This window comes from Shimazuella alba, assembly GCF_009831235.1.
Taxonomy (GTDB): Bacteria; Bacillota; Bacilli; order Thermoactinomycetales; family Thermoactinomycetaceae; genus Shimazuella; species Shimazuella alba.
Map to the genome: position 1 here is coordinate 230,687 of NZ_WUUL01000005.1, position 48,808 is coordinate 279,494.

55 protein-coding genes and 3 pseudogenes (1 of these 58 only partly in view) are annotated in these 48,808 nt (G+C 39.0%); 16 read left to right on the forward strand and 42 right to left on the reverse strand.

The features are described from left to right. On the reverse strand, positions 1-963 hold the 5' portion of the coding sequence (tnpB, locus tag GSM42_RS09665; RefSeq protein ID WP_160801333.1) for an IS200/IS605 family element RNA-guided endonuclease TnpB. The gene continues 147 nt to the left of window position 1, outside the view; 963 of the gene's 1,110 nt are visible here — the first part of the coding sequence; it begins with the start codon at positions 961-963; the stop codon falls past the left edge of the window. Between the two features lie 182 nt (positions 964-1,145). On the opposite strand from tnpB, the gene GSM42_RS09670 reads away from it, so the two are divergent. Next, positions 1,146-1,523 carry a hypothetical protein gene (locus GSM42_RS09670; RefSeq protein WP_160801334.1) on the forward strand — a complete coding sequence of 126 codons (378 nt, stop codon included), beginning with the start codon at positions 1,146-1,148 and terminating at the stop codon, positions 1,521-1,523. Positions 1,524-1,659: 136 nt separating this feature from the next. After that, positions 1,660-2,040: a hypothetical protein gene (locus GSM42_RS09675; RefSeq protein ID WP_160801335.1), complete on the forward strand. Its 381-nt coding sequence runs from the start codon at positions 1,660-1,662 to the stop codon at positions 2,038-2,040. Positions 2,041-2,160: 120 nt separating this feature from the next. On the opposite strand, the gene GSM42_RS09680 is transcribed toward GSM42_RS09675, so the two are convergent. The 8 genes from GSM42_RS09680 to GSM42_RS09710 form a co-directional block, all read right to left on the reverse strand. Continuing rightward, the gene (locus tag GSM42_RS09680) at positions 2,161-2,511 is read right to left on the reverse strand and encodes a hypothetical protein (protein ID WP_160801336.1); all 351 of its coding nucleotides are present in this window, start codon (positions 2,509-2,511) and stop codon (positions 2,161-2,163) included. A gap of 386 nt (positions 2,512-2,897) precedes the next feature. Beyond that, on the reverse strand, positions 2,898-4,142 hold the full coding sequence (locus GSM42_RS09685) for a Glu/Leu/Phe/Val family dehydrogenase (protein ID WP_160801337.1): 1,245 nt from the start codon (positions 4,140-4,142) through the stop codon (positions 2,898-2,900). 68 nt (positions 4,143-4,210) lie between these two features. Continuing rightward, entirely contained in the window at positions 4,211-4,786 is a 576-nt protein-coding gene (locus GSM42_RS09690) for an NAD(P)H oxidoreductase (protein WP_160801338.1), read from the reverse strand. A gap of 144 nt (positions 4,787-4,930) precedes the next feature. After that, positions 4,931-5,938, reverse strand: coding sequence for a saccharopine dehydrogenase family protein (locus tag GSM42_RS09695; RefSeq protein WP_160801339.1), 1,008 nt, complete (start codon positions 5,936-5,938; stop codon positions 4,931-4,933). Between the two features lie 60 nt (positions 5,939-5,998). Then, the gene (locus GSM42_RS20995) at positions 5,999-6,127 is read right to left on the reverse strand and encodes a hypothetical protein (RefSeq protein WP_275402143.1); all 129 of its coding nucleotides are present in this window, start codon (positions 6,125-6,127) and stop codon (positions 5,999-6,001) included. A 197-nt stretch (positions 6,128-6,324) separates the two neighbouring features. Further along, the gene (locus GSM42_RS09700; RefSeq protein WP_160801393.1) at positions 6,325-6,780 is read right to left on the reverse strand and encodes a MarR family transcriptional regulator; all 456 of its coding nucleotides are present in this window, start codon (positions 6,778-6,780) and stop codon (positions 6,325-6,327) included. A 231-nt stretch (positions 6,781-7,011) separates the two neighbouring features. Next, complete coding sequence (locus GSM42_RS09705; RefSeq protein WP_160801340.1) at positions 7,012-11,337, reverse strand: AAA domain-containing protein; 4,326 nt, start codon at positions 11,335-11,337, stop codon at positions 7,012-7,014. Positions 11,338-11,513: 176 nt separating this feature from the next. Beyond that, the gene (locus tag GSM42_RS09710; protein ID WP_160801341.1) at positions 11,514-12,647 is read right to left on the reverse strand and encodes a transglutaminase-like domain-containing protein; all 1,134 of its coding nucleotides are present in this window, start codon (positions 12,645-12,647) and stop codon (positions 11,514-11,516) included. Between the two features lie 214 nt (positions 12,648-12,861). On the opposite strand from GSM42_RS09710, the gene GSM42_RS09715 reads away from it, so the two are divergent. Further along, entirely contained in the window at positions 12,862-13,263 is a 402-nt protein-coding gene (locus GSM42_RS09715; RefSeq protein WP_160801342.1) for a hypothetical protein, read from the forward strand. Positions 13,264-13,337: 74 nt separating this feature from the next. Here GSM42_RS09715 and GSM42_RS21165 read toward each other — a convergent pair whose 3' ends face one another. The 3 genes from GSM42_RS21165 to GSM42_RS21355 all read right to left on the reverse strand — a co-directional run bounded on the left by GSM42_RS21165 (position 13,338) and on the right by GSM42_RS21355 (position 14,226). Continuing rightward, complete coding sequence (locus GSM42_RS21165; RefSeq protein WP_202404869.1) at positions 13,338-13,484, reverse strand: SDR family oxidoreductase; 147 nt, start codon at positions 13,482-13,484, stop codon at positions 13,338-13,340. A gap of 178 nt (positions 13,485-13,662) precedes the next feature. Continuing rightward, on the reverse strand, positions 13,663-13,767 hold the full coding sequence (locus tag GSM42_RS09725; protein WP_420820983.1) for a zinc ribbon domain-containing protein: 105 nt from the start codon (positions 13,765-13,767) through the stop codon (positions 13,663-13,665). Between the two features lie 201 nt (positions 13,768-13,968). Next, on the reverse strand, positions 13,969-14,226 hold the full coding sequence (locus tag GSM42_RS21355) for an SDR family NAD(P)-dependent oxidoreductase (protein WP_160801394.1): 258 nt from the start codon (positions 14,224-14,226) through the stop codon (positions 13,969-13,971). A gap of 250 nt (positions 14,227-14,476) precedes the next feature. Here GSM42_RS21355 and GSM42_RS09735 point away from each other — a divergent pair, with 250 nt between their 5' ends. After that, positions 14,477-14,791: an ArsR/SmtB family transcription factor gene (locus tag GSM42_RS09735; RefSeq protein ID WP_160801343.1), complete on the forward strand. Its 315-nt coding sequence runs from the start codon at positions 14,477-14,479 to the stop codon at positions 14,789-14,791. A gap of 396 nt (positions 14,792-15,187) precedes the next feature. On the opposite strand, the gene GSM42_RS09740 is transcribed toward GSM42_RS09735, so the two are convergent. Beyond that, positions 15,188-15,670 (reverse strand): hypothetical protein, encoded by a 483-nt coding sequence (locus GSM42_RS09740; protein WP_160801344.1) that lies wholly within the window; start codon positions 15,668-15,670, stop codon positions 15,188-15,190. Between the two features lie 409 nt (positions 15,671-16,079). Between GSM42_RS09740 and GSM42_RS09745 the strand changes: the two genes are divergently transcribed. Further along, a complete protein-coding gene (locus tag GSM42_RS09745; protein ID WP_338055283.1) occupies positions 16,080-16,817 on the forward strand; it encodes a YheC/YheD family protein in 738 nt (245 codons plus the stop codon). A gap of 446 nt (positions 16,818-17,263) precedes the next feature. Here the strand turns inward: GSM42_RS09745 and GSM42_RS09750 are convergent, their stop codons facing one another. The 3 genes from GSM42_RS09750 to GSM42_RS09760 all read right to left on the reverse strand — a co-directional run bounded on the left by GSM42_RS09750 (position 17,264) and on the right by GSM42_RS09760 (position 19,100). Further along, a complete protein-coding gene (locus GSM42_RS09750; protein WP_160801346.1) occupies positions 17,264-18,262 on the reverse strand; it encodes an asparaginase in 999 nt (332 codons plus the stop codon). 205 nt (positions 18,263-18,467) lie between these two features. Then, positions 18,468-18,701, reverse strand: coding sequence for a hypothetical protein (locus GSM42_RS09755; RefSeq protein ID WP_160801347.1), 234 nt, complete (start codon positions 18,699-18,701; stop codon positions 18,468-18,470). 3 nt (positions 18,702-18,704) lie between these two features. Next, positions 18,705-19,100, reverse strand: a complete 396-nt coding sequence (locus GSM42_RS09760) for a RidA family protein (protein WP_160801348.1) — start codon at positions 19,098-19,100, stop codon at positions 18,705-18,707. Between the two features lie 123 nt (positions 19,101-19,223). On the opposite strand from GSM42_RS09760, the gene GSM42_RS09765 reads away from it, so the two are divergent. After that, positions 19,224-19,733, forward strand: a complete 510-nt coding sequence (locus tag GSM42_RS09765) for a CGNR zinc finger domain-containing protein (protein WP_160801349.1) — start codon at positions 19,224-19,226, stop codon at positions 19,731-19,733. Between the two features lie 65 nt (positions 19,734-19,798). Here the strand turns inward: GSM42_RS09765 and GSM42_RS09770 are convergent, their stop codons facing one another. From GSM42_RS09770 to GSM42_RS09800, 7 genes are all read right to left on the reverse strand, one after another. Next, on the reverse strand, positions 19,799-20,668 hold the full coding sequence (locus tag GSM42_RS09770) for a YitT family protein (RefSeq protein ID WP_160801395.1): 870 nt from the start codon (positions 20,666-20,668) through the stop codon (positions 19,799-19,801). A 159-nt stretch (positions 20,669-20,827) separates the two neighbouring features. Then, positions 20,828-21,772, reverse strand: coding sequence for a tyrosine-type recombinase/integrase (locus tag GSM42_RS09775; RefSeq protein WP_160801350.1), 945 nt, complete (start codon positions 21,770-21,772; stop codon positions 20,828-20,830). 574 nt (positions 21,773-22,346) lie between these two features. After that, positions 22,347-23,384 (reverse strand): P1 family peptidase, encoded by a 1,038-nt coding sequence (locus tag GSM42_RS09780; protein WP_160801351.1) that lies wholly within the window; start codon positions 23,382-23,384, stop codon positions 22,347-22,349. A 153-nt stretch (positions 23,385-23,537) separates the two neighbouring features. After that, positions 23,538-23,849, reverse strand: a complete 312-nt coding sequence (locus GSM42_RS09785) for a hypothetical protein (RefSeq protein WP_160801352.1) — start codon at positions 23,847-23,849, stop codon at positions 23,538-23,540. A 237-nt stretch (positions 23,850-24,086) separates the two neighbouring features. Then, complete coding sequence (locus GSM42_RS09790; RefSeq protein WP_160801353.1) at positions 24,087-25,805, reverse strand: acyl-CoA dehydrogenase family protein; 1,719 nt, start codon at positions 25,803-25,805, stop codon at positions 24,087-24,089. Positions 25,806-25,816: 11 nt separating this feature from the next. Beyond that, positions 25,817-26,995: an acetyl-CoA C-acyltransferase gene (locus GSM42_RS09795; protein WP_160801354.1), complete on the reverse strand. Its 1,179-nt coding sequence runs from the start codon at positions 26,993-26,995 to the stop codon at positions 25,817-25,819. 13 nt (positions 26,996-27,008) lie between these two features. Then, a complete protein-coding gene (locus tag GSM42_RS09800; RefSeq protein WP_160801355.1) occupies positions 27,009-29,339 on the reverse strand; it encodes a 3-hydroxyacyl-CoA dehydrogenase/enoyl-CoA hydratase family protein in 2,331 nt (776 codons plus the stop codon). A gap of 240 nt (positions 29,340-29,579) precedes the next feature. Here GSM42_RS09800 and GSM42_RS09805 point away from each other — a divergent pair, with 240 nt between their 5' ends. Then, complete coding sequence (locus GSM42_RS09805) at positions 29,580-30,440, forward strand: PIG-L family deacetylase (protein ID WP_160801356.1); 861 nt, start codon at positions 29,580-29,582, stop codon at positions 30,438-30,440. A gap of 19 nt (positions 30,441-30,459) precedes the next feature. On the opposite strand, the gene GSM42_RS09810 is transcribed toward GSM42_RS09805, so the two are convergent. The 3 genes from GSM42_RS09810 to GSM42_RS09820 all read right to left on the reverse strand — a co-directional run bounded on the left by GSM42_RS09810 (position 30,460) and on the right by GSM42_RS09820 (position 32,428). After that, complete coding sequence (locus GSM42_RS09810; RefSeq protein WP_160801357.1) at positions 30,460-30,732, reverse strand: hypothetical protein; 273 nt, start codon at positions 30,730-30,732, stop codon at positions 30,460-30,462. An 88-nt stretch (positions 30,733-30,820) separates the two neighbouring features. Beyond that, positions 30,821-31,594 carry a sporulation protein gene (locus GSM42_RS09815; RefSeq protein ID WP_160801358.1) on the reverse strand — a complete coding sequence of 258 codons (774 nt, stop codon included), beginning with the start codon at positions 31,592-31,594 and terminating at the stop codon, positions 30,821-30,823. Positions 31,595-31,621: 27 nt separating this feature from the next. After that, complete coding sequence (locus tag GSM42_RS09820) at positions 31,622-32,428, reverse strand: hypothetical protein (RefSeq protein WP_160801359.1); 807 nt, start codon at positions 32,426-32,428, stop codon at positions 31,622-31,624. A 378-nt stretch (positions 32,429-32,806) separates the two neighbouring features. On the opposite strand from GSM42_RS09820, the gene GSM42_RS09825 reads away from it, so the two are divergent. Beyond that, positions 32,807-33,382, forward strand: coding sequence for a hypothetical protein (locus GSM42_RS09825; RefSeq protein WP_160801360.1), 576 nt, complete (start codon positions 32,807-32,809; stop codon positions 33,380-33,382). Positions 33,383-33,520: 138 nt separating this feature from the next. On the opposite strand, the gene GSM42_RS09830 is transcribed toward GSM42_RS09825, so the two are convergent. From GSM42_RS09830 to GSM42_RS09840, 3 genes are all read right to left on the reverse strand, one after another. After that, positions 33,521-35,041, reverse strand: a complete 1,521-nt coding sequence (locus GSM42_RS09830) for a carboxypeptidase M32 (RefSeq protein ID WP_237446540.1) — start codon at positions 35,039-35,041, stop codon at positions 33,521-33,523. Between the two features lie 152 nt (positions 35,042-35,193). Beyond that, entirely contained in the window at positions 35,194-35,607 is a 414-nt protein-coding gene (speD, locus tag GSM42_RS09835) for an adenosylmethionine decarboxylase (protein ID WP_160801362.1), read from the reverse strand. 206 nt (positions 35,608-35,813) lie between these two features. Further along, complete coding sequence (locus tag GSM42_RS09840; protein WP_275402144.1) at positions 35,814-36,587, reverse strand: enoyl-ACP reductase FabI; 774 nt, start codon at positions 36,585-36,587, stop codon at positions 35,814-35,816. 131 nt (positions 36,588-36,718) lie between these two features. Between GSM42_RS09840 and GSM42_RS09845 the strand changes: the two genes are divergently transcribed. Next, positions 36,719-36,904, forward strand: coding sequence for a hypothetical protein (locus GSM42_RS09845; protein ID WP_160801364.1), 186 nt, complete (start codon positions 36,719-36,721; stop codon positions 36,902-36,904). A gap of 1 nt (position 36,905) precedes the next feature. Here the strand turns inward: GSM42_RS09845 and GSM42_RS09850 are convergent, their stop codons facing one another. Next, positions 36,906-37,292, reverse strand: a complete 387-nt coding sequence (locus GSM42_RS09850; protein ID WP_160801365.1) for a hypothetical protein — start codon at positions 37,290-37,292, stop codon at positions 36,906-36,908. Positions 37,293-37,351: 59 nt separating this feature from the next. On the opposite strand from GSM42_RS09850, the gene GSM42_RS09855 reads away from it, so the two are divergent. Together GSM42_RS09855 and GSM42_RS09860 are read left to right on the forward strand one after the other, a co-directional pair. Beyond that, positions 37,352-37,666: a DUF1811 family protein gene (locus tag GSM42_RS09855; protein WP_160801366.1), complete on the forward strand. Its 315-nt coding sequence runs from the start codon at positions 37,352-37,354 to the stop codon at positions 37,664-37,666. A 284-nt stretch (positions 37,667-37,950) separates the two neighbouring features. Next, a complete protein-coding gene (locus tag GSM42_RS09860) occupies positions 37,951-38,121 on the forward strand; it encodes a hypothetical protein (RefSeq protein ID WP_160801367.1) in 171 nt (56 codons plus the stop codon). A gap of 388 nt (positions 38,122-38,509) precedes the next feature. Here the strand turns inward: GSM42_RS09860 and GSM42_RS09865 are convergent. Both GSM42_RS09865 and GSM42_RS21000 read right to left on the reverse strand, forming a co-directional pair. Next, a pseudogene (locus GSM42_RS09865) lies at positions 38,510-38,671 on the reverse strand (zinc ribbon domain-containing protein); the annotation flags it as partial. 326 nt (positions 38,672-38,997) lie between these two features. Further along, positions 38,998-39,129: a hypothetical protein gene (locus GSM42_RS21000; RefSeq protein WP_275402145.1), complete on the reverse strand. Its 132-nt coding sequence runs from the start codon at positions 39,127-39,129 to the stop codon at positions 38,998-39,000. A 67-nt stretch (positions 39,130-39,196) separates the two neighbouring features. Here GSM42_RS21000 and GSM42_RS09870 point away from each other — a divergent pair, with 67 nt between their 5' ends. From GSM42_RS09870 to GSM42_RS09880, 3 genes and pseudogenes are all read left to right on the forward strand, one after another. Further along, positions 39,197-39,397, forward strand: a complete 201-nt coding sequence (locus tag GSM42_RS09870; RefSeq protein ID WP_160801368.1) for a hypothetical protein — start codon at positions 39,197-39,199, stop codon at positions 39,395-39,397. A gap of 209 nt (positions 39,398-39,606) precedes the next feature. After that, on the forward strand, positions 39,607-40,053 hold the full coding sequence (locus GSM42_RS09875) for a site-specific integrase (RefSeq protein WP_160801369.1): 447 nt from the start codon (positions 39,607-39,609) through the stop codon (positions 40,051-40,053). An 18-nt stretch (positions 40,054-40,071) separates the two neighbouring features. Continuing rightward, a pseudogene (locus GSM42_RS09880) lies at positions 40,072-40,263 on the forward strand (tyrosine-type recombinase/integrase); the annotation flags it as partial. A gap of 912 nt (positions 40,264-41,175) precedes the next feature. Here the strand turns inward: GSM42_RS09880 and GSM42_RS09885 are convergent. Further along, positions 41,176-41,727, reverse strand: a complete 552-nt coding sequence (locus GSM42_RS09885) for a hypothetical protein (RefSeq protein ID WP_160801371.1) — start codon at positions 41,725-41,727, stop codon at positions 41,176-41,178. Between the two features lie 381 nt (positions 41,728-42,108). Next, positions 42,109-43,039, reverse strand: a pseudogene (locus GSM42_RS21360) (IS3 family transposase); the annotation flags it as partial. On the opposite strand from GSM42_RS21360, the gene GSM42_RS09900 reads away from it, so the two are divergent. Next, a complete protein-coding gene (locus GSM42_RS09900) occupies positions 43,032-43,211 on the forward strand; it encodes a hypothetical protein (RefSeq protein ID WP_160801374.1) in 180 nt (59 codons plus the stop codon). The pseudogene GSM42_RS21360 and the gene GSM42_RS09900 sit on opposite strands and share 8 nt — an antisense overlap. Before the next feature lie 58 nt (positions 43,212-43,269). Here the strand turns inward: GSM42_RS09900 and GSM42_RS09905 are convergent, their stop codons facing one another. The 5 genes from GSM42_RS09905 to GSM42_RS09925 form a co-directional block, all read right to left on the reverse strand. Next, positions 43,270-43,881 (reverse strand): hypothetical protein, encoded by a 612-nt coding sequence (locus GSM42_RS09905; protein WP_160801375.1) that lies wholly within the window; start codon positions 43,879-43,881, stop codon positions 43,270-43,272. Between the two features lies 1 nt (position 43,882). Beyond that, on the reverse strand, positions 43,883-44,002 hold the full coding sequence (locus GSM42_RS21365) for a helix-turn-helix domain-containing protein (protein ID WP_160801376.1): 120 nt from the start codon (positions 44,000-44,002) through the stop codon (positions 43,883-43,885). Between the two features lie 214 nt (positions 44,003-44,216). After that, a complete protein-coding gene (locus GSM42_RS09915) occupies positions 44,217-44,375 on the reverse strand; it encodes a hypothetical protein (RefSeq protein ID WP_160801377.1) in 159 nt (52 codons plus the stop codon). Positions 44,376-44,383: 8 nt separating this feature from the next. After that, complete coding sequence (locus tag GSM42_RS09920) at positions 44,384-44,638, reverse strand: hypothetical protein (RefSeq protein WP_160801378.1); 255 nt, start codon at positions 44,636-44,638, stop codon at positions 44,384-44,386. Between the two features lie 150 nt (positions 44,639-44,788). Beyond that, positions 44,789-45,328 carry a helix-turn-helix domain-containing protein gene (locus GSM42_RS09925; protein ID WP_160801379.1) on the reverse strand — a complete coding sequence of 180 codons (540 nt, stop codon included), beginning with the start codon at positions 45,326-45,328 and terminating at the stop codon, positions 44,789-44,791. 79 nt (positions 45,329-45,407) lie between these two features. Here GSM42_RS09925 and GSM42_RS20600 point away from each other — a divergent pair, with 79 nt between their 5' ends. Then, entirely contained in the window at positions 45,408-45,674 is a 267-nt protein-coding gene (locus GSM42_RS20600; protein ID WP_237446542.1) for a helix-turn-helix transcriptional regulator, read from the forward strand. A 1,015-nt stretch (positions 45,675-46,689) separates the two neighbouring features. On the opposite strand, the gene GSM42_RS09935 is transcribed toward GSM42_RS20600, so the two are convergent. The 3 genes from GSM42_RS09935 to GSM42_RS09945 all read right to left on the reverse strand — a co-directional run bounded on the left by GSM42_RS09935 (position 46,690) and on the right by GSM42_RS09945 (position 48,554). Further along, the gene (locus GSM42_RS09935; RefSeq protein WP_160801380.1) at positions 46,690-46,884 is read right to left on the reverse strand and encodes a YwbE family protein; all 195 of its coding nucleotides are present in this window, start codon (positions 46,882-46,884) and stop codon (positions 46,690-46,692) included. Positions 46,885-47,341: 457 nt separating this feature from the next. Further along, positions 47,342-47,509 (reverse strand): hypothetical protein, encoded by a 168-nt coding sequence (locus GSM42_RS09940; RefSeq protein WP_160801381.1) that lies wholly within the window; start codon positions 47,507-47,509, stop codon positions 47,342-47,344. 199 nt (positions 47,510-47,708) lie between these two features. Further along, positions 47,709-48,554, reverse strand: a complete 846-nt coding sequence (locus GSM42_RS09945; RefSeq protein WP_160801382.1) for an Rpn family recombination-promoting nuclease/putative transposase — start codon at positions 48,552-48,554, stop codon at positions 47,709-47,711. Between the last annotated feature and the right edge of the window lie 254 nt (positions 48,555-48,808).

Genomic DNA, 48,808 nt, shown 5'->3' on the forward strand with positions numbered 1-48,808 from the left:
ACAACACGAACAAAGCTGGCTGGAGGGAAAGGATTTTCCTACTTTCACCAATTTTCTTCCATATTCCTTCGCTTTGTATTCCAACATCAAAACAAACTCCGACCACGAAGCATCGGTGATCGATTTCGCCAACTTATGATTTTTCACCATGTTTTTCACTTGTAAATGTTCGATACTGATGACTTGGTTTTCGTTCATCAGTTTCGTGGATAGTTTATGTAAAAAATCATGGCGGGCATGGGTGATTTTTTCATGGATGCGGGCGACTTTGATACGAGCTTTGTGCCAGTTGGAGCCATCTTTTTTTCTTCGTGACATTGTTCGTTGCAGTTTTGCTAGCTTTTGTTCATAGTGGCGAAAAAATCGATTTGGCTTCCTTTTCGTTCCATCATCGAAAATGGCAAAGTCTTTCAGTCCTAAATCGATGCCAATGGCTTCTTTTCTCGCGGGGACGGATCGCAAGTAACATCCCTCACAAAGGATGGATATGTTGTATTTTCCCGTCCTGGTACGACGGATCGTGACAGACAAAATACGGCCACTTATCTCTCTGGATGGGACAAACTTTACCCATCCTAATTTTGGCAATTTGATCTTGTTTCCATCTATTTCGATGGTCGGTCTGCTATTTTTGGGATAGTTACACTGACTTGTATACGCTTGCAATCGATTTTTTCTGCTTTTGAAACGGGGAGCATCGTTTTGTTTTCGAAAAAAGCGCTGAAATGCATCAGCAAGATGTTGGAGGGTGTTTTGTAGGGAGGTAGAATCCACTTCTTTCAACCACGTTAATTCCCGCTTTTTCTCGGTCAGGGCACGTAGCCCTTTCCCCGTTTCTTGATACATTTTGTTCCATTCACCAAGAAAATAGTTAAACACAAAACGGCTACAGCCGATGGATTTGCGGATCAGCATTGCTTGTGTTTTGGTTGGTCGAAGACGGTAGGAAAATGCTTTATGCATGAGATCACCTCCTAGTTGGAATTTTGCGAACATTATAGATCGTATGTTTGTTTTTTGTCAAGCATATTCAAAAATTATCCTCCCAGCTTGCTTTCATCCCACTACCCCTACCGTGGGTTTTCTCGCTCGCAATGATATAATAAAAGCTAGAAAAAGAAAATTTGAGCTTCTATAGGAGAATCATGAATTGGCTTATTCAGAAGACGGAAGAATTCTCAACTGAAAAAGGAAAGCTCTACGCATATATCGGTTTCCATGGATCGATGAAAATCACTCTGGAAGTATCCTCTCGTGATCAGGTGCATTGGACAGAGAATGTTGTTCATGCACGAGGAGCATTTGTATTCATCGATTATACTGCGCCAAATGCAGATAAAGAGCAGATGGTGCATTTTGAACTTGATGAAGATCAGGTATTCTCCATCCGAAGGGGACAGAACTTCTTCCAGATCGAGACCAAGGGACGAAAGAAAGCTTTCTGCTACCTTTCAAATGGGACTTTCATCCCGGATTCGAAACGACTGAGGAAGCAAGTAACCGTTCATGATCAACTGGATTAAGAGTTAGCTCAAAAGAGACCAGGTAGTCGCCTGGTCTCCTGCTTTTTTATACTTATAACTAGTGGATAGCAAAATAATGTTCAATCATTCTCTACTTCGGTATAATATAGTGGTCAACCACACGTAAGGAGAAAAAATGTCTTCTGTTTGGAAACTGGAGAAGCCCGTAAAGCGTGGTTATAAAGAGAAGAACCGAAGTGGCATCAGCTTTATTGGTTCCTATGGGCCTCTTCGCATTACCATAGAGCCTGTAACAAATCAGACTCCTGAGTGGACAGATAGAAAGATTACTTGTTCCCAGGCATATGTAGCAATTGATCATAGCGAAGAAGATTCATATGTCTCTTTTAACCTCCGCAACAATCAGACTTTCTTGGTTCAGAGGGGACAGAAATACTTCCAAATCATCACCGATGGTCGAACAGAGACCTTTTTCTTCTTTAAGGGAGAAAAGTTTCTTCCAGAGTTTGATCGACTGAAAACTTGTGTTCAGATCGATACACACCACTTCTCATAATCATGAAAATGACCGGACTCTTACAAAGAGAGTCCGGTCACCTATTTATCAAAAGTCAATGATTCCGAAATTGGAGCGGGGCAGTGCAATATGCACTACCCCTATCCCCTAAGGGAACACTTAGGAGCCGAGGACCTCATCCACCAAAGAGAGGTGGGGCTTCAGGTCCTTGTACGCGGAGTAGGCTGTCTTGACGTGTCCCTCCTGCGTGAAGTCATCATTGACGCCCCTCAACGCACTCTCCAGCCACTCGAGAGCACCAGCGATGTCATACGCCAGCATAGCAGCAGCATGGGCCTCTTCGAGCCGATCTGCTTCCGTCATAGCTCGAGATGCCTCCATCAGCTGACGGTAGCTGGATGTAGCATCCCGTACCGCCTTCTCACACTGCTGGAGCATGGTTTCGCGGATCTTCTTGATCTGCTCCCATGCGTCTTGGCACTTGGCTTCGTCATTCGTCCGCTCGTTCATGATGTCCTCCATCGGACCTTAGGTGATGTATTTTTATTGTATCAATTCCTTACTATTTTGAATACGATTGTTACTTTTGTCCTAGCGTATTTTATAGAATGTTCCAACTCCGCTGCTTCTTGGAAGATGTAAAACATCTCTTCTCATGCTTGTTTATCTAATGCAGATGGTACAAATCTCGCTTTTTAGAACCATTCTGTAAATGATTCTTCTTTTTATTAAATACTTATCGTACCATTGAGCTTTACCTTCTCCTTTATTCTTTCTAAAAAATTCACGTAAACTATCTTAAATACAATATTCTTAAAGTTTACATTATGTTTAAGTTTCGTTTTCCTTCGAAATGAAAGGGCTGAGCACTCTCCAAGTGCCCAGCCCCAATCTGTTTAAACCCAGCCTCTAGCAACCATCGCTTCTTCCACTCGCTTAATCGATTTGATATAAGCAGCGGTACGTAAATCCGTTTGATATTTCTTTGCGATTTCACTAACTTGATGATAAGCATCGACCATGATCGTTTCTAATTTGGATTTAACTTCTTCTTCGCTCCAGTAGTAATTCATGGCATTTTGTACACCTTCAAAATAAGAAACAGTAACTCCACCAGCATTTGCTAATATATCAGGTATCACCAATATACCTTTTTCAAATAAAACTTTATCCGCTTCAGGTAAGGTTGGACCATTTGCTGCTTCTGCTATGATCTTTGCTTGAATTCGATCAGCATTATCCAATGTAATCACATTTTCTAAGGCGGCTGGCACTAAAATATCAACATCCAGTTCGAGCAACTCATGAGAATCAATTTGATACTCTGACCCATAATCTAGAATGTTTCCTACATCTTTCAATTTCATGATCCGATCTACTTCTAGCCCATTTTGATCATAAACTGCTCCTTTCGAGTCACTTATAGCAACAACTTTGCTCCCTAACTCAGATAACAGTTTAGCCACATTACGTCCAGCATTACCAAATCCTTGAATGGCTATAGTTGCATTTTTTAATGGCTTACTGAGTTGTTTCATTGCCTCTATAACCGTAAATACAACGCCTTGTGCTGTAGCTTCACCCCGTCCTTTGGATCCACCAATGCTCAGAGGCTTTCCAGTAATAACACCTGGACTATAGGAGCCTTTTAATCTACTATAGGTATCCATCATCCAACCCATGATCTGTGGATTGGTATATACGTCTGGTGCAGGTATATCTTTATCTGGACCAATGATTTGAGCAATCGCTTCAAAAAATCTTCTACTCACTTGCTCTAATTCATTTTTGCTCAACGTTCGAGGGTCTACAATCACTCCTCCTTTCCCACCACCAAGAGGTAATCCGACAACTCCTGATTTAAACGTCATCCACATCGATAATGCTTTTACTTCATCTTCGTTCACATCAGGATGAAAACGAATTCCTCCTTTTGTCGGTCCCATTGCATCATTATGTTGAGAACGAAATCCATCAAAGACACGAATTGATCCGTCATCCATTTTCACAGGAAAGGTAACTTTTAATACTCGCATAGGACGCTTTAAAATCTCTATCACATGCTGCTCAAGGCCTAAAAACTGTGCTGCTGTTTCAATTTGTTGTTGTGCTGTTAGAAATGGGTTACTTTGCTGTGCCATTAAATATTCCTCTTTCTATTGAATTTTTCAGCAGTACTATTTATTTTTGTTCTATTTTTTATATTATATTAAAATTTAGCATAATTATATCCATATTGGTAAGCTTGATCTAGCAAACTTTGAATATGTTTTGGGTTCGGACTCAAAGTATCATATAAATATGCCACTTTTGAATTCATGATCCCAGCGTAATTAGCGAGTCCCACATTTTGATAATGTTCAATCATTTTATCGTAACTTCTTTTTTCTAAATCTTTGGCTGTGGCTCCTGCTAATGTTAGCCACAAAACACGCTCATGATGAAGTTTGCTCGTACCATATGCAAACCCATAGTTCCATACTTTTTCAATATATCCTCTTAACATAGCTGGCATACTATACCACCAAAGTGGAAAAATATAGGCAAGAGCATCATGTTTCTTCATCCTAGCGATTTCTCTTTCTACTTCAGGAGAATATTTTTGTTCGATCTTGGACCAATCAGGTTCATCAGCCTCTCGTAATACGGGATCAAATCCGATTCCATGAAGATCTACTATCTCTGACTCATGTCCTGCATCTTTTAAACCTTGTTCAAAACGCTCTGCAACTGCAAACGTTAAGGAATTTTTTCTTGGGTGAGAAACAACTGTCAACACTTTCATTCTTACTCCCTGCTTTCTGTTTATTTATTTGTCTCTCATAAGCCTTCTGAGCAAATTGTAAGTGAAAAAAAAAGTAGCCTATATATCCTTTTATGTTAGGTACTTTTTATATTTTCCACTTACTTTTTTAATCACAGAATTTTCTTACTTTATAGACTTAGTAGAAACCTTGACCCCAAACTGCTCCAAACGCGACATTAATGCTTCTGGCTTCACGAGTGTTTCTGGTAAATGTAATCCTCCACTGGCTGGTTCCTGCCCATCCAATCCAAAAATACGTTCTACTGCAGTCAATACACCCATTCCTACTAGATGACCTTGCCCTTTCGGATCAGATACAGCAACACGGTGCTTGGCTTTTTCACCAGATTGCAGTATTCCTTCTATGTCAATATAAGTATCATGGGAAGGCTTGTCCCCAGCTAAAGTCCCAATCGAGTCCGCTTGTACATAATCCCATCGGATACTAGTTGCTCCAGTAGTACCTGCGAGACTTGGTAGATCAAGCAACGATACTGGGTAACCATCCAGCACACGATCTCCTATCTGTACTTTCCTCACATGATTAGCAGGATCTATCCAAATCCATTTGTTATCCTGTAGTAGAAGTGCTCGTTCTGTCAATCCTGCACTGTTTTCAAAATCACTTTGATTCATTGGCCCTAGTTTATCAAGATCATCATAAACACCAGCAATCTCAATAGAGTAAACTTGACTAAACTTTTCTGCAGCTTTTTGAGCAAGTAGAGTTATTACACCAGCATCTTGATGTGCTAAGAAAGCAATCGGTCTTTTTGGTGATGTTTGAATTCCTTTAAATAAGAGTGGTACCACTTGATCTGCTACTTCTGAAAGTCCAATATGGGCAATGCCATGTTTGATGGCTGCATGACTAAGGATATCAGATGCGTCTCGCAAAGCTGCTATAATAAGGTCATACTGCCCAAAATCAAACATTTCTATCGATTTTGGATTCTTCATATCGAGATAGATAGTTTTTGCATTACCTAATTCTTGAGCTAAAGCTTTTCCATTTTCATGATTTCTACCTGCGAGCGTAATTTCAACGTTTTTATATGCTTTTCTAATATTACGAGCAATGTTTGTACCAATAACTCCATATCCACCTGCGATTAAAATGCGTGATTTCATTTTGAAATTCCTCCAAATATTTTTTATAAGTTAGAGATAATATCATAAAATGTCCTCTCCCTACTCAAGCTGTAGATCTATTTTCACTGCGGACAAAGCACCTTCTTTGGTTGAGTTACTTGTGTGCCAATAAGCTATGTAGTATAAGCTAGAAACTAAAGATGAAAATAAAAATACCTTTCCATCCATACTTCACCTCCTTGCAGCATAGAACAGACATCTTCCTATATTATTTGCAATTTGCAAATTTTAAACCAATTGAATAAACGATTTAAAATGAAAAGAATAAAATGCTATCAGAGGTTTGATTTGTCCATCGGAATGTTGTCCCCTATACACTGATGTCGCTTATTTGCAAATTGCAAATATCTGGTGTAAAAAAGGGATCACTCCCCTTTTAACGTTGGAGAATAGCATTTTTCCGTCTTAATCATCGCCGAATTTAGCAACTCAAGAGATCGAATTACTGTTTCTTTTTCAAACTCATTCATATGAGAAAATATTTCATTTAAATATTCACTGATCGTGCGATCAACTGTTGTAGTAACATACTTCCCCTCTACAGTCAGAGACAGAATCATTACTCGTTTGTCCTGAGGTAGTGGGGTTTTCTTAACAAGATTCATCTTTACTAAGGTCTGAACTTGTCTACTAAACGTCGTAATATCAATTCCTAATGCATCTGCAACTTGTTGCATAGATGGTTGGTGTTGACGATCAATCTCATATAAAATATGGCTTTGGGTAAGGGATAGATAAGAAACTCCAGTGCTGCAACTATTTTTATCTAAAAAATGAAACCGACGAATCGTCATCTGAAATAACTCACGAATATTATCGATGAGGCATTCACCTCTACTTTCAGCAACCTATTCAATCATTTGCAAAGTGCAACCTTTATAAACGCATCATACATAGCATTTTCCTCCTTGTCAAGTAATCAACAAATATTTTATTTTGAGATTGTGCGCACTCATAGTTATTACAATTTGGTAAATACACTGATGAACAAGGAGGCTTCTAGACAAAAAAGACTGAGCACACAGCCCAGTCCCTATCTTTTTCTATTCCCTTTAATAGATGACCGCTTCTTTCTGCATTTCTAAAGGATAAATATTCATCTCATCTAGCTTCTTCCACAAAGGCTCCATCGCTTCTTCTGGATCCCGGTAAAATACATTCCCTCGAATACGCCAAAACTTCCAACCTACTCGTTCTAAAATGCGTTGTCGTTCTTGATCAGCTTCCCATTGAACCAGTCCATGCCACTTGTCACCATCGCATTCCACCGCTAATCGATTGCGCGTCCCTTCGATAACAAGGTCAATCCGCTTGCCTATGCTTCCAACTTGAACTTGTGGGATCACGCGATATCCTCTTGCAACGATTAAGCGATAGACATCTTTTTCGAAAGCAGATTCAAATGGATGCTCTAACTCTTTGATTGCTGTATGAGTTCGCTTCGGGTATAAACAGTAATTGAGAAGATGATATCTCATACATTGTGGGTTTAAATCATCTAATAGAACCGTGTGAAACAAGATCATCTGATCTCTCGCTCGACTTGCAGCAACGTTAAAACGACGTCGGTCTGACTCTTTGTTCAATGTCCCTATCGACATATTTGGAGCTGCTACCATGGATAGAAAGATAATATCTCTCTCATCACCTTGAAATCGGTATGCATCTCCACAAATTATTTTGCGCTTTATCATTTCACTTTCGCCTAGTTTTTCTCTCAGCATATCCTCGATTAGTTGAGCTTGGTCATAGCCTTGAAGAGAAATGACTCCCATTGTTTTTCCATCATACTTCTTATCATTACAACAGTTCACGAGATATTGAACTAATTTTTCCGCTTCTGGTTCGTTTCGTGCTTTTGTCGATTCTTTTCGGTACCCTTCTTGGACATGCACGGTCAATACAGGAGGATTAAATATCTCCCCTGCTAAAGGTAAGCGTAAAGGGTCCATTTTTCCGCCATACATAAGATCATTGCTAAATTGAATGATTTCTGGGACACAACGAAAATGTTCTTTTAAAATAACTTTACTATTGGTAAAAATTCTACTTGCAGTATCATAAAGACTGGTGGATAACTCAAATTGATCCGCTTGTGGAACATCCCTCAAATAGCGTTTCATCAGTTCATGATTTTGTGATCGATCCAAACCAACCGTTTCTGGGCTTATTTGGTTATCATCCCCGACAATAACTGCTTTCTTCGCGCGTAACAATGCACTCAAAGAAAATAAATTGCTTTGACTGCTCTCGTCCACTATCACGACATCAAATAGTTCATCTGTCAATTCTATGTTTTCCACTACACGTTGAATAGGCATAATCCAAACAGGAATTGCATCCCTGCATTGTTTCATTTCCCTACTTGCACTTTTGCGATATTTTGAAGCAAATTTACCTGTTCCCTTTCCAAGCTTTTTCATCATTTGCATCCAAGTAGTGAGGCTTCTTTTTTGCTGATCAGTCGTGCGCTCTATTTGTGCTTTCCATGTTTGTTCTGCAACTAATTTCCCGATTAAATTGGCTTCTTTTCGCTTTTCTAGTTGCAATTGTTCTTCCAGTTCCTCAACCGATTTGCGTCCCTTCAACTCTTGCAGCCAGTAATTTAATTGGCTCCAAATCCATGCTTTGTCTAAGTCATCTGGTGGCAATAAATGAGGTTTGCCAATTTGTTGACCTGTAAATTGTTCGCACCACTTTGGACAGACTTCTCTCAATTTCCTGATTAATTTTTGGAGATACTCATAATCAGGTTGAATTTTTTCCAATCGGGATATTTCCCTGCATGTCTCTTCCCAAAGCTTCACATTTTTCTTTTCACTAGCTTTATACAGAGAGCTCCATAAGTGATGAGCATCTGTATCTTCTTTTCTTTGCTGTAAATAGGAAGAAAGTTTCATAAAAAACAAATCCAACTCTTTGAGTTGATAGAAAGCATCTAACATCAAAAGCCCATGATGAAAATGTTCGAACCATACAGGACTATTCCAATCTACTTCCAGAATCTCCAAAGTTTGAATAAATGGAACTAGTGGTGCAACTACATTTATATCCCATCGCATAATCACTTGTATTTGATCTAATGTATCAGATATATCTCTAGCCCATCTCCTATTATCTACTTTTATAGTAGGACCATTTATCGATTCCATTATACGATTCCACTTCAATATAAACTTATATCTTAGTTGATTACATGTGAGGTGCAATTTAATCAATTCAAAATGTTCCATTGTTTTAGCAGGAATTTGATCGATAAAACAACCTTTGAAGAGATAGGCATATTTTTTTCCTATTGTTGTTTGATACATCCAACCAGTACTTTTATTTTGCTGTATTCGTTTGATCACAACTTCTATATCATCCAGCATTTTCCGTTCTGGATGATCAGGGGTCTGAATGTCATATTCTAATAGCGGTTTTTCTAGATCATTCAACAGTTGCAGCTGCTCTTTGCATTCTTCGTGAAACCGGCTCCACTCATTACTATCGGTAACTTCATGTAAAAGAGTAGCTTTCCAAGGCTCCTTTGATATCTTCTGAAGCAAATTTACATATTTTTTCGTCTGCTGAATGGACGATTTTAATGGTAATTTGAATTGTTTCGGAATGTTCCATCCCTCTAAGTAGTGTTTGCCTGCATGTAGTTGTTGTTCTATTTCTATGTACTTGTTTACTTTATCCTTAAAAACATAATTCGTAGGTAATTTCTCGAGATTTGGTCTTTTTAAATGCAATATTTCATGATCTTCTTTTGAAATGCTAGTCAATAAACGATAGAACTCTTTTAGTTCCTCTTTTGTGAATGGAAATCTAGTTCCTGGTACAATGGAATCTGGAAGCCAAGAGTGGGTTTGATATTCTTTTACCCATTTCGCTGCGTCAACTGGCTTAAATAACACTCCAGCAATCCACTTCTCCTCATTATCCATTTTGGCAGCTCTATTTAACTCTGTTTGTATACGAGCTATTTGCCTACGAGTATGATCCATCTCTAGTTGGTATTGTTCAATATTACTTTTCAAAGTGGAGATATTTTTCCTCTCCAAGTTCTCTGCAATCGAGCGAATAGAGTTTTCCATCTCTTTTACCGATTTGCTATCTCCACCTAAGACACTTACACATAAATCTCTTACCTCTTCTGGAATTTTATCTTTTAAAACTTCCAATGCCCGTTCTTTCTCACTCGTCACCAATACTCTTTTTCCATTGGCTAATAAATGACAAATCAGGTTTGCAATCGTATGGCTTTTCCCTGTACCAGGTGGCCCCTGAACCACAACCCCAGAATTCTTAGCTAACTTCTGGACAATTTCTTTTTGTTCTTGATTAGCTGCTAATGGGAAAAGCAAATTTTCGTCTGTACCTTTCCATTCCGTGTGATACAAATCTTCTGATTCACTCATATAGCTGTCATCTAAAGTAACCAGTCTTTTTATCCCTTGAGGAATAGGATAGTTTTGTTCTATTTTACTCCCTATATTTTGAAACTCATCATCCCAAATCCTCCCGCCTGTTTTCCTTAAAAAGATTGCAGGACTAATCGTAATTTTAAGATCAGGAGTTATCTTTTTTGCAGGTGACCAATCTTCGATAAATTCTCCTTCTGAACTTAACATATTTGCTATCTGCTTTAGCAAAATCGTTACAGATCCGATATTTTTTGGGTCCAAGTTCGCTACATCTAATTCTTGTGCCTTTGTTATGTTTGGAATATCCAGATGAGACAGCATGTCTGTTTCAATGTGGGTCCCTTTACTTGTCGACTTTAGGCTAAACATACCTTTTTCTGCATGAAAATGAAGTTCTAAGGGAGTTACCAATAAATGCCTTTGGATATCAATGTCGTCTTTTTGCCACGTTAACAGACCTTGTCCCCATACAATCTCCCATGTATCTCCTTCATCTTGTAAACGGTTATACAACATAAACATTTCATCGTAAAATTTCTTTGCAGCCTGCTTTGCTTTTGCTTCTTCTGACCAAGGCTTCCACTCTTCTGATAACCACCGCCTAAATGCTTCGATTCTCTTTTTAACATTTGTAAATTGTTCATAAACAGATTCTTCGCTGTTCTTTTTTCTTAAAATCTGTGTGATTGGTTCTGGTTGAAGCTCTGGATTATCCCAACTCGAAACCCAATTATGCAAAACAATCGGTAAATCCGGGACTTTTGGAATACTAGGTCTGTTGACGATAACCCATTGATCTTCTTCAAGTCTTTCATCGTTGATCCATATGTCCTCCACACTCTCTAATTCATCTTGCCACCAGTTCTTTTCAAATTCGGAAACTTTCCGTTGAATACTGTAATTCATTTTTTTGAGTTCCCGTAAATATTTAAAAACTTGATTTACTTTTGTCTGAATCGAATTCATAAAAAAATCCTCCAAATAATTATGAGATGAATAAGGGAATTTGTGCTTGTTATAAATGAATATACATATAAATCTAATTATATAGAAATTTGAATGAAAAACTAAACTATATATCCATATATATTCCTATCTATATATAGAAAAATAAAAGACAGAAACCAAATACTGTTTCTGTCTTAAATCGCCTGTTTCTCTGGATGATGTGTCTCATAGAAATTACGGTTATCAAAATAATTCCCAGATTTCGCCCACGTAGGATCACAAGGGATAGTTTTGTTTTCATCCTTCAAATAAACAACATTCCACGCATGTGGACCTCCACTACCATCTGGAAGTACGGCTTCTCCTAGCTCTTGTTTTATCTCTAATCCCACTGCTTTTCCCATCGCCACCATCAACGCAGAGTAATCGGAGCAGATTCCTTTTTTCGTTTGAAAAGTTGGGATTGCGCCGTATGTGAGGGATCGGTAGTTTCCTGATTGAATCGCATAAGCTTTGTTATCGTCATAGGTGATATTTGCCCCAATCCATTTATATAAACGATATGCTTTTTCTCGATCATTCTTGGCTCCTTTTACGATAGACCGAGCCTTTGCATTAATCTGCTCATTGGAATCAAACCTCGTCTGCCATGTCCAAAAGCTTTTACTATCTTTCGGTCCATACTTTGCTGCTTCTTGGCTAATTTGATGAAACCAATTTCCTGTTTGTTGCCCTAATACCGGCAATTGTTTGCTCCAGTCACTCGCAAGGAGCGGTTTGATAACCTTCTTATCTGTCCACTGGTAAACAAAGCTGCTATCTGCCATCTTGGAGAAATCGGAGGAAGATAAAAATGGTAAACCAATATGGACTACTAATAGAAAAATCAACGTTTGCAAAACTGCTTTTGGAACTTTTAAAACTAATGTCAGTACTCTACTTAATCCTTTTGGGATACGCTCTGTCCATCTCCCTATATGATGAACACTACTGGTGAGTAAGTGAATCACAGGTCCTGCAAGTAGTCGTAAAAGCCAAGACAGGAGTAAGGCACAAATCGGAACTGCTACTGCCCAAGCAAAAATACTAGCTTTTAGGTGTTGTTGAAGCCAATATAATTGGGGGATTTCTAGGTTGCTATTCATAACTAAACTACGCAATACCCAAAAGGTAATCCCATAGGAAATAAGCCATAGAATAGAGGAGCAAATGGAGTAAATCGTATATCTTAAATGATCCAATTCATCGGGTAAACCTCTCCACAAACCTATAAGCAGAGGGCTGATAAGCAAAAACAATGCAATAATTGTTATCCAATTGATATCCAATTGGTTGTCCCTCCCTATCTGTTTCACTCTTTTCTAGTTTAATCAGGAAACAGAAAAAGATCTACAAAACTCTCTCCATCACGAAACAGCTAAATACTTCCATTTTGTATCACTTTAACACTACATGACATAGATGAACATGCATGAATATGTTGTGTCTTCTCTCTTTAGAGAGATATAATAAAAATGCCCTATTTCATGAACTGGAGGACAGATGTCTAACTGGAAGCTGGGAATTCCCGAAGTTGTCTGGCCCGAAAATGAGGCCCATGTGCATTATGCGGGTAACTATGGAGCTCTTCGCTCCCATGAGCAAGTGCGTATTGTCATTGAGCCCGAAGGTAATCCTTTCAAGTGGGAGAAGAGCATCATCCGCTGTACAGGGATGTATGTTTCTCTCAGTCACTACGTAAGTGATCGCGAAGAACAGTATGTCTCGTTCACGCTTCATGCTGGACAGACATTCTCTCTTAAGGAAGGGGACACCTTCTTCCAGATCATCACCAATGGCAAGGAAGATCAATTTGACTTCTTCTGTCGTCACAAGGTATTTGTTCCTGGGAGAGAGAAGCTGAAGAGTCTCGTCAAGCAAATCGAAAGCGAGCACATCTGCTGATAACCCAGTTGAAAAGACCGGACTCCTTGTAGAGTCCGGTCGCTGCATATATATTATATTCTAGCAAAATGAACTTATATCTTTTTCATACTCGAATACCCATTTCTTACAATTTCTTCAATGAATTCCCCATTTACCATATACTCTGATCCTGTCACAAAAGATGCTTGATCAGAAGCAAGAAATGCGATTACAGTTGCAACTTCTTCTGGTTTTCCCAATCATTCTAACGGTAGTTGACACACATTTTTAGCAAAGTGTTCGATTGCTGCTTCTTTCTCCATGTTATATTGATCAGCCAATCCATCTGCAAATCCACCGTATTGATCTCTTGACAACTCCACACGGCTAAAGCCATGGAATTCTTGGGTAATCCTTGGTACTCCGCCCCACGGTAAGTTATCTTCTACCTTCTTGCAAAATGTTTTTGGCTGCATTGATATCTCGGTCATGGTGTTCCCTGCAATTGGGGCATGTCCATGTTCGTAGCTTCAGTTGCTTCACTCTTTATTTCGATTATAGATCATATGTTTGCATTTATCGAGGATATCCAAAAAAATGCCCGCTGCGAGAGGACACAAAGTTAACTCTCGTCTGACGCTCGTTTGCATCCACGATTAAAACCGTGGGTTTTCTCGCTCGCTATGATCATATGAGGAAGAGCAGCACGAGTAACCCGTTCCATACTCATGAAGTTGGTATTCATCACATATCCCAATCCTCATCACTCACTGGAGCAATTCCTACGTTATTTACCAAAATGTCAATCTGACCAAATGTAGCCATAGCTGTCTGAATTAGAGTATCCGGCCCTTTTGGTGTACTCAAATCAATGAATGTGGCAATGAGATTGTCCGATGAAACTGCTTCTAATTGATCAATCCGACGTCTTACCCCTACTACTCTTGCTCCTTCTTTAAGAGAAGTTTGGTTGTTTCGAGTCCAATACCTGTATTTTTCCAGTCACTACTACCACTATTCCCTCTAAATGCAAAGCCATTGTAATCATCCTTTTTTTATATTTCTTAAAATGCTATCTATCATCAGAAAGCAATCGGTTTTTTAACTGAGTGATATAAAATCATATGTACTAAATAATTAGTGTAAAGGTATTAAAATTTGATCTGGATTTAACGTCAATATTGTTTAATATATTAGTTTATTGGTAATTTAGATGTTTGAGCTACTAATGAATATATGCTATGATTCTTTCATGAGAAAACCATATCAACCATCCATAAACGATATTAAGTTGACTACTGTCCTCCATTCACTTAGCGACCCTAGGCGATTTCAAATCGTCAAGAGCCTCCAAGAGAATAAGGAACAAAACTGTGCGGTGTACCATGATTTGATGCCCAAATCAACTTTGACTCATCACTTGAAAGTTCTTAGAGAGGCAGGTGTAGCGAAAGTAAGGATAGAAGGCACACAGCACTTTTATTCTTTGCGATTAGAAGAGCTGGAACAATTATTTCCTGGACTGATGCCAGCGATTTTACAAGTTAAATCTGAGTTAATCGAGTAAAGACTCCCAATCGGGAGTCTTTTCGTATGATAAGATCGTACAGTTACAAGTAAACGGAATGATCATTTATATATAATGGATTGCAGTACCAGAACGAGCAATCATTTGGTAGAAATAATTCTGTTCATAAAATAAACCAGTTCATTCATCTATTGGTTTAAACATATTTTGAAGCTGGCAGAGACAAATCTCGTATCACATATAAAGCTATGGTAAGACAAGGGGAGTAATCACAATCAAATGAATTGGTTATTACTTTTGACAGCATGATTCACTTAGCGACATTTATTTATCATTTATATTTCTACATTATTTACGCATAGTGCCCGACAGAGAAGTTCTCCCTCGGGCACACGACACTTGCAGCGCACTGGGGGAATCAGGGGAAACAGAGAATTACCTCTTCACCCCGATCATCTCCAACAGACCGTCCTCACGAAGGTAGAGCTGGTTGAAGTATCCTTCAAATGCGAGGTTGACGATCTCCCAGTAGCTACCTTCCTCTTCCACTCGCCGGGTGATCCTGCATCCGGCGAACCTTATCTGGATGTTGGACTCCATCACAGAGAGGGAAAGAAACTTTCCGAAGATCGAGCGAGCCGTTACCGAACCATCTTCTTCGACACTGAAGGTTGTGTTGAAGTAACGATATTCGATCACCTTGGCGAGAACCTTGCCAAAGTTGCCGTAACACAGCTCCGCCTTCTCACAGAGGTTCTTCGGGTTGTTTGATCCGACCACACCGTAGTTGCTACCACCGACTCGGACCTTTTTGGCGATGGCAGTACCGTAGTTGGTACTACAAATGCCAACGAATTCGGAAGCAGTTACCGGGGTGTCTGCTTTGTTGTCACCCTCGATGACACAACGCTCATCCATCTTCCTGATCCCTTCACCCAACTAGCCACAAATTGTCGTGTGACTAGAAACTGATCGTTTCTACTAAGATCAGTATATATTAACCCAAGGTAAAAAACGATTTAGAAATATTTTCACAAATGGCTTTCGTTTTGCTTGAATGGATAAATTTCAATGATTTGTTATTCGCCATCATTGTTCTTTCCTTATGTATTAGTTCTGTGGTCTTGGATACTTTTTGAATTAACTCTTTGTGTGCCAAAGAATGAAGGTAAATGACCATGGAATAGCTTGAAAAGATGCTGGGTTTTTCGATCCGTTCTATATGCTATAACGGAAAGGATTCTTCTTCGTATAGGTCAGTAGCTCTTACTCTTCTAATTTTTATTCATAAACTAGAAAGAAAAATGAACCTGACAGGCGGTGATGAGTGTTGCTAAAGGAGATAAGTAAAATAGACAATGCGAAAATCCTCTCTAGAAACAGATATGTTGCCTCTCATATTCCTGAGTATCACTTTCTATCGAGGGCGAGTCTACGATCGATGCTAAACAAATACCATACTGTCTATTTAAAACCAAATAACTCTTGCCAAGGAAAAGGTGTGATTCGTATTGATCGAAGATCGAAACATTACCTTGTAAAGCCAAGAGACCGAAATAAAACGTACCGGCTTGCGACTATAGACAGCTTAATGCATTGTATTCAACAAGAAAAAATGAAACGTCCCTATTTAATCCAACGAGGCATCGATAGTTATACGAATAAAGGACGATTATTTGATATTCGCTCACATTTGCTGCGAATCAATGGAAATTGGGAATTAGGTGCTATTATCGGGCGCGTTGCCACAAAACGTGGAGTAACTACAAATGCATACAGCGGAGGAACCCCTGTCCCTATTCGACCTCTGTTAGCTGATCATTTGGGATTAGATGAGAAACAACAAGAAATTTATATCGATGAATTAACCGAACTGTCGTTACAAGCAACAAAAACGTTTGGGAAGGCTTTTCCGAAGTGGACAGAGTTTGGATTAGACATTGGTATCGACAAAAAAGGAAAATTATGGATTTATGAGATCAATATCAAACCGGGAATGTATGTATTCCGCAAGGATCGACCCTCTCATCAACGAATCATGCAGATGAAGAAATTAAAATCATAGAAGATAACAGCATCAGTGGCAATACCTGTGATAAGTATTGCCACTGAGTTGTATCAGCGTATATTTGATCCTAAAGCGCGAAGAAACAGTTCAAAGTCCTTCTTATTTCCCGTTCGCATAGTTTTCGGGACCCTCATCTAGCATAGCGAGAGCCTTTTCATTTTCGGCAAGATGTTTCGTCTCATTTCGAGTCTGGATTCTTGCCATAAAATCATGGATCGCAAGGATAGGGACTGATCAAAAAGCTTCTTTACCTCCATCAATGCAGGTCTGTAAATGATCCATGCAGCAGATCGACCCATACTAGTCACAATTCCTCATAAACTCATCCATCCCAAAATGATTCATGGAAATTCCATGTAGCCAGTAGCTTTTTGAAACCGGCTGGATGAGCTTGTATCCTTATTTATTGTACTCCTCCACTGAAAAAAGGAAAATGTTTCTTTCTATCTTTCTGCTCGATCATAGGCTATAGGAGTTTCCATCATCTTTTTCACTTCTGCTGGTTGATGGGTCTTCCCCAATACCCACATTAATTTAGCTACGATCGCTTCTGTGTTCATATTTCTCGTATGAATAATACTTTTTTCTACGATTTTTCGTCCAACTTCATATAAATGTAAATCTTCTCCTTCTTCTAAGCATTGCGTTGTGATAACTACTGCAATTCCTGCATCAAGCAGCTTCTCGATTTTAGGCAAAAGATTACGACCGAGAATCGGGATACCTCCACTTCCAAAGCTCTCAATAATAACTCCTTTGTAATGATGGTGAAGGGGATAATCTAATATGTCTGGATGAAACCCAGGATATATTTTCACGACTAGCACATTCGTACAAAGGGAAGTGTCACATACTAACGGCTGATTGTCGTTTATTGGTTTTTCGAATGGATATGTCACTTGGGTTCCATCTACATAACCAATATAAGGGTGATTGATGCTTTCAAATGCATCATAACTTTTTGTCTTCACCTTCACCGCTCGTGTGCCTTGAATTACCCTACCATCAAAGACAACAAACACACCATTTATCTCTTCACAGGCAAATCGAATTGCATCTTGCAAATTTCGTTTTGCATCCGTTGGCTCAAAGCTCATTGGAACCTGCGAACCTGTTAAAACAATCGGTTTACTCCCCTTTTGCAACAAATACGACAGAGCAGCAGAAGTATACGCCATTGTATCCGTACCATGTGTGATCACAAAGCCATCATACTGTGCATAATGATCACGAATTGCCTCTGCGATGATAATCCATGATTCTGGTTGCATATTGGTACTGTCGATATTCATCAAGAGCTTGCTATCTAGTTGGTAAAGCGGGGGAATTTTGTCTACGAAGGAAAGTAATTCATCTGGTTCCATACTAGGAGCCAATCCCATATCTCCTTGGAGCGATGCAATTGTTCCACCTGTTGCAAGCAATAATAGCTTTTTCTTCAAACCTGATCCCTCCTCTTTACCTATGTACGAAAATTGTTGCTTTCATGTTTATCATTAATCTTTCTGTTCAAGCTCTGAATATACAATATCTTGCATTCGACCAAATAAAAAAATTGAGAACCAATTTGGTAACTCAAATCCATTTTTCCACAAAGTTCAGACCATATTTTCCTTTAAAACGAAGTTTTCTAGTTTTCCAAGCGCTTTATGCATAAGTTCCGATGTTCTTGCAATATGCAAGAATTTTACTTTCTGTTTCATTCTCTTCAAAAAGCTTCTTTTTCAAATTTATCTTTTTCTCATCATTTAAGCCGATCAGGAATCCCAGTTGATCCATCAGTATATTCATCATTTTTCTTTGTTGATAGGAAGTGTTTTGCTCACTCCCATTTGCCATCCTTGACTCTACTTGGTCAAACCTATTTGGAATAGCACGCATTTTTCACTTCTTCACTGCTGCAATCGCTTCGATTTCGACAAGAAACTTAGGATGTGCTAAAGCATGAACGACCAAAACAGTTACTGCTGTTGGATGATTCCATCCTTCTATTTTTCTTGCTGCAAGAAATGCGTCTTGAATGGAATGACCTTGAACGATATAAATCGTTAGTTTAACTACATCTTTTGGAGTCGCATTTGCAGCAGACAGTGCTGTAGTGACATTACGCATAGCTTGTTCTGTTTGAGTACCTAAATCATCTCCAATAATTTTTCCATCCGTATTTACTGCATTTTGTCCACCTACATAGATGGTCTTTCCAGATCCTTCTACTGTTACTACTTGAGAAAAGGCAGGATTGCAATGAAGAGTTGTTGGGTTTACATGTGTAATTTTCATGGTCTGATTATAGCACTTTATTTTCAAATTGTAACCCTTTATAATGGTGTCATGTTGAAAAAAAATAGCACTACACAAAAACCTTGGTCTGAAAGAATGCTGTTTGTTTCTGGGAGAATAAGCTTGGATTTGGCACATACAGGTGGGAAAGGAGCAGCAAAGGCATTTGAACGTCTCCATACTCCAGAGTCGTTGGCAACGTGGTTTGCAGAGAGTGATCTTCAGCTGCATGGAGTAAAAGTAAATCAATCCGATCTCAGCCTTGCTTATGATTTACGCGAAGCAATCTGGAACATAGCCAATGACATACGAGAAGAAAATACAGTCGAAAAAAAGTATGTAGAAATCATTAATGATATAGCTGCTTATCCTACATTAATTTCATCATTGAGTTTGGATGGAAAAAATCAAGATTGGGTTGTTCCTATAAAAGCGAAATCTATTTTATCGATGATTGCACGTGACGCAATTAAACTTTTCGCGGATAAAAAAATACAAATTCAGCAATGCTCCAACCCAACTTGCCCTCTTCTTTTTGTCGATACCTCCCGACCGAAAAAACGCAGGTGGTGTTCAATGGAACGATGTGGAAATATAACCAAAGTATCTCGATACCGAAAGAAAGATCGCTGAAATAACAAAAATGCTTAGAGACTCTACTCTAAGCATTTTTTCACATCATTATATAGGTTACATTGCTAGTGGATATCCCGCTTTTTAAAGCTTTCTCCCCTGACTTCATGAATATTACCGATTGCGAGAAAAGCTGCTGGATCGATATCTTCGACAATTGCCTTCAGTTTTGCTTCTTCTAGACGAGTAACCACACAAAAGATCACTTTTTTATTGTCTCCTGTGTAAGCTCCTTCGCCTTTTAGATACGTTACACCACGTCCTAAACGATTTAAGATCGTTTCTCCTAATTCCTCGGACTTTTCACTGATGATCCAGATAGATTTGGTTTCCTCAAATCCTTCAATCGTAATATCAATCATTTTGAAAGCAATAAAATAAGCGATTAACGAATACATCGCACGATCCCAACCGAACACAAATCCCGCACTTCCAAGGATAAAAAGGTTGAAAAACATGACAGTCTGACCTACTGAAAAGGGAATGCTTTTATTAAACATAATAGCAAGGATTTCAGTTCCATCCAGTGATCCTCCATAACGAATGACTAAGCCAACTCCGACTCCCAATATGATTCCACCAAATACAGCAGCTAATAACGGATCTTCTGTCAATGGTGGAACAGGATGCAACCAAGCAGTTCCGATCGACATCACGATAACACCAAACAAGGTGGAAATAGCAAATGTTTTCCCAATCTGTTTATATCCCAGAAAGAAAAACGGCAAGTTAAGAATAAATAAGAAAATTCCTAAACTCCATCCCGAAAGGTGAGATGCCATGATAGAGATACCAACAATTCCACCATCGATAACTTGGTTCGGCACTAAGAAAATCTCCAGACCAATTGCTACCAGCATTGCTCCCAGTAAAATCAATGTTCCCCGTTTCAATAACTTTGTGGTTGTTAATTTTTTATGACTTGTTTTTTCAATTGTAGATACAGCTTCTCCCACAACGCATTCCTCCTTATTTTCTCGTCTGATAGTTAATAGGCTGCTACAAGAAGACACATGCTTTGGCTGAAAGGGAAAGAAAACGTTTCCAAATAATCTGAGTACAGGGAGGAAAGCAAATAAGAGAATAATGATTGCTTAGGAAGATGGATGTCCCTTCCCCTCTATCCATTTCAATTTTTCTTTTAATTGTTCTCTATTTATAGGAGTATACTTTGCAGCAGCTTGGATAACAGGTGCGCCCTGCTTCGTCACATGTCCTAAGTAATAGGCGATTTCTTCTAAACTCCATCCTGCTTTTCTTGCCCGATGAGCAAAATCCTGACGCAACTCGTGAAAGGTAATATCGTGTATGAGCTCCCATTCTGCTTTGGTAGCTTTCTTTTTCAAACTAGCAAACCAGCGATGAATTCCATTTTCCGTCAGGTGTCCTGATTTTTGTGAGAGGAATACAAAGTCACTCTTTTTGAACTTCCTCTCTTCACTTCCTAAATATTGGTATAACGGTTTACGCACTTTGTTTAGCAGATCAATATCACGTTTTTTGCCACTCTTATTGCCAACGGTAATCCATCCCGATTTCGGATCTAGATGACAGTCTTCCACTTGAAGCCAAGACACATCACACACACGACATCCTGCCCAATATCCCAAAGCAAAGATAGCTTCTCCTCGAAGATTTTGTTGTCTTTCTACAAGGGTTTTCAATACATGCCGCTGATCATCAGATAACTCCCTTGGGGTAAACACAGCTTGCGGAGGGACAGGGACATCATGTGCTGGATTTTCAGACAACAACTGCTTTTCTTGAATAAGCCAATTTGCAAATCGACTTATCGCTGCTCGTACTTTGTTTTGATGAGCAGAACTATAACCTTTGTCCTTCAGATGAGCGAGAAACAATTCTACTGTTGTACGAGATAATTGTTGTACCAAAAAATTCCCTTCATCTCCTGAACATTCTCCCAACCACTGGACAAACTGTCGAAGGATTCGCATATATGCATCAACCGTCTGATCACTTTTGGAACGGATCAAATATTGCTCGTATTCATCCAAAAGATGAAGAGGTACCACTTTCATAACTTCCTTTCCTTTCCTTAAATTCTGCTGCGTTTATTTCATTATCATAATTCCATCTAAATCAGAATGAATGAATGTCTCATTTGCTTGTTTTTATTATACCATAAAACGCAACGGAAATAAAATTCCGTTGCGTTTTTTCATTCAGCAGATATTACCAATTGTAAACGTTTTGCTATCTTATCCTTATTCCATCTCCATATTAAATTTGGACTACTTATTACAATAAAGGAAACAGTATGATTAACTTAAAGGGTTGGTTGGCAAATTAAAAAACATGACCAGCATTAGCAAGTCGAGTTTAAAAATGTGTTTTATGCCTATTACAAGTGAGTATCCCTCACCTTTTATTTTTATGGAGTGATCCCCTAGGTCCTTCTATTTGAATATTGATTCAGCGACGAAATTTAGGCATGTATATTTAATTCTTTCAAATATTAATTATATTTAAATACGAAATCAATTGTCCTACTAGGATAGAAGAGGCAGTGACGTATCAAGTTTACGGAAGAAGGAATCGACATCTTGTCTCTTCCATGCAAATGTCTTTGTTTTCTTATATTTATTCGCATTTTTATGAGAAGATTGACTCTATCATAAAAAAATCTTTGCTACTAGGTACCGTATTTTCATAAGCTCCCTCAAAAAAAATGGAATCTGCTTCTAAACAAGCGTGATAAATGCTTTCTTGTACTGCTTTTGCGGCAGCATTCCCTATTTTATCCACCTGTGCATTTGGCCAATTTGGGTTATCGATGTTTGTTTTCATCTCTTCTGTTGAAAAAACAAAAATAACATCCCCATCAATCGAGGTGTGAACAGGATGAATCGCCCGTACATGTCCATGTGAGGCGAGATGAGCAACACGTTCGTAGTTTTCACATGTATGTAGATCTACATTGATACCCACGATAGAGATAGTTGTATTCATGTTGTTAGATGTTGTGAACTCTATGACTTCTTCATAAGTGATAATCGGTTTGTCTTCTCCTCTATTCCCAGCGAGAATTCTCCCCTCAGGTAAAACAATATTCCCCACCGCATTTACTACAGATAATGCACAGACCACCACACCATTGCTCAAATCAACTCTCGCTGATCCAACTCCTGCTTTCATCGCTGGCATTTTGGTTCCATTCTCCAAATAATGAAACTTACCGACCGTTGTACCTGTGCCTGCACCAACATTGCCATTTTGAACAGGCAGATCACTTGCAGCATCATATGCTTCACGCCCAAAAGTAGCATCAAATTGATCAATCTGGGTTCCTAAATCAAATATAATCGCCCCACTGATACTTGGATTGATAATATTTGCGGAGCGGTCTCCTATCCCTTGCTCGATCATCCGCTCCATAATAGCAGAAGCACTCATTAATCCAGGTAAACAACCACCTGCTACAAACAAACCATGCCGTCGATAATACGATTTTCCTAGATGCAGGGTATCCGTGTTAAAGGTACTGGAAGCTCCTCCATAGGCTGTATATGCTACAGGATAATCTTGATCAAAGGTAACGACGGTACACCCTGTTAATTTGTCCAAATAAGTGGAATGCCCTACTTTTACTCCCATTAGTGCTGTTAGTGTATTGTTTTTGTTATCTACCATGATCCTTATTCCTCTCCTTTATGTTGGTTTTTTGACGCGTTAACAATACCATAAAAAAACCCTTCCCCTTAGAAGGTCCTTTCCGATCTATATGAAATAGTTCTTTTTTACGATGTCTGGATATACTTTTCATATATCCAGACTAAACTTTTGCTACTTCGTCAACATCATTGTCACTCTAACTGAAGTTCCCGGAACTGGCTGCGGTTTAAATTCAGGAAGTGGTTTGTATGTTTTTCTCTGGTTCTTCATAGGTTTTCCATCTGTTCTATTCAACCTATAATAATGAACCATTTCTGGTAAAATATACAAATTATGGATATATTTTCTTTCTCCATTATCTGTAGTCAATTCTCCCCAATGAATAGACGTAATGTTTTCTTCCTTCACCAGTTCAAAATCATCAGGAAGTCCATTAATCGAGATTCCAGGGAATTTCTTGAGATCAAAGTAGAACTTAGCCATGATAAACTCCTAAAAAAGAGGGAAACTGTCAATTTCCATTTTATCAATTTAAATCAAATTCTTCCATATTTCCGATTTAGTCATTATCCTTTGCTTCTACTCTTTTGAACATACACCATATGAGCTTATACAATAAGAAAAAGCCTCCCTATAAGGAAAGCTCTCTTATCATCTTTATCTAACCTCCAAATCACAATCCCATAGTCTTTCAAAGTTACTTATCCGAGTTTTTGTTTGCTATTTCAGCACTTGTTTTGCAATACTTCTTTTCAGTTCTACTTCATTGATCGGTTTGATCCGGCTGTATCTTCGTAGAATGGAGGAGTGTGTCGTCAGTTCATCACCTGTAAAAATAGCGGAAAGTGCATGTCTGGCTGATTGATCGATTTTTTCTCTCGCATCATAAGCAAAAGCGAGGGTTAAATCTTCTTTGGGTTTATCAGGATGTTTTTTGGTTCGTAAGAAAGCACTTTCCAGTGCAAACAGCAGAGTGACGATATCTGCCAAGTCTCGGAGGATCTCCTGCTCACGATCGATTTTTTGCTGATATTTATCTACAGCAGTCCCCGCAACAAGCAAGAAAATCTTTTTACTGTTTTGGACTACTTTCTCAACTAAATCAAGAGTATTTGTCTGATTAGTTAATGTGGGGGTATAGTTCATGATCTCTTTATGCAAATCGCTCACTGCTGCCATCAAAGGTATTTGCCCAGATAAAGCTTTCTTTAGGAGTGTACTTGGTATCAACAAGCGATTGATTTCATTGGTTCCTTCAAAAATGCGATTGATCCTCGAGTCACGATACATGTTTTCAATTTCATATTCTTGCATAAAGCCATACCCACCATGAATCTGAACGCCTTCGTCCACTACATAGTCCAATGTTTCGGAACCAAATACTTTTGCGAGGGAGCACTCTATCGCCCATTCGTGAATCGATTTGGCTACTCCTTCGCCATCTGATTGCTCGATGCTGCTCAATCCTTGTTCAAACAACCCAGCGATCCGATAGACCATGCTCTCTAAGACAAAGGTTTGAATCTGCATATTGGCTAATTTCTCGCGAATAAGGGCAAAGGCAGCGATCGGAACTCCAAATTGTTTGCGCTCTAGGGCATACTGTTTGGAGATTTCGACTGCCCGTTTGGCAGAGCCAAGTGTACCCGCGGCTAGTTTAAAACGACCGAGATTTAAAATATTAAATGCAATGCGATGACCTTTGCCAATCTCCCCGAGTACATTTTCCACAGGTACCTCTGCATCTTGCAAGATGAGTGTTCTTGTAGAGGAACCTTTAATCCCCATTTTCTTTTCTTCTGCTCCAGTGGACACTCCAGGGAAATCTCGCTCTACGATAAATGCGGTAAATTTATCTCCATCCACTTTGGTATAGACGATAAACACATCCGCAAAAGCAGAGTTGGTAATCCATTGTTTTTCCCCATTTAAAATATAGTGTGTTCCTGCTTTGTTTAAAACTGCTGTTGTTTTCGCGCCTAAAGCATCTGAGCCTGAACCTGGTTCGGTGAGTGCATAAGCAGAAAGCTTTTTTCCACTTGCTAGATCGGGTAGGTACTTCTGTTTCTGCCCCTCTGTACCAAAAAACACAATGGGCAGAGTGCCTATACCAACATGGGCCCCATGCGAAAGCGCAAAGGAGCGTGCCAATGCCATTTTTTCCGTAATCAAAGTAGAACTGATCTTATCTAATCCAAGCCCATCAAATGCTTCTGGTACATCTGCGCCAAGTAACCCGAGTTCTCCTGCTTCTTTTAGCAGCCGAACCGTATGTGAAAAATCATGTTCTTCGATCTCTGGAAGTACTGGCCACACTTGCTCTTTGACGAATTCTTCTGTCATTTTTGCCACCATACGCATCTCTTCAGTAAAATCCTCTGGTGTAAATACATCCGCCGGTACTGCCTGCGAAACGAGAAAAGAACCTCCTTTACCCATCTTTCACCCTCCTATACTCGCTCAAATAATCCAGCCGCACCCATTCCTCCACCAATACACATCGTCACAAGTCCATATTTCTTTTTCTCTCGAATACATTCATGCAACACCGACACTGTCAATTTGGTTCCTGTACATCCTAACGGGTGCCCCAGTGCAATTGCTCCACCATTCACATTTACTTTCGTCTCCTCTAAATCTAACTCTCGAATAATCGCCACCGATTGAGAAGCAAAAGCTTCATTCAGTTCAATCCGATCGATCTCATCTATTGTTACACCGCTTTGTTTTAGCAACTTTGGTATCGCTTGAATGGGACCAATGCCCATCACTTCTGGTTCCACCCCTGCTACTGTAAATCCTCTAAATATTGCTAGAGGTTGTAACCCAAGCTCTTCCGCTTTTTGTCGACTCATCACGATAACAGCTGCTGCCCCATCACTCGTCTGTGAAGAATTACCTGCGGTTACTGTTCCATTTACTTGAAAGACAGGACGAAGCTTTGCCAATATCTCTAAAGAAGTATCTAGCCGCACTCCTTCATCTTCATGAAACAATCTTCTACTCGCTGTCGGCTCTCCGCTTTCTGTTTCTGTCCACTCTGTTACTTCTAGTGGAATAATCTCCTGTTTAAACTTTTTCTCTTGTAAGGCCTTTGCTGCTTTCTGATGACTCATATAAGCAAAGTGGTCTTGCATATCCCTCGTAATCTGATAACGTCTTGCTACTTCTTCGGCTGTATGTCCCATGGATAAATAGGATTCTGGATGATGATCCATGAGGTAAGGGTTTGGGGATGGTCGAGATCCACCCATGGGAACCATACTCATACTCTCTACTCCGCCTGCAATAATGATATCAGCGGAACCACACATAATTCGCTCAGAAGCTAGTGCGATGGATTGAAGACCAGACGAACAATAACGGTTGATGGTCATCGCTGGGATTTCTACTGGTAAACCAGCACGTAAACTAATCGTTCTCGCAAAATTCATCCCTTGCTCTCCTTCAGGGAAAGCACAGCCGATGATGATATCATCTATTTCTTTTGGATCGATTTGTGGAAACTCTTTGAGCAATCCTTTTAAAACCAAAGCACCAAAATCATCTGGTCGTGTATGGCGCAAAGCTCCCCTTGATGCCTTTCCTACCGCAGAACGTTTTGCTGCAACAATTACTGCCTCCCGCATAATACTTCCCTCCTCAATTGCGAAGCGGTTTTCCTGTGCGTAACATGTGAGCCATCCGAGCTTGCGTTTTTGGCTCTCCAATCAGGCTTAAAAATGCTTCTCTCTCCAAATCGAGTAAATAAGCAGGATCCACTAACGTATCTTCTGGAACTTCCCCGCCAGCTAATACATAAGCAAGTTTAGTAGCAATTTTATAATCATGCTCAGAAATATAACCTGATTTAAGAAATTGATAAGCACCCAACTTCATCGTATTTGCCCCATTACTACCCAACACAGGAATTTTGATTGGATTAGGTGCTTGATAGTTGCTACGATCGAGGTGAAGAACCGCTTGTTTGGCATCATGCAGTAAAAAATCTCGATTCATCGTAATGCCGTCTTGCTGTCGCAGATAGGTATAACTTTTAGCTTCTAAACCACTTGTAGATACCTTTGCTTGCCCGATGTTTTCAAATGCTTTGTGCACAAAGGGTTCGATAACCCGTGCACGAGCTCTATTGGTCTGTTGATCAATTCGTAATAATAATTCCTTACATCCTCCACCTGCTGGGATCAATCCAACACCAACTTCAACCAAACCCATATATGTTTCAGCAGATGCTTGTATCTGATCCGCTGGTAAACACATTTCTACGCCTCCTCCTAGTGTTAAGCCATGAGGAGCCGCTACTACGGGACGAGGACAGGTTCGCAATGAACCTAATGTCGATTGAAACCGCCTGATCATCAGATCAATAGCATCATAATCTTCGTCTTCTACAAACATGAGCATCATCAGTAAATTTGCACCGACCGAAAAATTGCTGCCTGTACCTGTTAGTACTAATCCTCGATAATTGCTAGCTACTTCGGAAACAGCATAGTCAAGCATCTCAAGTGCATCGTTGCCGATCGCTTGTTTTGGTGAATGAAAGAGAAAACATGCCACATCGTCTCCTATATCAAAGAGACTTGCACCTTGATTTCCTTTGATTTTTCCAGGTGATTGAAAAGTAAGGGGAATGATCCTTGGATGCTCCATGATGGGTTTGTAAGCTCTGTCGTCTAATGTAAGAAAGCGATCTTGCTCATAAAAAGAAGTTTTCCCATCTGCCAAGCTTTTTTCAATCCAAGCAGGTATGGTTTCTCCTTCTTTTTTCATTCGTTCTATAGTATTTTCTAATCCTAGTTGATCCCACAGTTCAAATGGACCAAGATCCCAATTGAATCCCCATCTCATAGCACGATCAATATCCAAAATCTGATGAGCGATGACAGGAGCATAAGTGGCTGTGTAGAGTAGCGTTTTCTTTGTGATATACCAAAGGAAATGACCGATATCATGATCTATCTGAAAAATAGCCTGTAGCCTAGCCGCTAGATTTTTTTCTCTTTTGATCTGCTCTAACTCAGGAATTTTTAGCTTTTTTCTATCATGGTACTCCCACGATTGTAAGTCTAGCGCTTGGATAACATTTTTATTTTTGCGGTAAAACCCTTTTTTTGTTTTTTCGCCTAGAGCACCTTCATCGATTAGTTTTTGGATGGCAACAGGTGTTTGAAATGCTGTGATCTCTGCTTGATCACTGGAATGCTCACGAACATTTTTCACTACATGCGCATACGTATCTAAACCCACAAGATCAAGCGTACGAAAAGTGGCACTTTTAGGTCTACCGAGTAAAGGACCTGTTAGTTCATCCACCATTGCCGGTGAAAAAGGCCATTTTTCCATGGCTTGAAAAATAACTTGAATTCCATATGTTCCAATACGATTTGCAATAAAATTGGGAGTATCACGACCAATGACAACACCTTTGCCTAAACGCTCTTCTGCAAATTGTTGAACCTCTTGGGTGATAGCAGGAAGGGTATGCTTGGTTGGAATGAGTTCGAGAAGTTTCATGTACCTAGGTGGATTAAAGAAGTGTGTTCCTAAAAAATGTTGTTGAAAAGAAGTCGACCTATCGTTTATGATTTTATGGACAGATATACCAGAAGTATTTGAACTTAAAATTGATTTTCCGTTCCATACTTGTTCCACTTTGGCAAGCAATTGTTGTTTGATCGACTCATCCTCCACAACTGCTTCGATAATCCAATCTACTTCTGCTAATTTGTGAAAATCATCTTCAAAATTTCCAATATGAATAGATGAAACTAACGAAGAAGAAAAAAGGGGAAGCGGCTTTTCTCGAAGAAGTGATTCTTTGGCGTTTGCTGCTAAAATATTTCGATTTAACTCGTTTTCTGGCACACGATCAAACAAATATGTGGTAAGACCTGCATTTGCAAAGTGAGCTGCAATCGCACGACCCATCACACCCGCGCCAAGGACTGCGACTTGCTTTATCTCTATCATCTCTCATAGCTCCTTCCGTTTATCCGAACTTACATCTCGGTTAAGGAAAAAATAGCTACATCACTTTATTATTTCGCTACATTTAGAAATAGTCAATATTTTTTAAAAAGTTATCTATTAACATTTGTCAATTGAATGTTAACCTTTGATAGAGGGTGTGTTCTTTTACCACCCCAGATCGTTTTTTCCTATTCCTATTAAATATTGTATACATGGGATCATTATGCTTAAGGGGAATGTATGATGGGAAAGTGGATTTCACGTTTTTTCCTAGTCGGTTCGTTTTTTTTAGCTTGTTACGTCATTTACAGCTTTTTTGAAATGGGATATGGTGTAAACGCTACAAGTATTTCTGATGGGCAGCTCCATAAAGTAAAAGATACTCGAGCATTTGGACTAACCAAACTTCGTATTCCAGAGGAATCTCTTAAGAACAAACCAGTCTCCGTTTACTATGTTCCACATCCAGATGATGAGGTATTGACCTATGGTGTACCAATTCGCAATGATCTAAATGCTGGGAAAGTGGTATATTTAATCCTATTTACTCATGGAGAAGGCTCAGCGATTATCACCAAATTAAATAAAATGGTTTCCCCCAAAAAAATTACCGCCAGAGAATTAGGAACGTCACGTGTGAGAGAATTTTTATTTGCCGCTGATGCTTTGGGTGTTGATAGTGCTCATCGAGATGTATATGCTCCAAGCAAGACGGGTTTGAAGAAGAATCTTCTTAAGCAGGTTGCCTTATATTTTGAAAGCTTGTCAAACGATGTCACCCATAATGGAATGAGTCAAAATGACGTTTTACAAGAGCACTCCATGACCGGTAAAGTGATCAATAAGTTGTACAAAGAAGGTAAAATTAAAAAGAAAAGAACTTTTGCTTCCATCTTTATGTCTCGTATTTCCAAAAAACCACTGAAAGGAAAAGAGATCAGACTAGATAACGCAGAAGATGAGCATTATATCAATTCGGCAATTATGATATATAATAAGTGGGATCCAGAAAACGGATGGTATGCTTGTGGCTATATAAGTGTAAAAGGACAGTTTGATTCATTAAACACAAATAAATATTCGATACAAACACCAAAATAAAAATAACCAGAAATTCTGGTTATTTTTTATTAAATATAAAAGCAAATAACAATCCACCTACAGCCAGTACCAAGATACCAGTTGATTGCAAGCCATTATCTTTTATTAATTTTTGTATGGATGATATCCCATTACTCGCAATATTATTGGTTGTACCACTGTTATGATAAAACCAGTAGATACCAAACACGATTGCAGCAAAAAAGAGAAGAGCTATCAAAAATCCTCCCACTTGCTTGCCACTAAAACTTCTTGAATATCTACTTTTACCTTTTTTTATTGGTTTTGCCATTGATATCCCTCGCTTCGCACCAAAGTCCAGTTAAAAAAAGTGTATTCTATGCGAGTGATCTATTCAATAACAAATCAAAACATTTATATTATCCTATTAATCCTTTTGTATGGTGCTCAATAAAGGAACGTATTGTTTTTATTGCCTTTTCGACTGATGCTAAATCAGTTTCATAGAAGGTGAAACGTCCTTTCTTTTCATCTAGGTCCAGTTCATCTGCGATAGCACCCATCAGACCATGCGTTTTTTTATCTAATTCAAACCAGCCCGTAATTTGTTGGTCTGCGAGCTTCGTTGCATACGAAAATACAATTTCATCAAATTGACCACGTAACCATGAAGTTGGACGAAACTGTATAATTTGCATGGCATCGTGCCGTCTGCCAGTATAACCTTCTGCATAATGCACAAAACCGAGTTCTTCAAACCCATTTAGAAAATTTTGCAGCATTCCAGATGGTAGAACATGGATAGGATCTCGATCTTTTGCATCTACACCTTGGTCGATATCAAGATCGGTTTCAAAATAATAATGTGTGTGGATGGAGCTAACAGGCAACCCTTCTGGACACACAAAAGAAAAAGGGTATTCGAAATGGGATCCTGGTTCAAGAACAAGCTTTTCATTTGTAATAGGTATGGTGATGATTCTTTCAGAGACATGCTGTTGATGATCTCCACTCGTGTAGCGAGAAGAAAGCATAAGTTCTACTTTTAAACCATCTGTAACCTGCTCTGTATCTCCACCCAACACGAAAATTTTCCCTGTTACGCGTTGTCCCATCCTAACGACATCTTGATCCAGTTCCAAATTTACTTTTGCTGATCCAAAACCAATTGATGCTAAAAACTTTTTCAACATGCTGCTATCCCTCCTGATACTATTGTATCAGAGAAATGAGCCAATGAGTTCGATTACATGATAAGTTGTATATACATTTCCATCTTTGGTACGAAATCCTTGATCATATGCTTTCATCCAATTATGCAACAAGTGATTATTATCGTTTGATAACTCTTTTTCGACACAATGGAAAAATCCAAATGCCGCAGCTACTTGAAAAACAGCTTGACTATTGTGATAATTTTTTCGAAATTGGTCTTCTTGGTATACTTCTAATTGTAATCCATCTTTACTGATATGCTTTTCCCAATAACTTTGAGGAGTAAAATAAGCAACTGGAAACTGTTCACTTATCGAGTTTTCAATCCAATTTAAACATGTATGCAATTCTAAAAACGTATCCGGTCCCAGAAAAGCACCGGCAATTATGCCTGTTTCTTGTAACAAAACTTGACTCAACTTAAAAAGCGCCTGTGTTTCTTTTTGAAACTGACAACTTGGTGAAATGATAATAATATCAAATTGATCAGGTATCCCATAACGATGCCGAGAAATAATTTGAACGATGTGTTGTTTCTTCCATGACAAAAAGATATCTGCTTCCATCTTGAGCAAAAAAAGATCAGAATCTGGATAGATATCTTTTAATAAGTCCGAAAACATCGGCTCTGTCACATAAATTTCCAATATAGATATAGCAAAAGGTCTTTTTTGTTTTACTTTATGTACAAGTCTAAAAGAGATTTTCTGGCATATGTCTATCTCTTGAAAAGAGGAGGGAGCTGATAGGAATGATGATATTCCGTACTCATGTTCTTGATTCACATCTGCACCTTTCTTTCTTTTCATCATTACCAACTTGCTTCTCTCTTTGGATAGAAAACTCCTTCTAATCGATGTAAATAATCCTGTTTTTTGGAACAAAAATGATTATATGTATGTAAAACATTGTTACTACCCTGTTGAGCAATTTACGAACATTTTCGCGATCAACTATTTATCTGGAATTATTTTTGTTTATGTTCGAGTTGAGTTAGTAGATATTTACAAATCAGAATAGAGATTGTCTGATTTTGTTATCTTACTCTTCGATGAATATTACCTAATTGGTAGTGAATTTCATATTTTTTAGGAAAGCATTCGGTTCTCTTCTATCTTGCCTATACAATTTAACTAATTATTTGTAAAATGAATATACAGATCGCCCTACCTGAAGGAGTAAAGCCAATCATGCACCCCGACACCACCTTCAAGCCCAGCCGACCTGCCGTTGAAGCGAACATCTCCATCAAGCAGGTTCCCAATTGCGAGAAGTGGGAAGTCGTAATCGACGAGATGCGGGTCACCGGCACGCTGCCACAAAACATCGTGGACAACCCCGATCCCAAGATCCGCTACTCCAAGGCCACCGAAATGGAACTGTTGGCCGATTTCCAAATTCAGCGGGCCATTGGAAAGTACCAGGAGCTGATCCGAAATGTAAAGCGAATGCTCAACAGCCTTGAGGTTATCGACGAGTACAGCCTCATCATCCCATTCGATGAAGCTCTGGGCCATGAAAGGATCAAGAGTGCAGATCCGATCCCCGATGACGTGTACAATGCTGCGCTGGCGAAGACCGAAGAAAAGTGGAAGCGTGCAGTGAACGAAGGAGATCAACTGGACTTCGTTCCGGTTACGGAAGCCGAGGCTGAAGCAGCTGTTGCTTACTTCAAGAGGGAGTTGGCCACCACGGTTCAAGCACCGATTGGTGAGGCTTTCTGGGCTGTCTGGCAGGAGTACGCAGTGACCGCATACTCCTCCTGACAAACTTCGGTTCCAGTAGAGTGATGACTCATCACCAGTTGTTGTCTCTCACTGGAACCGGAGCACACAAATAAATTATTCCGATAAATGCTCAAAAACCCCATTTCGCTTCTAGAATTGGGGTTTCCATGCTTGGAACTATTCTTCTGAAATGTGCAGGGTTGGATAGATGGTTTGGTATTTTTCCGTTAAATATTTGATATATGGATCAATGGACAATGCTTGACCTGTAGCCCTTTGAATCATTTCTGTTGTGCTAAACTTTTTACCGTGTTGATAAATATTCGTTTTCAACCAACTATGTAAAGTATCAAACTGACCGTGTGTCATTTCTTCTTTTATCGATGGATGTATTTGTTGTGCAGCATCGAAAAGTTGACAACTTAGGATATTCCCAATGCTGTACCCTTGAAACTGCCCTCCAATAAAATCGGTAAACCAGTGAACGTCCTGTAAAACACCATCTTTCACTTCCGTTATATCGACACCTAAGTCTTCTTTGTAACGTTGTCTCCAAGCTTCTGGAAGATCAGTAACATCTAATTTACCAGTTAAGAGTTCCAATTCTAGATCGAATCGAATAATAACATGCAAATTATATGTAATCTCATCTGCTTCTGTTCTAATTTCAGAAGGCGAAACATGGTGCATGGCGCGATAAAATGTTTCCATTGGAACTGCACCAAGCTGTGTAGGAAAAACAGACTGCAATTTTGGGTAGAAATATTCCCAAAATTCACGACTCTTTCCTACTAGGTTTTCCCAAAGGCGTGATTGGCTTTCATGAAGGCCTGAAGATATACCTTTCATAAGTGGTGTGCCAAATAGTTCAGGTGAAATTCCTAATTCATATAATGCATGGCCAGATTCGTGCATACTACTAAATAACCCATCTGTTACTTCCCATTCTTTGATCCGGGTCGTAAATCGAACGTCATCTCCTGCTAGACGAATCATAAATGGATGTGGAGAAAAATCTTGGATCGTTCGAGAACGGTCAACGCCAATATGATCCAAAACAACTTCAATAAACTGGAGTTGCTTTTGTTTGGGATAATGTTGAAGCAGACATTTTCGATCTACTGGCTCTGATTGGCGAATTTGCTCAATCATTGGCACTAGTTTCTTTCGAAGGTCTTGAAACAGTGGTTGCAGAATCGAAACATACATCCCTTCATCACTACGATCTATTAATGGATCAGCAATATGGTGATATCCAGGGAAATAGGATGCGTATTCTTTGCTATACTCCAATGTTTCCCGCAAAAGAGGAGATACAAGGGTAAAATTGTTTTGCTTTCTTGCCTTCACCCATGTTTGATAAACACGTGCAGTATGTCCAAAAAACTTCTCCATAAATGCAGGTGGAATTTTTCGCGCTTTTTCATACTCTTTGGCTACTTCTGATATCAATCTAGATTCTAAGGAATCAGCAGGTAATGTAGTAGCCCAAGGTATTAGTTGATCTAACATCTCTCCCATTTTCGGATCAACTAATTTTTCATGGGTCAGCCGACTGATAAAACCTAGTTGTTCTCCTCGATAATCAGCATTGGCAGTGGGCATCCCTGTAGACTGATCCCATACAAGCAGATGAATAAAAGATTCCAAATTAATATATTCCTTTAGATAACTCCGAAAAGATTGGTATAGTTCCAAAATGAAGACCCCTTTCATACTCATAGGATACAATTACAACAAATATTTATTTTTCCTGCTTGTGTAACAAACTTACTTTCTATCATCGCAAAAAAAAGGGGCGATTTCTACTGAGTAGTAGAAAATCACCGCAAAAAAAAGAGAGAGTCTAACTATAGAGAAATAACTTTTTTTGTTTGCTGTATCAAAGGCTGTTCTAAATCAACAATCGGTCCATCGCCACGTTTTAAGACTTTCGCAAAAGCTTGTGATGGTTGTAAATATGCAACCATATAATCAATGGCGACTTGTGGGTCAACAGTATGACCACAGGTATAACAGTCTAATGCAGCAAATCCTTTTTCAGGATACGTATGAATCGAGAGATGACTCTCCGATAACATCACTAGAACTGTAACACCTTGAGGGTCAAAATTTTGGGCTTGTACCGATAGAACAGATGCTCCACAGGACTCAGCAGCCTGTATCATATACTTCTTTAATTCTTCTGCATTGTTTAATAGGTCAAACGGCACACCCCAGGCATCCATAGCCACATGCCTTCCGAAAGTAGAATATTCTTCCATCTTCCGGCCCCCCTTCCTAGCAAAAAATTGGTGTGAGCCAAATTCCGCTAGGATCGTATTGGATCACTTATGGGGGAAGGTTAGTCCAATGAGGTCCCAACCCTTCGAGTGAATCACTGATCCTAATAGCTCAAGTTGGTTTTGTTGCAACATCCTGTACCTTATCATATTATATGGAGAAATTCAATCGCTTTTATAAAAATAATCTACATACCAATAATATTATACCCACCATCGACATGCAGCACTTCACCAGTGATTCCTCTACCTAAATAACTGCACAAAAAAAGAGCTACATCTCCCACTTCTTCTGCATCTATTCCTCTACGCAATGGTGCACGTTCTTCCACAACAGATAACATATAATCAAAATCCTGAACATGTTGAGTTGCCGATGTGCGAATAGGTCCAGCGGAAATCGCATTGACTCTTATATTAGCTGGACCTAACTCATGTGCTAAATATCTGACGCTGGATTCCAATGCAGACTTTGCCACACCAAAAATTGGATAGTTAGGAAGCACCTTTTCTGAACCCATATGTGTCAAGGTAACAATTGTACCTCCATCCACCATATATCGTTTCGCTTCTTGTGCAGCTAAAACAAGCGAATATGTATGAACTTCGTGTGCAGAAAGAAATTGATCACGAGTTGTTTGTAAATAAGAATAAGGTAAATTCTCTGCTTTTTTTAATGCGATGCTATGCACCAAACCATCAATTTTTCCCCATTGATCGTTTATCTTGGCAAATGCATCGTACATATTTTTATCATTGTTCACATCGCATACTGTACAAAAAGAATTAGGCATTTCATCATCTACGAGCTGACTCACTGTTTTTCCGATCTGTTCATTCTCATAGGTAAAGAAAAGCTCAGCACCTGCATGATATAACGATTTAGCAATCGACCATGCAATACTGCAAGAATTCGATACACCCATTACAACAACCTTTTTCCCTTTCATTAAGGCTTTCAACGAAGCACCTCTTTCTTCCAAAAAAACAAAATAAACCCAGATACATGACAGCCTACAAAAAAATGCTGGCAGTGTCAATTTTAAAGTCATTTTGGGGATAATAAAAGGAATGAATCCATTAGGAGGTTGTCATGATTTCTCTTAACGAGCAAGAAACAGCAATTGTGATCCTCGCCTTAACCAAAGTCATTGAAGATGAACAATCCTACATTCGAGTAGACGAATATAAAAAAGTACTGGACCGTTTGAAAACAGATGATAGATACGATTATGTACCTACACACTTGCATTTACTACATGAACGAGATGAGTTCTAAATTACCATCCTGCTGCAGGGTGTCGAACCAACTTCACATTTTCGATAAGCAAAACGGACTGAGACGAACTCACTTCTTGCAAAGGTTTATTCATGATCATCATGGAAAAGCTATCCTTAGCATGCTCATCTTGCAAAAGTAAACCTGCGTGATCAGAGATAAAAGCAATGGCTTTTTCTGATTCGTCTTTTAGTTGAAAACAAAAAAGATAAGCATCTTGCTCCCGGTCATACATCCATACGTAAGCATTCACATAATCGGGGTTTGTTTCAAGTTCTTCCCACGCAGGAATCGATAATAGGAGAATAGGACTTGTCTCGCCTTCCACCCAACCCCCATCTTCTGGTATTGCAGCTTCTTGTATCTTTGGAACATAACGCTCTGACATCCTATCACCTATCCCTTACAGTGTTGTATGATCAATATTATACCGAAGGGGGACTATAAGTGAAACGATACAGTCAAATGACACCGGAAGAACTTACAAGTTCGATAAAAGAATTGGAAAAAGAGTTAATAGAAGCTAAGAAAAATAAATTAGAGAGCAATGCGGCAATCCTCAAACAAAAAATAAATCTGGCTAAAGCTTATCTCATTGATCCGCAGACTATTCAACTGGAGTTGAAATATGAAATCGAAGGCGAATCAGGGCTTTTTCAGGTAGAATATCTAAATGGAATTTATGCTTGGGGGACATTTAATGGGAAAATTGAAAAAGAGGCGTTTCCTTTATCATTGTTAAAGCCAATAGACGAAAATTAATCTTAAGAAAAAAGATACAGAAAAGATAAGGGATACACCTAGTTCAGTGGAATTGGTCAAGCTTGTTCTGGATCAACACCAGCACTCTCATTTCATCCTCCCGGATGGTTCGTTGCCACACCGCTTTGTGTGTATATCATACCTTGATTTTAATCATAACTTTCAAATTAATATTTGCAGTTTCATTACCATTATTCAAAGAATAAGTTCAAAAATAATAAACTCGTTTTACATGGTTAATATTTCCTTTTTTCGATCATAATACAACTAGGAGGTGCTCGGCTATGTATTATGTGATTCGAGATTCGGAGAAATTACCCCCATCGATCATCCATGAGGATAACTATTTTGCTTGGTACAATCCGATGAAAAAAGATCATCGCATTGAATTTAGAGGCACGATGAACCAATGTTATACGTTTATGAATCGCGACCAAAAGCAATTAACCTTATAGTTAATATTCCGAAATTTCTAGCGGCCGTTGGTCGCTATTGTTTTTTAGGCGATTGGAACCATGAAGATAACTTATGGAGAATAATGTTGGAACAAACAAAATACTACAATAACTCCTCTTGGGTTGAGAAGTGATGTATTATTCAAACTATTTCTATTATGCCACTTGAGAACTGTTTCCTTATCCCATTGTTAAGCTTAGAACAAAACTGTCTTAGTAGAGCAAATAATGGCAGGATTTTCTCGTTCATACCAGATACAATTCCTTCAAGGAGTGAGCACAATATGAAAGGTAGAGTCATTACAAAAAGCTTTGAACACTCCCACCACCTAGCTGACGCTCGAGGTGGGGGATTCTTAGGAACTCCCATCTACGGACAAGATATTTACTAAGCTTCAACCGCCATCCCAGCGGCAATGAGTCTCCTACCTGCTTGCAAGATGTTGTAAGCTGCATTGATATCACGATCATGATTGGAACCGCATTCCGGACACCTCCATGCTCTAAGGTTTAGATTTTTCACGTCTTTGTTGCGGTATCCACAACAAGAACCAACGTTGACTCGAAAGTATTTGGGAGCGGTTATTTTTTCTCCATCCGAAAGGATGGCAAAATGTTTCAATCCTAAGTCGATTCAGCCGATCAGGACAGAGGTTTTTAATATGGTATATGTATCTTATCATAAATAAAAAAAACCTGACCAGCGATAGCCGATCAGGGGGTAGTTCGAGATAACTCCAAAAACGGCCATATAAATGGATGTATTTTCTAAATCGATTCACCAACCAGCGAATCAGTGCCATATACCTTATTGCGACTAAGGAGATGACAAATCGTATTATACTTAAAATAGTATGTAACCTGTCCGAGCTATCGTTACGGAGTTGTCACGTGAACCAGTCCTACTTCGAGAATCTGATGATCAAGGTTAGCAGGAGTGCTCTCTTCTGGTGGGTGCCCATCATCGGAATGTTTCTCCTCTTCTGGGGACTCATTCTGACCTCCCACTTCAGCACTCTCGTGCTCATGATTCCCTGCGTTCTCCTCCCGCTGTGGTGGTTGATGGAGATTCGCATTGCCTGTCACGTTTCGACAAGGACGATCTGAAGTACTGGTGGGAGAACTCTCTCAAGATGCAGCTGGTGATCATCACCTTCCTGAGTCTCGTAGGAGTCAACATTTGGCTGTGGTGCTTCGTCATCAAGTGGTGAAGCTGCTGCCCGGCTCGGACAGATCGGTCTCATCGCAACCTAGATGGGATCGGACTGGAAAATAATATTCATTCATATAGAAGGGATATAACAAAGACCGAGCAGTTTTAGCTTGGTCTTTTTCGCTGCCCAAAAAATGAGTGATTTTTAAGAAATAATTGGTGTGTATTTATAAAGGATTACAAACGAATCTGTGCTATTATTTCTTATGATCCGTGAAAAATGGATATCATAACGCGGTTTTCATTCGTGTGTATCCGCAAAAAGGGATATTATGGGAATTTCGGAGCGCTATTATAAGCAGTTGGAGAAAAAGGGGTTATCCAGCAGTACCATCCGACAACATAAGCAAAGCATATCTCGCTTCATGAGATGGTTCCACACCATGCCAGAATTAAAAAACGGTGATATAGTGGGTTGGCAAAAAGTAATCCGAAAAGATATACGGCAATTTCGTAGGTTATCAGGTAAAGGATTGGATGCTGATGGATCATCGACTATGAATAAATGCCTTTCCATTGGTACAATCAACAACACAGTAAAGCATTTAAAGCAATTCTTTGCTTGGCTATTGGATCAAAACTTCATTCCAGATAATCCTTGTGATGAGGTAGAGCTGATCCCAGAAGATCGCTTTAAAACAAAGTGGATAGAAAAGCAGGTAGAGCGACGATTGATCAATGAAATGCGTGTACGTAGTAGCAACAGGAATAAACATTAACGTAGAAAAGAGGTCCGAGAAAAGGCTATCATTCAATTTTTGATGTTTACGGGAGTACGTGTACAAGAACTCTGCGAAGTAAAAGTATCCGATGTGATCTTAGGTGAACGTTCTGGCTCCGTTGTTGTCCGAGGAAAAGGAAACAAACAGCGAACGATCCCCATCATCAAGGACTTACGCGATACTTTGCGAAAATATAGTTCCATCTAGGCCCAGTGACAGGGTTCCTGTTCTAGTCCGCAAGATTATTTCCAATTCCTGTAATGCTTATCGATGAGATGAACAAAAACCCCGTTACTTTGCGGTCTATGGTAAGAACCCTGTCACCAGATTAATGAAACATAACATCATTTATGTTTACTTAATGAGCAAAATCAGACATCTAAATAGCCAATAAGTAAACATAATTTATTGATTTGGATAGCAAACAGAATGAAACATAATTACTTTGCGGTTAATGGTAGCTACCCTGTCACTACGCCCTCTTTGGATCGGTTCATTTTCCATTTTATGGTTCCGTTACCCCTCAGGCGAGAGTGCTGGTTCTACCCCTTTTTGAAGGAAGGAATGATCTATTGTTTTTAATTTTTGCTTACTCTCATAGAACCAATATACATAGCTCAATGCTTCGTAAGCATTAGAAAATTATCCAAGAGAATCAGAAGAGAATTTCTTAGATGGAATTCTATTTTTAAAAGGTGACATAATCAATAATGAATCCATCAAATAGAGCTGATCCACCAAAATCCACATCATAAAAGACTAAAATAAAGAATCGCCTCCTCAGCGTTATGGAGAAGGCGATCCTCTTTCATACCACTTTTTTCACTTGAAAGAAATGCTTCAGTGCACGATGCGCTTGGCTCTTTTCTGACAAAATGTATAAATTTTGGATCGACCAGTGGCGATATGCTGTCATCAGTGTACTGTGGGGATTATATTGGTATAGATGTCCAGGCTATACCCGTGAAAACAAATCTACATCATTTTTTAAAAATTAGAAATGTCAATTATGAAATTAAAAATATTATTGAACTCAATAAACATGAGTATTGTTTTTTCGGTGGCTGGGCGAGGTTTCATCGGCTATAAGCCCCTCGTCCAGCCAACCCCGGAGACCTGTCACAGGAGGGACGTAAGATCCTCACCACACTTCTCGTGGTATTTGGACCTCGTCGCCAAGTCATCATATAGACGGACAAATTCCCGTAGCACTTCCAGCTCCATGCCGTCCAGAGGGCGGCATCTGACGTCGTACCTTTCTGCACGTTCGCGTCCGTCGCTACCAATGCGGTAGACGAAGCTAAGGTTAGTGGAGCGTACAGGCTCGCCGTCGAGATTGATGCTCACACGGTTAATTTTCCAGAGCTGACCTCGCGCCACCGTGAAGTAGACGTTGTCAGAGAACCCGATCGAATACCATCTTGTTGTCTTTACATGAAGCTTAGACAGGTTGTCTTCATAAGTGGAAGAGTCTTCGGGATCGATTCGACCCTCTTCAAGATCAGCTCGGATCACTTCTAGAATCTCTTCCGACGTATAACGCCTCAGAAGAGCCTCCTCCGCTTCTTTCGGCCATGGGTTTTTTGCACCCTCCATCAGTGGGATCAACTGCTTCCTGTACCAATCTCCGATTTGACAAAGGAGCAAATCAATCTGACAATCACGGGACATTCTGACCTCCAGGGATTTCTAAGAACTACATTTATTATATAGTTGAGAAACACTATTTTAAAGGGTTAATATTCTTTGAATATCGCCAATTTTACTATGACTAAGGTATATCCGAATAGTCTAAATATCAGTACAACTGGGAGTTGATACCCGATATTGAAATCTATTTGGACATGGATCATTACTGATCGTTCAAAAGCACAAATTAAGTCAAATGTGATCTTCGTTTTGCCTGAATGCTTCTATATTCGTTTGTCCCATTCAGATGGAAGGAATATAAAAAAATTAGCTAGATTCTCGCCTACGTATGTAAGACTACTCTTTTATTCTTTTCATCAGTAAATTAAGAGGATAGTAGTTGTTAAATTAAATAACCCGAAACTAGATCGCTTTTTTAAAAAACGACTGTTTATATTCTTCTGGACTTACATATCCCAACGTTCCGTGAATACGGATTTTATTAAACCAATTCACATAGTCACAAAATTCGATTGTAATTTGATCCAGACTGTCAAAAGTCGTTGGATATACAAATTCCGTTTTAATGATTTTAAAAGTAGCTTCTGCAACAGCGTTGTCATACGAACATGCCTTCATACTGAGTGATCTTTTTATGTGAAAGGTGGCTAATGTTTGATCTAGCAGTTGGTTGGCAAACTCTCCGCCTCAATCCGTATGAAACATTTGAATCTAGCGTAAATTCCCCTGAACGGATGCTAATTTCCTCGCAATGAGCTCTTTATTCTTCTGGGAACCAGTGCTGAATCCGATAATCTCCAGATTAAAAAGATCAACCAGAACACAAAGGTAATTCCATTTGTTTTTCACTCGAACATAAGATATCACTCACTACTACTTTTTTTGCTTCATCTTGTTTGAACTGGCGGTTCAGTTTATTCTCCTGTTTGGATTCATTGCTTCTTATTTTTTGGGCTTTAAACTGGGCTTTGGTGTAAGCCATGATCCGACCAATTCGTCGTCTAGACAAGATGAACCCACGTTTATATAGCTCCACTTTGATTTTCCTTGTCCCATAAGTCTTTCGTTTAATATGAAAAATCTCGAGGACAGCTTCTATTATGTCATCCTCGGATTTTCGTTCTTTGGCTTTATAGTAATAGGTACTTCGAGAAATTTGTAGGACTCTGCACATTGCTGATACTGAGTATTTTGTCCGTGTTTTTCTTGATGACAGCTACTTTCGTCCTATGATCAGCACTGCTTGCTTTAAAATGTCGTTTTCCATTCGCAACTGTTTGACTTCTTTTCGAAGGGCGAGGAGTTCTTGTTCTTCAGGGGGATGGTTGTCTTTCCTCCTAGGGGTGGAGGTAGCGAAGCCCGATTTCACCGCCATTTGCTCAAAAAATGGAAAAAGTCGCTTAAGGATAGAGGGAACGAAGACTGATTTGGATATCATCAATCCATTAAATGGAAAACGATTTGAAGCTATGCAAGTAGGTTCAGTGACAGAGTTCCTGCAGTGATCCGTCTGATAGATACCATTATATGGTTACGTTATCCCTCAGGCGCCGGATGGTGGTTTTACAATATTCCTTTGGCTGGACTTTTCTTTTTGATATTCCTCATTTCCCATACTTCTCTTGCTTCTTTATCTATTGTAGCGGTGAATCTATATCCTTCGGTCATATCGTGAAACACAAAAGGAAAAACAATAAAGGAATTACATTTTGCATAGAATAAAGAATCTATTATCTTATCTGCTGTTGTATTGCCACATTCTATCCAGCAAGCCAAATCTTCCCCATATACATCTGCTCTTTCAGATCCGATGACACTACACTCGAACATGGCTATTTTTTCACCTTGGCTTTTTAACCAAGTATATGCCAATGCTTTAAGCTTTGCGTGATCTTCACCTCCACCACTTCGGGCTTTCCTCAATATGTTTTCTTCTATGTTTAAAGTGGTTCCATTCTCCGGTAAGGGTTCAAGCTTTACCCATCCGTTATCAAACACCCCTTGGAGTTCACTTTCTTTCCATTCAAGACGCGGGAAATTAGAATCAGCAGAGTTCCAGAACTCATTCCAGCTTTTAGGATTGCGGATATCATCAAGTGTTTTGAATTGATTATACAAGTACACTTCATTTTTCACATTTGGACATGCAGCTTCTCTTATTTGTTTATAGTCCATGTTAATTTGCGTCCTTTAATTTCCGATGTAATGTCATCCGCGATATTCCTACTTTGTCGGCAACCTGCTGCATGGTCATATTCCCTTGGAGGAGGGTTCCTAGGACCTGAACTGATTTCATAAGACGTATTCACTGGTATTCACCACTGATACCAGTGAATACGTCGTCGCTTTGGGGGCTCTTTTTCATTCCATCAGCATAAAGGACTTTGCATGTTTCTGTCGTATTCCTCTTATTGGAAAAAAATCAGGAGGGATACATATGAGCATTTCTCTAATCATTTCTTTGATAGTGTGTCTGTAGGGTGAAGAGCCTCTCAATGAGGCTCTTTTGCTTATCCAATTACACAATCCTCGCCATACAAAGCTTTGAGAAATTCACCTTCCTGCTCCATCTCCATCTCTGGAAGCTCCACATACATCACGCCTCCACCTTCGCACTCAGGACAACTCTTCCATCCAAAATCAGCACAAATATAACATTCTATCTCCATTCGTCGCTTCATCCTTTCGAATAATGATCAAAGATACCTGATATCCTTCGTTTTGCAGTGTCTTCCCCATGACTCATGATAAAACTAATGAGCTCCAGAAAATCTCTCTCATCTTCTGATAAAGCTTTCTTCGCCAATCGCTTATCAACTAACTTCGAAACGCTAATAAGCCTGTCCGCTAATCGTGGATCTCTCCGCCATTTACAGCCATTTATCCAATCACCTCGAAATTTTGATTTATCTAATATAAGGAAAAATACCATTACCCCTATCATTAAAAGCTGAATTTACCCCGTAGAATTCGAAATTTGGCTATATATACAACTTTATCAGAGCCGTCCTAATCAACGATCAAATCTAATATTCCTTTTGGGAAGTGCTTACGCTCTTTTATAGCTTGTACCATGTATTCTCTAAAGTCCAGCCGGACAACTTTGATTATAAAAACTATCAAAAGCAAACATCCTATCCAACCAAGAACAAAGTTTCTTTGCTTCAACCGTCTCAAATACATGATGTACGATTATTTCTTCTTTGCGAAGACAATTTAATAGCTCATGAAGGGTTCGAGTTACAGTTTTCTTCGTACAATCAAAACGGATACGTTCATTTTTTTCAAAGCAAACAACATGACCATGTAGATCCGCGTGGTATTCTTTTGATAGAACATGTTTGGTATAGTGTTGTTCCCATTCAATACGATCTAGATATCGTTGTTGTATCCGTTCTTGATTGATATCTTCGTTTAACTTGTTGACCTCATCTTGGCTGACTGTTTTAAGAGATTTTTTAATCAACCCAAGCAATACTTCAATACTGCTCACAAAGAACCGAAACAAAATATTTTCCCGTAAGAAATGATGGAATACAAAACGACTAGATCCCATGGACTTATGAATGGAAATGGCTTGTTTTTTGGTTGGATACAAACGAAAACGGAATGCTTGGTGCATTTGTGTCTTTCTCCTTCTTGTTTAAAGGCTGATGATACACCCCCAAAACAAAAAAAGGAAATATTCCGAATGGATAGTATTGCAAAACAAGCAAATACTTCGTCTTTTCACTTTCAAAGAATTTTTTGATCCTGACAGGTATAACATTAGTGAATATCTTCGCAGACGCCGTCTAACTTTAGCTGCTGAGGCACTGTCTAAGAGCAATTGTAAAATCATTGAAATCGCTTTTAAATATGGCTATGAAACCCCAGAAGCATTTACAAAAGCTTTCCGTAAGCAACACGGTATCACACCCAGTAAGCACGAAATCACGTTGGAAAGCTCAACTCCTATAATCGTTTGACCATACAGGTAAATTTGAAAGGGGCAGAGCCAATGAAGTATCAAATTGTATAAAGAGAAGCATTTCAAGTAATTGGTGTAAAACGAGAGTTCACATTAAGAAACGAAGTAAATTCAGCAGATATTCCAAAAATGTGGAACGAAATGCATGAAAACGGAATAGATGATTTCCTATTCCAATTAAATAATGGAGAGATTGAAGTCGTTTTAGGTGGTTGTAGATAAAGTGATACAAAACCAAATCTATCGACTATTGGGTAGCGACCGAGTACAATGGTGAGATTCCTGGAAAATTTTTAAGTAGCAGACAAATGGGCTGTTTTTGAAGTTCATGGACCAATGCCGGATGCGATGACAAAAGCCTGGAAAACGATCTTTTCGGAATGGGGTTTCCTTCAAGTAGATACAAGTATACAGGAGCACCTGAATTAGAAGTATATAGATGGCGACCCTTTCAATCCAAACTTGTATTCTGAAATCTGGATTCCGATAAAATAACAGATTATCGATCTACTAAAAATCACCTATTTGTCACAGTGCAGGAGGAAATACTGGCAGCATGCTAACTACTAGAGATTGGTCAGAAAAGCACCTCCATCTCAGAAGATAGTATCTTGTATAACATAAAAGAAAATTATGCGTCCTGACCACTCAGATTTGGGGGTAGACCTGCACGAATCGCTCAGTCCTCGAACTTGTCGATACTCGACCTAGTGGGGTGACTGATCGTGGAGTCCTAAAGATCCAAACTCTTCTCTTCTCGCTTTTTGGCGAGGAAATCCATGGCATATCCAGAGTTTAGGAGACGGGTTTTCCTCTCATAGAGTGAGGCGTACCTGTCAGGGTACCTCCACTTATATTGATCAGGGTGTTCTCAATCCTGTTCCTCATGGGAATGCCTTTCGTCGAGTCAGGGTCGATTCATGTCAATAATCAGAATTATAAATAAAGACCCTCTTGGCAAAGCTGCGATATAAAAAATAACGCCAACAAAGGCGTTATTTTTGTGAAATTTACTATTCAATAATCTCAATCACTCTACCAACTTGTCCATCTTCTAACCGTACTTTGATCCCATGTGGATGGGTGGGTGATTTGGTCAGAAGGTCTTTTACGACTCCTCTTGTCCTGTTCCCAGTACGCTGATCTTTTTTTAAAATAATATCTACGAGCATTCCTGGACTAAGATTGCTCCTTGTTCTACCGTCCATTTATATGCCTCCAAAGTGTTTCTTCTTATTTTAAGTCTTTTCGTTGATATTTCCTATTCCTTTCAGAAACTATTTTACTTTATATCTTGTAGGTACAGGTAGACAGCTTCCATGTTGCACTTGTTCTATATGGAAAAGGAAGAAAGTCAACAACCCGCTCGACCAAATGATGAAATAAGATATATACATGAAGAAATTACGATCCATAATGGACTTATGGATGGAAATGGCTTATTTTTGGTTGGATACAAACGAAAACGGAATGCTTGGTGCATGTGTTTCTTTCTCCTTCCTTGTTTTTAAGGCTGGATGATACACTCGGAAATAAAAAAGGGAATATTCTGAACTATCTTTCGGAGAGATTGATAAAATAATTACCTTTTACCATTACTACATGAGTTAAAAGAAACCCTTAATAGGATTTATCGAAACAGCTATTTCATACCTTCTTTGATTTTCAAGATCTCCTCGATGTCAAACTTGTTGCTTTTTCTAGAACTGATACATCAAGCCCCACTTTTAACATATTCTTGATGACCTCTACTTCCCCCAGTCTCTTCCACATTTCTTTTCCTTTCTCGTATCCACGTTTCTCAGCAAAGTCTAAAACAGAAATTTCATCCATTATCGCTCTTCTCCCTCATTTGTTCTAATATCCGAGCTTCTTCATCAGGACTTAAATACTCCGATGTTGGTAATACTCTCTTTGTTTCAGACATATCCACCGCCTACTTTCGTAAATTCATAGTTCTTAAAAGAAAAAGCCCAAAAAAGGGCTAATGTAAATAGAAAGTTCCTAACTTATCAGCAACATACTGGAGTAACTATTTCATACTCTCTTTGATTTTAAGAACTTCTTCTTCTGTTAAGTCATTTGCTTTTGCTAATACCGATATAGAAACACCAAATTTTAACATATTTTTGATCGCTTCTACCTTTCCTTCTATCTTCCCTTCCTCTCTTCCACGTTTTTCAGCTTTATCCAATGCAGAACGTTCATCCATTAACACTTTCATTCTCATTTCATATAACATACGTGCTTCTTCATCTTGACTTAAATACTCCAATGCAGCCATTGCCTTTTTTAATTCAGGTTTATCCATCGCCAACTCCTCCCATCTACTCTTATCGATTCCTTTTAGAAAAGAAAGCCAACGAACGAGATGATCTGACAAATTACAGAAACTAGCTAGTTTAGGCAGTTCCAAAAAATGAATCTCGATATCATCCGTTAAAATGTGCCCTGTATGATCTTCCCGCAAATGAAAAATGCTGTGATAGCGGTCATTTGGTATCACACGAAAGTTTAGAATATTGATCGTTATCGTTTTCTTAAGGTCTCCATAAGGTTGACCTTTCTTCAATTGCCCACCATACAGTTTTGACCAATAAAATAAAGTGCGTTTTTGAATATCGTATTTATTAAAAAGCTGAATTTCTAAATTGATTTGTTTTCCATTGGCAGTCTGTGCCCGCACATCTAATATGGATAACTTTTCTTTCACCATTGTTGTGTCAAGATATGGATTGACTAGAATAATATGAGTGAGCGGCTGTTGTTCTGTTTCTTTTAGTGTATCGTTTAAAAATGATAGAAGTACATCTTTATTTTCTTCACTGCCAAAAATTTTTTTAAAAACAAAATCTACTTTGGGGTCTAATATGTCCATTCATCATCTTCCTCTTATTATACTCCTTATATCATCCAAAAAACCAATACAAGCATCATGGTACGACTGGAAGTATTGGAATTTTTTAGAATGATTAATTTTGCATAATTTTAACATGGGAATATATGTTTGTAAATTAATTTTTATGGCAGATTCTATTTTATATACAAAAAACAAGCCCTAACAAGGGCTTACAGCCTGTAGACAAACCCTGCTTTAGCAGGGAGGTCTACAGGCTTTTTTTGTCGAAATAA

What these genes read in the sequence shown, in the direction of transcription:
- GSM42_RS09675 (WP_160801335.1), top strand. Translation starts at nt 1,660, where the DNA reads ATGTCTTCTGTTTGGAAACTGGAGAAGCCCGTAAAGCGTGGTTATAAA.
- GSM42_RS09705 (WP_160801340.1), bottom strand. Translation starts at nt 11,337, where the DNA reads ATGAATTCGATTCAGACAAAAGTAAATCAAGTTTTTAAATATTTACGG.
- GSM42_RS09845 (WP_160801364.1), top strand. Translation starts at nt 36,719, where the DNA reads ATGATTTCTCTTAACGAGCAAGAAACAGCAATTGTGATCCTCGCCTTA.
- GSM42_RS09935 (WP_160801380.1), bottom strand. Translation starts at nt 46,884, where the DNA reads ATGGACGGTAGAACAAGGAGCAATCTTAGTCCAGGAATGCTCGTAGAT.
- GSM42_RS09790 (WP_160801353.1), bottom strand. Translation starts at nt 25,805, where the DNA reads ATGGGTAAAGGAGGTTCTTTTCTCGTTTCGCAGGCAGTACCGGCGGAT.
- GSM42_RS09860 (WP_160801367.1), top strand. Translation starts at nt 37,951, where the DNA reads ATGTATTATGTGATTCGAGATTCGGAGAAATTACCCCCATCGATCATC.
- GSM42_RS09715 (WP_160801342.1), top strand. Translation starts at nt 12,862, where the DNA reads ATGTCTAACTGGAAGCTGGGAATTCCCGAAGTTGTCTGGCCCGAAAAT.
- GSM42_RS09740 (WP_160801344.1), bottom strand. Translation starts at nt 15,670, where the DNA reads ATGGATGAGCGTTGTGTCATCGAGGGTGACAACAAAGCAGACACCCCG.
- GSM42_RS09820 (WP_160801359.1), bottom strand. Translation starts at nt 32,428, where the DNA reads ATGATGAAAAGAAAGAAAGGTGCAGATGTGAATCAAGAACATGAGTAC.
- GSM42_RS09695 (WP_160801339.1), bottom strand. Translation starts at nt 5,938, where the DNA reads ATGAAATCACGCATTTTAATCGCAGGTGGATATGGAGTTATTGGTACA.
- GSM42_RS21365 (WP_160801376.1), bottom strand. Translation starts at nt 44,002, where the DNA reads ATGAAATCAGTTCAGGTCCTAGGAACCCTCCTCCAAGGGAATATGACC.
- GSM42_RS09945 (WP_160801382.1), bottom strand. Translation starts at nt 48,554, where the DNA reads ATGGACATATTAGACCCCAAAGTAGATTTTGTTTTTAAAAAAATTTTT.
- GSM42_RS09785 (WP_160801352.1), bottom strand. Translation starts at nt 23,849, where the DNA reads ATGGCTAAGTTCTACTTTGATCTCAAGAAATTCCCTGGAATCTCGATT.
- GSM42_RS09685 (WP_160801337.1), bottom strand. Translation starts at nt 4,142, where the DNA reads ATGGCACAGCAAAGTAACCCATTTCTAACAGCACAACAACAAATTGAA.
- GSM42_RS09805 (WP_160801356.1), top strand. Translation starts at nt 29,580, where the DNA reads ATGATGGGAAAGTGGATTTCACGTTTTTTCCTAGTCGGTTCGTTTTTT.
- GSM42_RS09925 (WP_160801379.1), bottom strand. Translation starts at nt 45,328, where the DNA reads ATGCACCAAGCATTCCGTTTTCGTTTGTATCCAACCAAAAAACAAGCC.
- GSM42_RS09815 (WP_160801358.1), bottom strand. Translation starts at nt 31,594, where the DNA reads ATGTTGAAAAAGTTTTTAGCATCAATTGGTTTTGGATCAGCAAAAGTA.
- GSM42_RS09915 (WP_160801377.1), bottom strand. Translation starts at nt 44,375, where the DNA reads ATGGAGATAGAATGTTATATTTGTGCTGATTTTGGATGGAAGAGTTGT.
- GSM42_RS09810 (WP_160801357.1), bottom strand. Translation starts at nt 30,732, where the DNA reads ATGGCAAAACCAATAAAAAAAGGTAAAAGTAGATATTCAAGAAGTTTT.
- GSM42_RS09775 (WP_160801350.1), bottom strand. Translation starts at nt 21,772, where the DNA reads ATGAAAGTGGTACCTCTTCATCTTTTGGATGAATACGAGCAATATTTG.
- GSM42_RS09885 (WP_160801371.1), bottom strand. Translation starts at nt 41,727, where the DNA reads ATGTCCCGTGATTGTCAGATTGATTTGCTCCTTTGTCAAATCGGAGAT.
- GSM42_RS09760 (WP_160801348.1), bottom strand. Translation starts at nt 19,100, where the DNA reads ATGAAAATTACACATGTAAACCCAACAACTCTTCATTGCAATCCTGCC.
- GSM42_RS09795 (WP_160801354.1), bottom strand. Translation starts at nt 26,995, where the DNA reads ATGCGGGAGGCAGTAATTGTTGCAGCAAAACGTTCTGCGGTAGGAAAG.
- GSM42_RS09825 (WP_160801360.1), top strand. Translation starts at nt 32,807, where the DNA reads ATGCACCCCGACACCACCTTCAAGCCCAGCCGACCTGCCGTTGAAGCG.
- GSM42_RS09755 (WP_160801347.1), bottom strand. Translation starts at nt 18,701, where the DNA reads ATGCGTGCTATTCCAAATAGGTTTGACCAAGTAGAGTCAAGGATGGCA.
- GSM42_RS09780 (WP_160801351.1), bottom strand. Translation starts at nt 23,384, where the DNA reads ATGGTAGATAACAAAAACAATACACTAACAGCACTAATGGGAGTAAAA.
- GSM42_RS09680 (WP_160801336.1), bottom strand. Translation starts at nt 2,511, where the DNA reads ATGAACGAGCGGACGAATGACGAAGCCAAGTGCCAAGACGCATGGGAG.
- GSM42_RS09735 (WP_160801343.1), top strand. Translation starts at nt 14,477, where the DNA reads ATGAGAAAACCATATCAACCATCCATAAACGATATTAAGTTGACTACT.
- GSM42_RS20995 (WP_275402143.1), bottom strand. Translation starts at nt 6,127, where the DNA reads ATGGATGGAAAGGTATTTTTATTTTCATCTTTAGTTTCTAGCTTATAC.
- GSM42_RS09905 (WP_160801375.1), bottom strand. Translation starts at nt 43,881, where the DNA reads ATGGACTATAAACAAATAAGAGAAGCTGCATGTCCAAATGTGAAAAAT.
- GSM42_RS09875 (WP_160801369.1), top strand. Translation starts at nt 39,607, where the DNA reads ATGGGAATTTCGGAGCGCTATTATAAGCAGTTGGAGAAAAAGGGGTTA.
- GSM42_RS09920 (WP_160801378.1), bottom strand. Translation starts at nt 44,638, where the DNA reads ATGGTATTTTTCCTTATATTAGATAAATCAAAATTTCGAGGTGATTGG.
- GSM42_RS09670 (WP_160801334.1), top strand. Translation starts at nt 1,146, where the DNA reads ATGAATTGGCTTATTCAGAAGACGGAAGAATTCTCAACTGAAAAAGGA.
- GSM42_RS09690 (WP_160801338.1), bottom strand. Translation starts at nt 4,786, where the DNA reads ATGAAAGTGTTGACAGTTGTTTCTCACCCAAGAAAAAATTCCTTAACG.
- speD (WP_160801362.1), bottom strand. Translation starts at nt 35,607, where the DNA reads ATGGAAGAATATTCTACTTTCGGAAGGCATGTGGCTATGGATGCCTGG.
- GSM42_RS09800 (WP_160801355.1), bottom strand. Translation starts at nt 29,339, where the DNA reads ATGATAGAGATAAAGCAAGTCGCAGTCCTTGGCGCGGGTGTGATGGGT.
- GSM42_RS09850 (WP_160801365.1), bottom strand. Translation starts at nt 37,292, where the DNA reads ATGTCAGAGCGTTATGTTCCAAAGATACAAGAAGCTGCAATACCAGAA.
- GSM42_RS09940 (WP_160801381.1), bottom strand. Translation starts at nt 47,509, where the DNA reads ATGGATGAAATTTCTGTTTTAGACTTTGCTGAGAAACGTGGATACGAG.